Annotated in this window: 51 protein-coding genes, 2 tRNA genes, 1 other RNA gene and 2 pseudogenes (2 of these 56 running past the window's edge); 33 read left to right on the forward strand and 23 right to left on the reverse strand. The window is 35.0% G+C overall.

The window, feature by feature from the left end; translation table 11 throughout:
* Together ACZ5CF_RS05625 and ACZ5CF_RS05630 are read left to right on the forward strand one after the other, a co-directional pair.
* Positions 1-204: the 3' portion of a YkgJ family cysteine cluster protein gene (locus ACZ5CF_RS05625; RefSeq protein WP_464578159.1), read on the forward strand. 294 nt of this gene lie to the left of the window's left edge; the window shows 204 of its 498 coding nt (coding positions 295-498); its start codon lies beyond the left edge, outside the window; the stop codon is at positions 202-204.
* A gap of 30 nt (positions 205-234) precedes the next feature.
* Positions 235-1,074 carry a sterol desaturase family protein gene (locus ACZ5CF_RS05630; RefSeq protein WP_464578160.1) on the forward strand — a complete coding sequence of 280 codons (840 nt, stop codon included), beginning with the start codon at positions 235-237 and terminating at the stop codon, positions 1,072-1,074.
* Positions 1,075-1,092: 18 nt separating this feature from the next.
* Here ACZ5CF_RS05630 and ACZ5CF_RS05635 read toward each other — a convergent pair whose 3' ends face one another.
* Complete coding sequence (locus tag ACZ5CF_RS05635) at positions 1,093-2,436, reverse strand: exo-beta-N-acetylmuramidase NamZ family protein (protein ID WP_464580835.1); 1,344 nt, start codon at positions 2,434-2,436, stop codon at positions 1,093-1,095.
* Between ACZ5CF_RS05635 and ACZ5CF_RS05640 the strand changes: the two genes are divergently transcribed.
* The 4 genes and pseudogenes from ACZ5CF_RS05640 (at position 2,339) to ACZ5CF_RS05655 (ending at position 6,230) form a co-directional block, all read left to right on the forward strand.
* Positions 2,339-3,574, forward strand: coding sequence for an ABC transporter permease (locus ACZ5CF_RS05640; protein WP_464580836.1), 1,236 nt, complete (start codon positions 2,339-2,341; stop codon positions 3,572-3,574). The two genes, ACZ5CF_RS05635 and ACZ5CF_RS05640, sit on opposite strands and share 98 nt — an antisense overlap.
* Positions 3,575-3,630: 56 nt before the next feature.
* Positions 3,631-4,611 (forward strand): annotated as a pseudogene (locus ACZ5CF_RS05645) (PLP-dependent cysteine synthase family protein); the annotation flags it as partial.
* 57 nt (positions 4,612-4,668) lie between these two features.
* Positions 4,669-5,958 carry a M20/M25/M40 family metallo-hydrolase gene (locus ACZ5CF_RS05650; RefSeq protein ID WP_464578162.1) on the forward strand — a complete coding sequence of 430 codons (1,290 nt, stop codon included), beginning with the start codon at positions 4,669-4,671 and terminating at the stop codon, positions 5,956-5,958.
* Positions 5,959-6,074: 116 nt separating this feature from the next.
* Positions 6,075-6,230, forward strand: coding sequence for a hypothetical protein (locus tag ACZ5CF_RS05655; protein WP_464578163.1), 156 nt, complete (start codon positions 6,075-6,077; stop codon positions 6,228-6,230).
* Between the two features lie 122 nt (positions 6,231-6,352).
* Here the strand turns inward: ACZ5CF_RS05655 and ssrA are convergent.
* Positions 6,353-6,752, reverse strand: a transfer-messenger RNA (tmRNA) gene (gene ssrA, locus ACZ5CF_RS05660).
* A gap of 209 nt (positions 6,753-6,961) precedes the next feature.
* Here ssrA and ACZ5CF_RS05665 point away from each other — a divergent pair.
* Positions 6,962-8,167 (forward strand): NAD(P)-dependent oxidoreductase, encoded by a 1,206-nt coding sequence (locus tag ACZ5CF_RS05665; RefSeq protein WP_464578164.1) that lies wholly within the window; start codon positions 6,962-6,964, stop codon positions 8,165-8,167.
* 5 nt (positions 8,168-8,172) lie between these two features.
* Positions 8,173-8,520: a DUF1801 domain-containing protein gene (locus ACZ5CF_RS05670; protein ID WP_464578165.1), complete on the forward strand. Its 348-nt coding sequence runs from the start codon at positions 8,173-8,175 to the stop codon at positions 8,518-8,520.
* A gap of 13 nt (positions 8,521-8,533) precedes the next feature.
* Here the strand turns inward: ACZ5CF_RS05670 and kdsA are convergent, their stop codons facing one another.
* Positions 8,534-9,355, reverse strand: a complete 822-nt coding sequence (kdsA, locus tag ACZ5CF_RS05675; RefSeq protein ID WP_464578166.1) for a 3-deoxy-8-phosphooctulonate synthase — start codon at positions 9,353-9,355, stop codon at positions 8,534-8,536.
* Positions 9,356-9,439: 84 nt separating this feature from the next.
* Here kdsA and typA point away from each other — a divergent pair, with 84 nt between their 5' ends.
* Positions 9,440-11,242, forward strand: a complete 1,803-nt coding sequence (gene typA / locus ACZ5CF_RS05680; protein WP_464578167.1) for a translational GTPase TypA — start codon at positions 9,440-9,442, stop codon at positions 11,240-11,242.
* A gap of 40 nt (positions 11,243-11,282) precedes the next feature.
* On the opposite strand, the gene ACZ5CF_RS05685 is transcribed toward typA, so the two are convergent.
* Positions 11,283-11,699 (reverse strand): hypothetical protein, encoded by a 417-nt coding sequence (locus tag ACZ5CF_RS05685; protein ID WP_464578168.1) that lies wholly within the window; start codon positions 11,697-11,699, stop codon positions 11,283-11,285.
* Between the two features lie 100 nt (positions 11,700-11,799).
* On the opposite strand from ACZ5CF_RS05685, the gene ACZ5CF_RS05690 reads away from it, so the two are divergent.
* On the forward strand, positions 11,800-12,033 hold the full coding sequence (locus ACZ5CF_RS05690) for a uroporphyrinogen decarboxylase (protein ID WP_464578170.1): 234 nt from the start codon (positions 11,800-11,802) through the stop codon (positions 12,031-12,033).
* 3 nt (positions 12,034-12,036) lie between these two features.
* Here the strand turns inward: ACZ5CF_RS05690 and ACZ5CF_RS05695 are convergent, their stop codons facing one another.
* Positions 12,037-12,720 (reverse strand): cell division ATP-binding protein FtsE, encoded by a 684-nt coding sequence (locus ACZ5CF_RS05695; RefSeq protein WP_464578171.1) that lies wholly within the window; start codon positions 12,718-12,720, stop codon positions 12,037-12,039.
* 155 nt (positions 12,721-12,875) lie between these two features.
* Between ACZ5CF_RS05695 and ACZ5CF_RS05700 the strand changes: the two genes are divergently transcribed.
* The 3 genes from ACZ5CF_RS05700 to ACZ5CF_RS05710 all read left to right on the forward strand — a co-directional run bounded on the left by ACZ5CF_RS05700 (position 12,876) and on the right by ACZ5CF_RS05710 (position 19,364).
* Positions 12,876-15,899 (forward strand): tetratricopeptide repeat protein, encoded by a 3,024-nt coding sequence (locus ACZ5CF_RS05700; RefSeq protein WP_464578173.1) that lies wholly within the window; start codon positions 12,876-12,878, stop codon positions 15,897-15,899.
* Positions 15,900-15,932: 33 nt separating this feature from the next.
* The gene (locus ACZ5CF_RS05705) at positions 15,933-17,663 is read left to right on the forward strand and encodes a TonB-dependent receptor (protein ID WP_464578174.1); all 1,731 of its coding nucleotides are present in this window, start codon (positions 15,933-15,935) and stop codon (positions 17,661-17,663) included.
* Between the two features lie 84 nt (positions 17,664-17,747).
* A complete protein-coding gene (locus tag ACZ5CF_RS05710) occupies positions 17,748-19,364 on the forward strand; it encodes an amidohydrolase (RefSeq protein WP_464578175.1) in 1,617 nt (538 codons plus the stop codon).
* Between the two features lie 68 nt (positions 19,365-19,432).
* On the opposite strand, the gene ACZ5CF_RS05715 is transcribed toward ACZ5CF_RS05710, so the two are convergent.
* Positions 19,433-19,972: a DUF2911 domain-containing protein gene (locus ACZ5CF_RS05715; protein WP_464578176.1), complete on the reverse strand. Its 540-nt coding sequence runs from the start codon at positions 19,970-19,972 to the stop codon at positions 19,433-19,435.
* A gap of 245 nt (positions 19,973-20,217) precedes the next feature.
* Between ACZ5CF_RS05715 and asnB the strand changes: the two genes are divergently transcribed.
* From asnB to secDF, 5 genes are all read left to right on the forward strand, one after another.
* Positions 20,218-21,885, forward strand: a complete 1,668-nt coding sequence (gene asnB / locus ACZ5CF_RS05720) for an asparagine synthase B (RefSeq protein WP_464578177.1) — start codon at positions 20,218-20,220, stop codon at positions 21,883-21,885.
* Positions 21,886-22,068: 183 nt separating this feature from the next.
* Positions 22,069-24,009, forward strand: coding sequence for a DNA topoisomerase (ATP-hydrolyzing) subunit B (gyrB, locus tag ACZ5CF_RS05725; RefSeq protein ID WP_464578178.1), 1,941 nt, complete (start codon positions 22,069-22,071; stop codon positions 24,007-24,009).
* A 74-nt stretch (positions 24,010-24,083) separates the two neighbouring features.
* Complete coding sequence (locus ACZ5CF_RS05730; RefSeq protein ID WP_464578179.1) at positions 24,084-25,106, forward strand: DUF6588 family protein; 1,023 nt, start codon at positions 24,084-24,086, stop codon at positions 25,104-25,106.
* Between the two features lie 98 nt (positions 25,107-25,204).
* Positions 25,205-26,131 carry a malate dehydrogenase gene (gene mdh, locus ACZ5CF_RS05735; RefSeq protein ID WP_464578180.1) on the forward strand — a complete coding sequence of 309 codons (927 nt, stop codon included), beginning with the start codon at positions 25,205-25,207 and terminating at the stop codon, positions 26,129-26,131.
* 178 nt (positions 26,132-26,309) lie between these two features.
* Positions 26,310-29,279: a protein translocase subunit SecDF gene (secDF, locus tag ACZ5CF_RS05740; protein WP_464578181.1), complete on the forward strand. Its 2,970-nt coding sequence runs from the start codon at positions 26,310-26,312 to the stop codon at positions 29,277-29,279.
* A 54-nt stretch (positions 29,280-29,333) separates the two neighbouring features.
* Here secDF and ACZ5CF_RS05745 read toward each other — a convergent pair.
* The 7 genes and pseudogenes from ACZ5CF_RS05745 to folE all read right to left on the reverse strand — a co-directional run.
* A pseudogene (locus ACZ5CF_RS05745) lies at positions 29,334-29,873 on the reverse strand (nitrilase-related carbon-nitrogen hydrolase); the annotation flags it as partial.
* 17 nt (positions 29,874-29,890) lie between these two features.
* A complete protein-coding gene (locus ACZ5CF_RS05750; RefSeq protein ID WP_464578183.1) occupies positions 29,891-30,061 on the reverse strand; it encodes a nitrilase-related carbon-nitrogen hydrolase in 171 nt (56 codons plus the stop codon).
* A gap of 3 nt (positions 30,062-30,064) precedes the next feature.
* Complete coding sequence (locus ACZ5CF_RS05755) at positions 30,065-30,559, reverse strand: DUF192 domain-containing protein (RefSeq protein WP_464578184.1); 495 nt, start codon at positions 30,557-30,559, stop codon at positions 30,065-30,067.
* A complete protein-coding gene (lgt, locus tag ACZ5CF_RS05760) occupies positions 30,559-31,374 on the reverse strand; it encodes a prolipoprotein diacylglyceryl transferase (RefSeq protein ID WP_464578185.1) in 816 nt (271 codons plus the stop codon). The genes ACZ5CF_RS05755 and lgt overlap by 1 nt, the downstream gene beginning before the upstream one ends.
* 57 nt (positions 31,375-31,431) lie before the next feature.
* The gene (yidD, locus tag ACZ5CF_RS05765) at positions 31,432-31,656 is read right to left on the reverse strand and encodes a membrane protein insertion efficiency factor YidD (RefSeq protein WP_464578186.1); all 225 of its coding nucleotides are present in this window, start codon (positions 31,654-31,656) and stop codon (positions 31,432-31,434) included.
* A 31-nt stretch (positions 31,657-31,687) separates the two neighbouring features.
* The gene (gene cysS / locus ACZ5CF_RS05770; RefSeq protein ID WP_464578188.1) at positions 31,688-33,175 is read right to left on the reverse strand and encodes a cysteine--tRNA ligase; all 1,488 of its coding nucleotides are present in this window, start codon (positions 33,173-33,175) and stop codon (positions 31,688-31,690) included.
* A gap of 20 nt (positions 33,176-33,195) precedes the next feature.
* Entirely contained in the window at positions 33,196-33,876 is a 681-nt protein-coding gene (folE, locus tag ACZ5CF_RS05775; RefSeq protein WP_464580837.1) for a GTP cyclohydrolase I FolE, read from the reverse strand.
* Positions 33,877-34,013: 137 nt separating this feature from the next.
* On the opposite strand from folE, the gene ACZ5CF_RS05780 reads away from it, so the two are divergent.
* Entirely contained in the window at positions 34,014-35,846 is a 1,833-nt protein-coding gene (locus ACZ5CF_RS05780) for a T9SS type B sorting domain-containing protein (protein ID WP_464578189.1), read from the forward strand.
* A gap of 196 nt (positions 35,847-36,042) precedes the next feature.
* Positions 36,043-37,305 (forward strand): T9SS type B sorting domain-containing protein, encoded by a 1,263-nt coding sequence (locus ACZ5CF_RS05785; RefSeq protein WP_464578191.1) that lies wholly within the window; start codon positions 36,043-36,045, stop codon positions 37,303-37,305.
* A gap of 38 nt (positions 37,306-37,343) precedes the next feature.
* Here the strand turns inward: ACZ5CF_RS05785 and ACZ5CF_RS05790 are convergent, their stop codons facing one another.
* Positions 37,344-38,855 carry an OmpP1/FadL family transporter gene (locus ACZ5CF_RS05790; RefSeq protein ID WP_464578193.1) on the reverse strand — a complete coding sequence of 504 codons (1,512 nt, stop codon included), beginning with the start codon at positions 38,853-38,855 and terminating at the stop codon, positions 37,344-37,346.
* 20 nt (positions 38,856-38,875) lie between these two features.
* A complete protein-coding gene (locus ACZ5CF_RS05795; RefSeq protein WP_464578194.1) occupies positions 38,876-39,946 on the reverse strand; it encodes a hypothetical protein in 1,071 nt (356 codons plus the stop codon).
* A gap of 99 nt (positions 39,947-40,045) precedes the next feature.
* On the opposite strand from ACZ5CF_RS05795, the gene proS reads away from it, so the two are divergent.
* The 5 genes from proS (at position 40,046) to ACZ5CF_RS05820 (ending at position 43,013) form a co-directional block, all read left to right on the forward strand.
* Entirely contained in the window at positions 40,046-41,521 is a 1,476-nt protein-coding gene (proS, locus tag ACZ5CF_RS05800; protein WP_464578196.1) for a proline--tRNA ligase, read from the forward strand.
* A 77-nt stretch (positions 41,522-41,598) separates the two neighbouring features.
* Positions 41,599-41,673: transfer RNA gene (locus ACZ5CF_RS05805), tRNA-Glu, on the forward strand.
* A 66-nt stretch (positions 41,674-41,739) separates the two neighbouring features.
* Positions 41,740-41,811, forward strand: a tRNA-Glu gene (locus tag ACZ5CF_RS05810).
* 60 nt (positions 41,812-41,871) lie between these two features.
* A complete protein-coding gene (gene rpsT, locus ACZ5CF_RS05815) occupies positions 41,872-42,126 on the forward strand; it encodes a 30S ribosomal protein S20 (RefSeq protein WP_464578198.1) in 255 nt (84 codons plus the stop codon).
* A gap of 161 nt (positions 42,127-42,287) precedes the next feature.
* The gene (locus ACZ5CF_RS05820) at positions 42,288-43,013 is read left to right on the forward strand and encodes an energy transducer TonB (protein ID WP_464578200.1); all 726 of its coding nucleotides are present in this window, start codon (positions 42,288-42,290) and stop codon (positions 43,011-43,013) included.
* 51 nt (positions 43,014-43,064) lie between these two features.
* Here the strand turns inward: ACZ5CF_RS05820 and rho are convergent, their stop codons facing one another.
* Complete coding sequence (gene rho, locus ACZ5CF_RS05825; protein ID WP_464578201.1) at positions 43,065-44,747, reverse strand: transcription termination factor Rho; 1,683 nt, start codon at positions 44,745-44,747, stop codon at positions 43,065-43,067.
* Positions 44,748-44,951: 204 nt separating this feature from the next.
* Here rho and ACZ5CF_RS05830 point away from each other — a divergent pair, with 204 nt between their 5' ends.
* Positions 44,952-45,362 (forward strand): DUF4293 domain-containing protein, encoded by a 411-nt coding sequence (locus ACZ5CF_RS05830; protein ID WP_464578202.1) that lies wholly within the window; start codon positions 44,952-44,954, stop codon positions 45,360-45,362.
* Between the two features lie 57 nt (positions 45,363-45,419).
* Here ACZ5CF_RS05830 and ACZ5CF_RS05835 read toward each other — a convergent pair whose 3' ends face one another.
* The gene (locus ACZ5CF_RS05835; protein ID WP_464578203.1) at positions 45,420-45,917 is read right to left on the reverse strand and encodes a metallophosphoesterase family protein; all 498 of its coding nucleotides are present in this window, start codon (positions 45,915-45,917) and stop codon (positions 45,420-45,422) included.
* Between the two features lie 74 nt (positions 45,918-45,991).
* Here ACZ5CF_RS05835 and truA point away from each other — a divergent pair, with 74 nt between their 5' ends.
* Positions 45,992-46,744 carry a tRNA pseudouridine(38-40) synthase TruA gene (gene truA, locus ACZ5CF_RS05840; protein ID WP_464578204.1) on the forward strand — a complete coding sequence of 251 codons (753 nt, stop codon included), beginning with the start codon at positions 45,992-45,994 and terminating at the stop codon, positions 46,742-46,744.
* Positions 46,737-48,509, forward strand: coding sequence for an ABC transporter ATP-binding protein (locus ACZ5CF_RS05845; RefSeq protein ID WP_464578206.1), 1,773 nt, complete (start codon positions 46,737-46,739; stop codon positions 48,507-48,509). The genes truA and ACZ5CF_RS05845 overlap by 8 nt, the downstream gene beginning before the upstream one ends.
* A 12-nt stretch (positions 48,510-48,521) precedes the next feature.
* On the opposite strand, the gene ACZ5CF_RS05850 is transcribed toward ACZ5CF_RS05845, so the two are convergent.
* Genes ACZ5CF_RS05850 through folP form a run of 3 tightly spaced genes read right to left on the reverse strand, consistent with a single transcriptional unit; the run spans position 48,522 to position 50,897 of the window.
* On the reverse strand, positions 48,522-49,307 hold the full coding sequence (locus ACZ5CF_RS05850) for a diadenylate cyclase (RefSeq protein ID WP_464578208.1): 786 nt from the start codon (positions 49,305-49,307) through the stop codon (positions 48,522-48,524).
* 38 nt (positions 49,308-49,345) lie between these two features.
* Complete coding sequence (locus ACZ5CF_RS05855) at positions 49,346-50,068, reverse strand: hypothetical protein (protein WP_464578209.1); 723 nt, start codon at positions 50,066-50,068, stop codon at positions 49,346-49,348.
* Positions 50,061-50,897 carry a dihydropteroate synthase gene (gene folP / locus ACZ5CF_RS05860; RefSeq protein WP_464578211.1) on the reverse strand — a complete coding sequence of 279 codons (837 nt, stop codon included), beginning with the start codon at positions 50,895-50,897 and terminating at the stop codon, positions 50,061-50,063. The genes ACZ5CF_RS05855 and folP overlap by 8 nt, the downstream gene beginning before the upstream one ends.
* A gap of 116 nt (positions 50,898-51,013) precedes the next feature.
* Here folP and ACZ5CF_RS05865 point away from each other — a divergent pair, with 116 nt between their 5' ends.
* From ACZ5CF_RS05865 to ACZ5CF_RS05885, 5 genes are read left to right on the forward strand one after another with little or no spacing between them, the layout of a single operon-like run.
* The gene (locus ACZ5CF_RS05865) at positions 51,014-51,559 is read left to right on the forward strand and encodes a DUF1599 domain-containing protein (protein WP_464578212.1); all 546 of its coding nucleotides are present in this window, start codon (positions 51,014-51,016) and stop codon (positions 51,557-51,559) included.
* Between the two features lie 5 nt (positions 51,560-51,564).
* Positions 51,565-52,659: a BT_3928 family protein gene (locus tag ACZ5CF_RS05870; protein WP_464578214.1), complete on the forward strand. Its 1,095-nt coding sequence runs from the start codon at positions 51,565-51,567 to the stop codon at positions 52,657-52,659.
* A 7-nt stretch (positions 52,660-52,666) separates the two neighbouring features.
* Positions 52,667-53,416, forward strand: a complete 750-nt coding sequence (gene tpiA / locus ACZ5CF_RS05875; protein WP_464578215.1) for a triose-phosphate isomerase — start codon at positions 52,667-52,669, stop codon at positions 53,414-53,416.
* A 2-nt stretch (positions 53,417-53,418) separates the two neighbouring features.
* Positions 53,419-54,255 (forward strand): 50S ribosomal protein L11 methyltransferase, encoded by an 837-nt coding sequence (prmA, locus tag ACZ5CF_RS05880; RefSeq protein WP_464578216.1) that lies wholly within the window; start codon positions 53,419-53,421, stop codon positions 54,253-54,255.
* Positions 54,256-54,270: 15 nt separating this feature from the next.
* Positions 54,271-54,546 (forward strand): ATP-dependent Clp protease adaptor ClpS, encoded by a 276-nt coding sequence (locus ACZ5CF_RS05885; protein ID WP_464578217.1) that lies wholly within the window; start codon positions 54,271-54,273, stop codon positions 54,544-54,546.
* On the opposite strand, the gene ACZ5CF_RS05890 is transcribed toward ACZ5CF_RS05885, so the two are convergent.
* The 3 genes from ACZ5CF_RS05890 to ACZ5CF_RS05900 all read right to left on the reverse strand — a co-directional run.
* Positions 54,543-54,956, reverse strand: a complete 414-nt coding sequence (locus ACZ5CF_RS05890) for a DUF6691 family protein (RefSeq protein ID WP_464580838.1) — start codon at positions 54,954-54,956, stop codon at positions 54,543-54,545. The genes ACZ5CF_RS05885 and ACZ5CF_RS05890 overlap by 4 nt on opposite strands.
* Before the next feature lie 4 nt (positions 54,957-54,960).
* A complete protein-coding gene (locus ACZ5CF_RS05895) occupies positions 54,961-55,518 on the reverse strand; it encodes a YeeE/YedE family protein (RefSeq protein ID WP_464578218.1) in 558 nt (185 codons plus the stop codon).
* Between the two features lie 96 nt (positions 55,519-55,614).
* Positions 55,615-57,671: the 3' portion of a TonB-dependent receptor gene (locus ACZ5CF_RS05900; RefSeq protein ID WP_464578220.1), read on the reverse strand. Its footprint extends 127 nt past the window's final position; 2,057 of the gene's 2,184 nt are visible here — the last part of the coding sequence; the start codon falls outside the window, past its right edge; its stop codon occupies positions 55,615-55,617.

A 57,671-nucleotide genomic window follows, 5' to 3' on the forward strand; every position in this document is an offset into this window, starting at 1 on the left:
TTACAAGAGGTTCCTTGTGCATTTTTAGCTGCAGACAACTATTGTTTAATATACGATGTAAGACCTAAAGCCTGTAGAGAGTACCCACATACAGACAGAAAGAAGTTTCATAAAATAAGCAACGTAACGCTAAAGAATGTAGCTATTTGTCCGGCAGCCTTTAATATTGTTGAGGCACTAAAGAGTAAAATTTCAAATAAGTAGTATATTTAGTCTTAAAATAGGGATTACAACATGGAACAAATTATAACCTACTTTGAGACAATACCTACCACCCATAGAACAATTTTATTGGTTGGCGGAATCACTTTTTTTTGGTTGTTAGAAGGGGCTATTCCGCTTTTTAAATTTAACTACAAAAAGTGGCAGCATGCCATACCTAACTTCTTTTTTACGTTAACAACTATTATTGTAAACTTTGCGCTGGCTTTTTTACTGCTTAAAACAAGCGACTGGGTAACAGAAAATAACTTTGGTATAATTAACTGGATTCCTAATATTCCTTTTTGGTTATATGTGCTGTTAGGTGTAATGCTTTTAGATTTAATTGGAGCCTACTTGGCACATTTAATAGAGCATAAGGTAAAACCTTTGTGGATGGTACATTTAGTACATCATACAGATCATAAAGTAGATACTACCACTGCAAACAGACACCACCCGTTGGAGAGCATTATACGGTTTGTATTTACGCTTTTGGGAGTTTTTATAGTTGGTACTCCAATAGGTATTGTAATGCTTTACCAATCGTTATCGTTAGTTGCAACCCAATTTGGCCATGCAAATATCAGGCTGCCTAAAAAGGTAGACGAGGTTTTAAGTTGGGTTATTGTTTCGCCAGATATGCATAAGGTGCATCACCATTATGTATTACCATATACAGATTCTAATTATGGTAATATTTTTTCTATTTGGGATCGGCTTTTTGGTACTTATATGAAATTAGATAGAGAAGCTATTGTATACGGTGTAGATACTTTTCCGGATGAGGTAGAGAACAGCAGTATAAAAGGATTGCTAAAACAACCTTTTCATAAATACAGAAGACCAACTACTGTTCCGGTTAAAGAGTGATTTGGTTGTATGAGTTTGTTACTCATACAACAAATACTTAGCTCTAATTTGTTTAAAATTTTCTAAATCTTTTTTCCAGGTTTCTCTAATAGCAGCTTCTGTTAAACCTGCTTCTATTTGTTTTTGTAGTTTGGCTGTTCCGGCATGTTTGGTAAAAGAGGCTGTATTAAAAAACTTTGATTTATCGGTGCAATTCCAATAGGCTTTAATAAGCCATTTTAAACTAACCTTGTTAGGAGGTGTAACTGTACTTAAATCTTCTCCATAACAAATTATACCATTGTGTTTAGGATTTTTAGCTCCAAAATTAGGTTTAGGAGTATAGCTAAATTTAAAAACTTCAGGATTTAAAAGCGGAGAGCCATACCGTTGAAACTGAAAATCGGTACCTCTACCGGCATTTATGGTAGTGCCTTCAAACAAACCTAAACTGGGATAGAGTTTAATAGCCTGATTATTAGGTAAATTGGGCGATGGGCGTATTGGTAAAACATACGGAGTGTTATGCGTATAATTTTTTAGGGTAATTACTGTTAAATTACAAAGAACCTCATTGCTTAACCATTGCTCTCCGTTAATCATTTTAGCATATTCGCCAATTGTCATTCCATGGGCCAAGGGCACGGTATGCATTCCAAGAAAACTTCTGTGTTCGTGCTCTAAAGTAGGGCCGTCTATAAGCGTTCCGTTAGGGTTTGGTCTATCTAAAACAATTACAGGAATATTATTCTCTGCACAAGCTTCCATCACATAATGTAATGTAGATATGTAGGTGTAAAACCTAACGCCTACATCTTGTATGTCGAACAATACAACATCAATATTTTTTAATTGTTCCGGGGTAGGCTTTTTATTTTTTCCGTAGAGCGACACAATAGGCAGCCCGGTTTTTAAATCTTTACCATCTGCAACAGCTTCACCGGCATCTGCTTTACCTCTAAAACCATGCTCAGGGGCAAATACTTTAACCACATTAACACCTAAAGCCCATAAAGAATCTACCAAATGAGTATAGGTATTATTTGGTTTAAAAATCACAGAGGTTTGGTTAGCTACAACAGCAACGCGTTTGTTTGCTAATAAGGGTAAATATTGTTCTGTTTGATTGGCGCCAACAATAAGCGTATCTGTATTTTGCAATTTTATATTGTTTTGCTCGTTTAAAGCAAGATTTTTTGGGCTTTTTACATTACAAGCTGTAAGTATTGCCGTAAAAACAAACAATAAAAATGTATTTTTGATGCGATTAAAACTCGCAGAAATTTTGAATGTAGAGTATTTCATAGCAAAAAGAATAATTGCCAATAAGCAGTATAAAAGTAGTGTATCGGCTCCAATAATAAAAATAGCAATAGCTGCTATTGCCTTAGGATTAATAATGATGATGGTTGCTATTGCAACCGGTGTTGGATTGCGCCATAAAATAAGAGAAAAAATAGCAGCTTTTAACGGTCATGTTCAAATTTATAATTACGATAGTAATAATTCGGAGGTATCAGTATATCCGGTATCAATTCAACAAGATTTTTATCCGAAGTTTAACTCGGTTTCAGGAATCTCTCATATTCAAGCTGTAGCCAGTAAAGCAGGTATTATTAGGACAGCAGAAACTTTTGAAGGCGTTATAGCCAAAGGAGTTGGTAAAGACTACAACTGGCAGTTTTTGCAAGAGTATTTGGTAGCAGGCAGACTTCCCGATTTTTCAAACAAATTAAATAACGAGGCATTAATTTCTAACTATTTAGCTAACCGGCTAAAATTAAAAGTGGGTAATGAGTTTAATGCGTTTTTTTTAAAAGATTCTGAAAGTAAAATCCCTAATCAAAGAAAATTTAAAATAGTAGGTGTTTACGAAAGTGGTTACCAAGAGTTTGATGCTACTTATATTATTGTAGATATAAGGCATATTCAACGTATGAACAAGTGGGATGAAACTCAGGTTGGTATGTTTGAAGTTTTTATTGATGATTTTGATGAATTAGAGCAAAAAGGAGCAGAAATTTATGGTAAAACACTCTCTACATTAGACTCTCAAACTATAAAAGACAAGTACTATTTTGTATTTGAGTGGCTTTCTATTTTTGATTTTAACATAGCCATTATAATAGGAATAATGATTTTAGTTGGAGGCATTAACATGATTACAGCCTTGCTAGTACTAATACTAGAACGAACACAAATGATAGGTATTTTAAAAGCCTTAGGCAGCAGTAATTGGAGTATCAGAAAGGTGTTTTTATACAATGCAGCGTATTTAATTGGTATCGGTTTGTTTTGGGGTAATGTTATTGCCTTAGCATTGCTACTTAGCCAAAAATATTTTGGTTTTGTAAAGTTAGATCCGGCTAGTTACTATGTTACAGAAGCCCCGGTTTATTTAAGTGCTAGTTATATAATTGTGTTAAATATTGGGGTCTTGTTACTATGCTTATTAATGCTATTAGTACCATCATATATTATCACTAAAATATCTCCTGTAAAATCAATAAAGTTCGAGTAAAAAGAGCTGTTTTTTCCTAAAATGAAAATGTATCTTTGCACCCACAAATTCAGATTATGGAGTACGCAAAGAACATACTAGAAACCATTGGGAATACCCCTTTAGTTAAGCTAAATAACATAACAAAAGAGATAGATGCTTTGGTGTTAGCCAAGGTAGAAACTTTTAATCCCGGAAACTCTGTTAAAGACAGAATGGCGCTAAAAATGATTGAAGATGCAGAAGCAGACGGCCGATTAAAACCAGGCGGAACCATTATTGAAGGTACATCGGGTAATACCGGAATGGGGCTTGCGCTGGCAGCTATTGTTAAAGGGTATAAGCTTATTTGTGTTATTAGCGATAAGCAATCTAAAGAAAAGATGGATATTTTAAAGGCTGTTGGTGCAGAGGTTGTTGTGTGTCCAACAGAAGTAGAACCTGATGACCCTCGCTCTTACTATTCTGTTTCTAAGCGTTTAGCCGAAGAAACTCCTAACTCATGGTACGTAAACCAGTACGACAATCCATCAAATGCAAAAGCACATTATGAGCAAACCGGACCCGAAATCTGGAAACAAACAGACGGTAAAGTAACACATTTTGTTGTTGGTGTTGGTACCGGTGGTACAATATCTGGAGTTGGGAAATACTTAAAAGAACAAAACCCCAATATTAAAGTTTGGGGAATAGATACCTACGGTTCTGTATTCAAAAAATATCATGAAACCGGTATTTTTGATGAGAACGAAATTTACCCATATATAACAGAAGGAATTGGTGAAGACATATTACCTCAAAATGTAGATTTTGATATTATAGACGGTTTCACAAAAGTAACCGATAAAGATGCTGCAATCTACACCAGAAAGTTAGCAAGAGAAGAAGGTATTTTTGCTGGTAATTCGGCCGGAGCAGCTGTAAAAGGATTGTTGCAGTTAAAAGAGCATTTTAAGAAAGATGATGTTGTTGTGGTGCTCTTTCACGATCACGGAAGCCGTTACGTTGGTAAAATGTTTAATGACGATTGGATGAAGGCGCAAGGATTTTTAGAAGAATAGTCTAAAAATTCATCAATTTTATATCTTTAGTACTCTTAAATAATAATAAAAACTATGAGATTATTAAGAGTACTTTTTTTATGTCTTTTTGTTACGCAAACGCATGCTCAAAAGTTAACCAAAGTAGAGCAAAAAATTATTGCAACCGTAGCTAAAAACAATTCAGAAGCAATATCATTTTTAGAGAAAGTAGTTAATATAAATAGCGGTACACTTAACCTTAAAGGAGTTAAAGAAACAGGAGATGTTTTTGCAGAAGCTTTTAATAATATAGGTTTTACAACTACCTGGATAGATATGCCCGAAGATATGAATAGGGCAGGACATTTATTTGCAGAGATTAAAGGCTCTAAAGGAAAACGATTGTTGTTAATTGGGCATTTAGATACCGTTTTTGAAGAAGACAGTGAGTTTCAAAAATTCACGATGGTAAATGATAGCATTGCTCATGGCCCGGGAGCGAATGATATGAAAGGTGGGAACGTTATAATTTTATACGCCTTAAAAGCACTTCACGAAAATAATTTACTGAATAATGCTCAAATAATTGTTGCATTCACCGGTGATGAAGAAAGTACCGGTAAACCATTAAGCATAAGCAGAAAACACCTTGTAGAAGCAGCTAAAAAAAGCGATGTAGCTTTAGGATTTGAAACCTCTACCGGATTTAATACTGCTACAGTTGCCAGACGTGGGTCGTCTGGATGGAAAGTTACCGTTACCGGAAAAAGAGCACACTCTTCGGGTGTTTTTAGTGAAAATGTAGGAGCCGGTGCAATTTTTGAGTTATCAAGAATTCTTAATGAGTTTTACACCAAAGTTAAGGGGCCGGAGTTTTTAACTTTTAATCCTGGGATTATTTTAGGAGGAACTACAGTAGATTTTAATGAAGCATTAAGTAAAGGTGTTGCTTTTGGTAAAAGTAATGTAGTTGCACAAGTTGCTGTTGCAGAAGGCGGACTCAGATTTATGACCGAACAACAAAAAGAAGAAGCCAGAGCTAAAATGAGAGAAATAGTTTCAAGAAACTTACCACATACTACTGCAACCATAGAATTTACAGACAGTTATCCGGCTATGGCTCCAACAGAGCAAAACTATGAGTTGTTACAAAAACTAAATGAGGTAAGCTTAGATTTAGGTCATGGACCGGTAGAAGCCTATGATCCGGGAAAACGAGGTGCTGCAGACACTTCATTCGTAGCAGAATATGTAGCTTGTTTAGATGGTTTAGGAACAATGGGAACAGGAGCACATACCGTAAAAGAAACGGTTAATTTAAACACAATAAAGGCGTTAACACAACGTACCGCCTTACTAATTTACAGACTAATAAATGAGTAACTTTAATGGTTTGTTTTTGGGTTTTCAACTAAAAAGAGATTGATTTTCTGGTAATTAAAATTAAAATTTATTATTTTTAATACCAACAGCGCCCCAATCTGTAATACTATTTTATTATGATAAAGAGTAACACTATACATATGGGGGCACAAGTACAAGAAGACAATCCGTATTTTATTCTATTCATGAAAACCTTAGTAGGCATACTGCTAGTAGTATTGGGCGCTATTTTGGTTTTTGGTTTAATAGAATTAGTTAAACTCATATTTTAGCGGATTCTAAATACCACATAATTGCTAACGTATATGTTACGTTACAATAAATTTTTTGCCTTTTTTATAACTGGTAAAAACAAAAAACCTCAGCACAATTTATAAATTGTGCTGAGGTTTTTTAGTGGAGTCGGAGGGATTCGAACCCTCGTCCAAACAAGCAACTGCAATGCTTTCTACATGCTTAGTTTTCGTTTAATTTTCGTCGTACAGCTGGCCGAAAACTACCTACTGCACGCTTAGCTTCTTAACGTTTTAAAATCGTGCCGAAGCTACACGATTTCTATGTTGACTTTTATGGTGCCTCTTATCGAATCGCCGTCAACAAGGGCTATTCAGAGACATCTTGCTTTCCCGCCTTGCGGGACTAGGCCAGAACCTACTATACTTCGGTTAATTAGGCAGCAAGAGCGTAGTTATTCTCGCCATTTAAAAGTGTGAAATAGATATTAACGAGCATTAATTTCATAGCTCGGCATGCTTACATCACAATTGGTCTCGCTGTCAAAACCAGTCGACCCCAATATTTCAATGAACCATTTTTTGGGCGTTTCGCTTTGCATTGCAAAGCGCCGGGCTTTACGCTATATCTTACAAAGTAAGGATGACGCTTCAATCCCTAACGCAAGCTACAAAGGTACTTCAAAAATTATTCCAAAAAAAGTCTTGTAACACTGCTGTTCAAGATGTACTTTTGAAAACTCTTATAATTAACCTAAAACGTGGTATTTATGAAATTTGGCTTGATTAAAGAAAGAAAGAATCCACCAGATAGAAGAGTAGTTTTTTCTCCAGAGGCCTGCCAAACTGTCTTAAAAAAATTCCCTAAAGCACAAATAAAAGTAGAACCTTCTAATATTAGAGTTTTTACAGATAAAGAGTATGAAGATGCAGGTATTACAGTAACTTCAGATTTATCAGATTGCGATGTACTTTTAGGTGTAAAAGAGGTTCCAATTAATTCGCTTATACCTAATAAAAAATATTTTTTCTTCAGTCATACCATAAAAAAGCAACCCTATAACAGAGAATTATTAAGAGCAATTTTAGATAAGAATATAGAGCTCTACGACCACGAAGTAATAACCAACGCTAATGGTAAAAGATTAGTAGCCTTTGGTAGGTATGCCGGTATTGTAGGTGCATACAATGGGGTTAGAGCGTATGGATTAAAATTTGATTTGTTTGAGCTTCCAAAAGCCGAAACACTACCAAATCAGCAAGCGTTAATAGATGCCTTAAACAGAATAAAACTACCTAATATAAAAATCTTGCTAACCGGAAAAGGAAGAGTAGGGGGTGGCGCTAAAGAAATGTTGGATGCCATGAATCTAAAACAAGTTTCGGTATCTGAATATTTAAAAAGTAAGTTTAATGAGCCTGTGTATTGCCAAATAGATGTATTAGATTATAATAAACGTAAAGACGAAGGTAAAGCTACTAAACAAGATTTTTATAACAATCCGCATTTATATGAGTCTAATTTTATGCGTTTTGCTAAAGTAACCGACTTTTACATAGCCGGACATTTTTACGGAGAAGGAGCTCCGTACTTGTACACCAGAGAAGATGCAAAATCTCCTGATTTTAATATAAAAGTAGTAGCAGATGTGAGTGCAGATATAGACGGTCCTGTGGCAACAACCATTAGAGCATCTACAATAGCAGACCCCATTTATGGGTACGACCCTATAACTGAGAAAGAAGTGGCTTACAAAAACCCGAATGCTATTGCTGTAATGGCAGTAGATAATTTACCTTGCGAATTACCCAGAGATGCTAGTGTAGGTTTTGGAGAGATGTTTATAAAGCATGTAATTCCGGCTTTTTATAATGATGATAAAGACGGTATTTTAGAGCGTGCTTTAATGACTAAAAATGGTAAGCTTACGCCGAGGTATGCCTATCTACAGAATTATGTAGACGGTAAAGAATAATTAAAGTGAATCCTGCAGAGCAATACATAGTAAACCAACCGGAACCTTACCGTTCTATTTTATTGTATCTACAAGCTGTTATAGAGAAAACGGTTCCGGAAGTTGAGTTAAAATACAAGTATCAAATACCGTTTTATTATATATTCGGAAAGCCTTTTTGCTATTTTAATGCCAGTCATAAAAAGCAATATGTAGATGTAGGCTTTTGGCAAGGGCAAAACATAAACATTCACCAAGAGTATTTGGTAAAAGAAAATAGAAAAATGATAGTCTCTTTGCGTTATAAATCTTTAGAAGATATAAATAAAGAGGTTTTAGTAGACGTGCTATTATTTGCTAAAAATCTCTACTAAAACCTCTAACTCTTTAAGTTAAACTATTTATAGTTTTTCTAATTTCTACCAGATTGTGCAGCAGTCTCTCCAAATGATCTAAATGAAGCATGTTTGCTCCATCACTTTTAGCATTGGCAGGATCAAAATGAGTTTCCATAAACAATCCATCAACTCCAACAGCAATACCGGCTCTTGCCACAGTTTCTATTAACTCGGGTTTACCTCCGGTAACACCACTAGATTGGTTTGGTTGTTGTAAAGAGTGTGTAACATCTAACACGGTAGGTGCATATTGTTTCATAACAGGAATACCTCTAAAATCTACAATCAGATCTTGATAGCCAAACATAGTACCCCTGTCTGTAATCCATGCGTTTTGGTTACCAGAATCATGTACTTTTTTTACAGCATACTTCATACTCTCAGGGCTCATAAATTGGCCTTTTTTAAGGTTTACCGTCTTCCCGGTTTTAGCAGCAGCAACAACCAAATCGGTTTGCCTTACTAAAAAAGCAGGAATCTGTAACACATCTACATATTGTGCTGCTTTTTCTGCATCGCTAACTTCATGTATATCAGTAACTGTTGGGACATTAAAAGTTTCAGAAACTTTACGTAAAATTTTAAGCGCTTTTTCATCTCCAATACCGGTAAAACTATCTATTCTGCTTCGGTTAGCTTTTTTAAAGCTTCCTTTAAAAATGTAAGGTATTTTAAGCTTATCGGTAATTTCTACAACTTTTTCGGCAATTCGTAAAGCCATATCTTCGCCTTCTATAGCGCAAGGTCCTGCAAGTAAAAAGAAATTGCCGGAAGTTGTGTGTTTTATGTTTGGTAAGTGTTCTAAATTCATACTTAAATAATTTAAGTTGCAAAGATACAGTTAAAATAAACAATTAAACGTACCTTTGCCCCGCCAAAAAATAAGGCCATTTATATGAATATTAAAAACATAGCTATTATTGCCCACGTAGACCACGGTAAGACTACGTTGGTAGATAAAATTTTACATCATTGTCAGTTATTTAGAGACAACCAAGATACCGGAGAGTTAATTTTAGATAATAATGATTTAGAAAGAGAACGCGGAATTACAATCCTCTCTAAAAATGTAGCAGTAACTTATAAAGACACTAAAATTAATATAATAGATACTCCGGGGCACGCCGATTTTGGAGGAGAAGTAGAGCGTGTTTTAAACATGGCAGATGGAGTACTATTATTGGTTGATGCGTTTGAGGGGCCTATGCCACAAACCCGCTTTGTGTTAGGAAAAGCAATTAGCATGGGTTTAAAGCCAATTGTAGTTATAAATAAGGTAGATAAAGAAAACTGTACCCCGGATGAGGTTCATGAGGCTGTTTTTGATTTAATGTTTGAGCTTGGTGCAGAAGAGTGGCAGTTAGATTTCCCTACAGTATATGGTTCGGCTAAGCAAAACTGGATGAGTGACGACTGGAAAAACCCAACCAACTCTATCGCTCCACTTTTAGATATGGTAATAAAGCACATACCTTCTCCTAAAATAACCGAAGGAACAACCCAAATGCTTATTACCTCATTAGACTACTCTTCTTTTACAGGCCGTATTGCTATTGGAAGACTTCAGCGTGGAGTTCTAAAAGCCGGTAGCAATGTGAGTTTAGTAAAAAGAGACGGACAAGTAGTTAAAAGTAAAATAAAAGAATTACACTTATTTGATGGGCTTGGCAAGAAGAAGGTAGATGAAGTTACTGCCGGAGATATTTGTGCAGTTAGCGGGCTTGAAGGTTTTGAAATTGGTGATACTATTGCAGACTTTGAAAACCCGGAGGCGTTGCCTACGATTGCTATAGATGAACCAACAATGAGTATGCTTTTTACCATTAACGATTCTCCCTTTTTTGGGAAAGATGGTAAATATGTAACCTCAAGACATATTAAAGAGCGCTTAGAACGAGAGTTAGAAAAAAACTTAGCGCTTAGAGTAGAAGAAACAGATAGTGCCGATAAATTTATGGTGTATGGTAGAGGCGTACTACATCTTTCTGTTTTAATAGAAACCATGCGACGTGAAGGGTACGAACTTCAAATAGGTCAACCTCAGGTTATTATAAAAGAGATAGATGGGGTTAAATGTGAACCTATTGAAGAATTAACCATAGATTTACCTGAAGAAGTTTCAGGAAAAGCCGTAGAAATGGTAACCCTCCGAAAAGGCGAAATGTTAAGCATGGAGCCAAAAGGAGAACGTATGCTAATTACTTTCCATATTCCCTCAAGAGGAATTATTGGCTTAAGAAATCAATTGCTAACCGCTACTGCCGGAGAGGCAATAATGAATCATAGATTTTTAGAATACCAACCTTACAAAGGAGATATCCCCGGTAGAACAAATGGCTCATTAATTGCCATGGAAAAAGGAGTAGCAATACCGTATTCTTTAGATAAGCTTCAGGAACGAGGTAAGTTTTTTATAGAACCCGGAGAAGAAATTTATACAGGACAAGTTATTGGTGAAAACTCACGAAGTGATGACATGGTTGTTAATGTTACTAAAACCAAAAAATTAACCAATATTCGTTCTGCCGGTGCAGATGATAAAGTTAAACTGGCACCGCCAATAAAGTTTACCTTAGAAGAAGCCTTAGAGTATATTCAAAAAGATGAATATGTTGAAGTTACCCCAAAAGCAATTCGGTTACGTAAAATTTATTTAGATGAAAACGAACGTAAACGAATGGAAAAATCAATAGGGTAACTATTTAGAATATAAAAGGGGTTAGCGTAATGCTAGCCCTTTATTTTTTTGAAGGTTCAACATAATAATCTATAGAATTTAGTGAGTGTCCGGGCTCAATAAAGTCTAAAATTAAGGTAATGAGCTTACCAAAAGCGGTAAGCGTATTTTTTTGCTGATTTTTTCCTAAAACGCTAGAAATAGTTTCATCTCTATTGCCAAATTTATAACCATTACTTTTTATCCAAATGGCGTTTAATAAGTGTTGCATAATTACATTCCCAAGCTGGTCTATAGAAATTGCAATTTGTAAACAATAATCACCAACACCTACTACAAATCTGGTAAAAATGCTGTGCAATATTCCGTAAACAAATCCTAAAGGAACAGTTACTATAAATAAAAATATAGAAATTAAGAAGAGTAGAACTCCAATAAACGGACTCGCTTTTTTGTCTTTAGGTTTCTCTATAATCATAACATGAATTTTAATAAAGATAGCTATTTGTTATAGATGCCTAAAGCACATTTTTTTTGAATTTGAATTAAAAAATACAGTATAATTGCAAAAAAAACATATGGAATTTTTAGGAGTATCTGTAACAGAATGGATTGGCTATGCAGCTTCTGTAGGAGTATTGCTTTCTTTTTTAATGAAAGATATAGTAAAGCTAAGAACCGTTAACATGATTGGTTGTGCTTTGTTTGTAGCGTATGGTTTTTTGTTAGATATTTCGTGGCCGGTAGTGATTACAAACTTCGCAATATTAGTAGTAAACGGCTACTACTTGTTAACAAGTAATAAGGCTTAGTTTTTAAACGTTCTTCTGAACCACTTCAAAAACTTTACTACCATCACATTTAAGAGTTTTAGAAGGAAATTTTAAGATAAGCGCATAATCGTGGGTGGCCATCAAAATGGTTCGCCCGCTTTTGTTTATTTCTTGTAAAACGTGCATAACTTCTACACTGGTTTGAGGGTCTAAATTTCCTGTTGGCTCGTCGGCTAAAATTAACTCAGGGTCATTTAATAAAGCTCTTGCAATGGCTACACGTTGTTGTTCTCCACCGGATAATTCGTGAGGGTATTTAAATCCTTTGGTTTTCATACCAACTTTATCTAAAACCTCATCTATTTTCTGGTTTATTTTTGTTTTGTCTTTCCATCCGGTAGCTTTTAAAACAAATAATAAATTGTCTTTTACCGTTCTGTCCGGAAGTAGTTTAAAATCTTGAAAAACAATACCCAGTTTTCTGCGCAAAAAAGGAATATCTTTTTCTTTTAAGGTTTTTAAGTTAAAACCAACAATATTACCAGAACCTTGTTTTAAAGGCAAATCGCCATAAAGCGTTTTCATAAAACTACTTTTTCCGCTTCCGGTTTTACCAATTAAATAAACAAATTCTCCTTTTTTTATGGTTAGGTTTATTTCGCTTAAAACCAAGTTTTCTTGCTGAAAAATAGCAACATCGTTAAGTTCAAGAATGGTTTCTTCCATAGGTTTAAAAATAGAACATAAAAGTAAGAAGTTAAATGCTTTTTAAAAATGTAAAACGTTAATAAGTTGTTAATCCTTTTTTCACAATATAATTAACTGTAAAAAGCTTCGTTATATCTTTGATTACACAACACTATTTTGAAAATTACGGGGTTATGTTCATAAAATCATTAATGGCAACAATTGCCATATTCTTCATGTATTGCAGTTTAGCTGCACAAGAGTCAGAAATTTACACCCATAAACTTAAAAATTATCAAGAGGCTTTAGCACTTTATAACAATAAACAGTATCAGGCAGCGCAAGCTATATTTAGTAAAGTAAAACAACAAACCAATGATTTAGAAACAGAGGCTAATTGTGCATATTACATTGCTAATTGCGCTGTGAGACTAAACCAAATTGGTGCAGATAAGTTAATGGAATCGTTTGTAGAAAGGTATCCTACCAGCACCAAAAGAAACTCTGCATTTATAGATGTAGCCGATTATTATTTTGAAAGCGGAAAGTATGCGCATGCTTTAAAATGGTATAAAAAGGTTGATGAAACAAACTTGAGCAGCGCAGAGCAAGATCGTTTTAATTTTAATATGGGGTATGCTTTGTTCAGCAGCAAAAAACATAAGGATGCAGAGCGCTACTTTAATAAAGTGGTAAATTCACAGAAGTATGGTTCGAAAGCAAAATATTATATAGGGTATATTGCGTATCAGAGTGATGATTTTGAAGAAGCTTCGGAGTATTTTGACCAGATTTCAGACCAAGAGGAATTAAACGAGAAGCTTTCGTACTATCAAGCAGACATGAATTTTAAGCTGGGTAATTTTAAAAAAGCAATTTCTTTAGCTAAAGAGCAGTTGCCCAAAGCAGATAGAAAAGAAATCTCAGAGCTTCATAAAATAATAGGAGAGAGCCATTTTAATTTACAAGAATACGAGCAAGCTATTCCGCATTTAACACAATACAAAGGTAAACGTGGTAAGTGGAGCAATACAGATTATTACCAATTAGGATATGCTTATTATAAGCAAGAAGATTTTGAAAATGCTATAAATCAATTCAACAAAATAATAGATGCTAATAATGCTGTGGCACAAAATGCATATTATCATTTAGCAGAATGTTATTTAAAATTAAACAAAAAACAAGAGGCGTTAAATGCATTTAAGAATGCATCGCAAATGGATTATAATGCTCAAATTAAACAAGATGCGTTATTAAATTATGGCAGATTGAGTTATGATATAGGTAATCCATACGAAAGTGCATCGGGGGTTCTACTATCTTACTTAGAGCAATATCCCGATTCTCAATATAATCAAGAAGTTCAAGAGCTTTTAGTTGATTCTTACATTACTTCTAAAAACTATGAAGCTGCTTTAAATCTTTTAGAAAACAACAGAAGTTACAGTAACAAGACTACTTACCAAAAAGTAGCTTTTTATAGAGGAGTAGAATTATTTAATGAAGGAAAATACCAAGAATCAGCCTCTTTTTTTGAACGCGCTATGAACGCACAACAAGATGCAGTTTACACTGCAAGAGCAACTTTTTGGCATGCAGAAACGCAATACTTACTTAACAATTTTAACGATGCTTTAGTGGGGTTTAAGTTGTTTGCTAATAGTGCTATGGCATCTAGCACCCCAGAGTACAAAAACATTAACTATCATTTGGCATATACTTATTTTAAAACAAAAGAGTATGGTCAAGCTGCTAATTATTTTGATGCTTACGTTAAGCAGCCAAATACAGATACAGAAAGGCTTAATGATGCTTATTTACGTTTAGGAGACAGCTATTTTGTAACCAGTAAATATTGGCCGGCAATGGAAGCTTACAACAAAGCAATTGCAATGAATGGACCGGATACTGATTACGCACATTATCAAAAAGCTATTAGCTATGGTTTTGTAAACCGAAGAAATCAAAAAATAGAAACCTTAGAAAAATTTATTGCAAGCTATCCTAATTCTAAACTGCGTGATGATGCTTTATACGAGTTAGGAAACACATACATAAACGACAACAAAACGCAAAAAGGACAGGAAGCATATAATATGCTTATTCAAAATTACAGAATGAGTTCGTATGTGCCTAAAGCGCTATTAAAACAAGGTTTAATTTATTACAACTCCGGTCAAAATAATGATGCTATTGCAAAATTTAAAGATTTGGTAAATCGTTTTCCTAATTCAGAAGAAGCTATACAAGCAGTTTCTACGGCCAAGCTTATTTATGTAGAAGAAGGTAAAGTTGATGAGTATGCTGCTTGGGTTAACCAGTTAGATTTTGTTGATATATCTGAAAACGAATTAGAAGTAGCTACATATGAATCTGCAGAACGCCAGTATGTAGAGGGCAATACCAATGCAGCAATTAAAGGATTCGCAAATTATATTAATCAGTTTCCTAATGGTACTTATGCGTTAAAGGCAAACTTTTACTTAGCGCAATTATATTACAATAACCAGCAGCCTAATAAAGCTGTAATGCATTACAATTATGTAGTAGCAAAAGAACGCAATGAATTTACCGAGCAAGCTTTAGCAAGGCTTAGTCAACTTTATTTAAATCAAAAAAACTATCCGGAGGCAATTCCATTGTTAAAACGTTTAGAGTTAGAGGCAGATTATGCTCAAAATGTAACGTTTGCCCAATCTAATTTAATGAAAGCGTATTACGAGCTTAAAAATTACCAAGAAACTATTGCTTATGCAGAGAAAGTACTGGAAATATCTAAAATAGATAATCGAATTAAGAGTGATGCTCATGTAATGATTGCCAGAGCTGCAATGCAAACCGGAAATGAAAGTAGAGCTAAAGAGGCATACGCCCAAGTACAGAAAATTGCAACAGGATCTTTAGCAGCCGAAGCACTTTATTTTGATGCCTATTTTAAACATAAAGAGGGAGCATTTGAAGCTTCAAACCAAGTAGTGCAAAAATTAGCTAAAGATTATGCTTCTCATAAATTTTACGGAGCAAAAGGTCTTATAATTATGGCAAAGAATTTTTATGCTTTAGACGATGCTTTTCAGGCAACTTACATCCTGGAAAATGTTACTAAAAACTTTACCGAATTTCCGGAAATTGTTCAAGAGGCGCAAAATGAGCTTGCTGTAATAAAGTCTCAAGAAGCCAAACGAAACTCATCGGTAGATACTAATAAAAATTAACCATCTGTAAACATTAACATAAAAGAGAACAGTATGTGTAAAAAAAATATAGGTTTAGTTGTATTGTTTTTTTCGGGCTTTTTATTGGCGGTAGCTCAAGAAAAAGAAAAAGATATCGGAACACAGGTGGTAAATGTAGTAAAGCCTTATACACCAACCATTTCTGATGCTTTTAAAATTAAAGAAATCCCATCTTTAGATGATTCGGTTACAACGCGCAAAAAAAATATAAAATATAGCATATTCTCTGTTCCCGTAGCTTCAACATTTACACCGGCAAAGGGTAAAGCACAAGTTGTTAAAAGAGCTCCTAAAGAGGTGCTTTATAACACATACGTATCGTTAGGTGTTGGAAATTATAGTTCTATTTTAGCCGATTTTTACACCAGCAGAGCTTTAAGCAGAAACGAAACATTTGATATTGGTTTAAATCATCATTCATCTCAGGGAGGGATTGCTCAAGTTAGCCTGGACGATTTTTTTTATAACTCTAAATTAGAGGCAGATTATACCAACCGAAGTAAAAACCTGGAATGGAGTGTAAACGGAGGATTTCAACACCAAATATATAACTGGTACGGCTTACCAATGCAAGTTTTCCCAGATGCATCTGCTTATCAAGCAAACGAAAAACAAGTGTATTACAATGCTTTTGCAGGGAGTAGCTTAGCCATAGAAGATGCCTTTTTTAAAGGAGGTGAAATTAATATCAGAAGATTTTGGGATAGATTAGATAGTCAAGAAAACAGGGTGGTTTTTGCTCCTGAAATGGAACTCCCAATTGGCGAAGAGCTTGTTCAATTAACTGTTAAAGCAGATTTTTTAGATGGTAATTTTGAGTCAGATTACTTAAACTCAAGTTCAATAGCCTACAGCTATTTGCAAATTGGAGCTTCACCAAGCTTAACAATTTTAAGAGACGATTTAACCGTAAAGCTCGGAGCAAATCTAATTTATGGGATGGATTTAGAGAATAACGAATCAGACTTTTACATATATCCCAACGTTACAGCATCGTATAGAGTAGTGAACGAGTATGTAATTGCATATGGTGGTATAGAGGGAACTTTGCAACAAAATAGTTATCATGGTTTTGCTTCAGAAAATCCATTTGTTTCTCCAACATTGCAAATAATTCCAACAGACAGGCAATACAATGCGTATGTGGGGCTTAAAGGTAAGCTTCATAAAAATGTAGGCTATAATTTAAAAGGCTCTTATATGGCAGAAAACAACAAAGCATTTTATGCGTTAAATCCGGTAAATAACACAGCAAACCCAAATGCCGGTTATGCATACGGGAATTCGTTTTCTGTATTATACGATGATGTTAAAACTATTTCGGTTTTTGGAGAATTAAGCGTAGATGTTAATAGAAACTTTACATTAAGAGCTAATGCAGAGGTTTTTGATTTTAATACAGAAAACCAACAAGAAGCATGGAATATGCCCACTTTAAAAGGATCATTGATAGCCGATTATCAAATAACAGATAAATGGTATATGGGGGCTACAATTTTTTACATAGGAGAACGCAAAGATTATTTTTATAGTTTAGAACCATTGTCTGTTACAACACCTCAAATTGTAAGTTTAGATGCTTATTTAGATGCGAATGCACATTTAGGCTATCGCTTTAATAATCAATTATCAGCCTTTGTAAAACTTAATAACATAGCAAACAACAAATATGCTCGATGGGCATTTTACAACGTTATGGGCTTTCAAGTAATGGCGGGAGCTACGTATAAGTTTGATTGGTAAAAAAAACATTTATTTCTTTGAAAATAAAGATTCTGTGAGAGCAGAATCTTTATTATTTTTACAACTTCACGTTAAAAATTAATCATGAGAAAAATTATATTCTTACTGCTGTTTTGTGTTATTGCATGCAGCAAAAAGCAAGAAGCAGATGTGTTAGTTGTAAATGCATTGGTATATACAGTTAATGAGAATTTTGACACAGCAGAATCTTTTGCTGTTAAAGATGGTAAATTTATAGCGGTAGGCACTACAGACGAAATTACATCCAACTATACTGCTCCGGAAGTTATAGATTTAGAAGGGCAACCGGTTTTCCCAGGATTTATAGATGCTCATTGTCATTTTTATGGTTTAGGAATGAACCAGCAAGTTGTAAATCTGGTTGGAACAAAAAGCTTTAATGAGGTAATTGAGCGTGTAGTAGCTTTTCAAAAAAATAAACCAAAAACATTTATTAGAGGCAGAGGATGGGATCAGAATGATTGGGAAGTTAAAACATTTCCAACCAAACATGCATTAGATTCTCTTTTTCCGGATACCCCGGTAGTTTTAGAAAGAATAGACGGACATGCTTATCTGGTAAATCAGAAAGCGTTAGATATGGCGGGCATAACAAAAGCTACTAAGATGGATGGTGGCGAAGTAGTTTTAAAAGGTGGTGAAGTTACAGGTGTTTTAGTAGATGCCCCTATGAGTTTGGTTGATGCAGTTATGCCAAAACCCACTCTGGCAACACAAGTAGAAGCATTAAAAACAGCTCAAAAACTTTGTTTTAGCAATGGGCTAACCACAGTAAACGATGCGGGGTTAAGCAAACAGGTTATTATGTTAATAGATAGCCTGCAAAAAAATAATGAGTTGGCAATGCGCGTATATGCAATGGTTAGTAACTCTCCCGAAAATTTAGATTATTTTCTAAACAGAGGTATAATAAAAACCAATAAACTTAACGTACGCTCGGTAAAAGTGTATGGCGATGGTGCTTTAGGATCTAGAGGAGCAGCATTAAAACAACCTTATTCAGACCATCCCAACCATTTTGGGGCTATGGTTACCAGTCCGGATGATATTGTAAATTTAGCAGAACGTATAGCAGCATCAGACTATCAAATGAACACACATGCTATTGGAGATTCGGCTAATATAGTTGTTCTAAAAGCGTATAAAAATGCTCTTAAAGGAACAACCGATAGGCGTTGGAAAATTGAGCATGCTCAAATAGTAGATATAGCCGATTTTGATTATTTTAAAGAAGGTATTATTCCTTCTGTTCAGCCAACACATGCTACAAGCGATATGTATTGGGCAGAAGACAGAGTAGGACCGCACAGAATTAAAGGAGCATATGCATTTAAAACACTGCTTAATAAAGCCGGTATAGTAGCTTTAGGCACCGACTTCCCGGTAGAACAAGTAAGCCCATTTTTAACTTTTTATGCTGCCGTGGCAAGGCAAGATACAACTGGCTTCCCTGAGGGTGGATTTTTGCCAAACGAGAAACTTAGCAGAGAAGAAGCGCTTAAAGGGATGACCATCTGGGCTGCTTATTCAAATTTTGAAGAAAACAAAAAAGGGAGTATTGAGCCCGGTAAGTTTGCAGATTTTATAGTGCTTAACAAAGATATTATGAAAATTCCTTACCAAGATATTCCTAAAACGCAAGTGCTTAGAACTTATTTAGACGGTAAGCGAGTATGGTAAAAAAAAACAAAACCCTGAAATTTATTTCAGGGTTTTGCAAACTAACTTAACTCAATAATTGAACAATCCTAAAAAATAATAGGAACCGTTACACGAGTGGTATCCCATCCCATGTGTAAGTTAGCATTATTGCCTTCTCCGCTAAAAGTAATAGAGAAAGCTTCTAATTTTTTGTCGGCTTTAGTAACCTTACCTTTAACTCTAACAACATCGGCAGAATCATCGTAAGAATAAGCGCCCCATTGGTTCAGGTTTTGGTTAATAATAATAGTCCACTCATTATCTCCCGGTATTGTAAATAAAGAGTATGTTCCTGCTTTTACAGCCTTGCCACCAATGGTAGCATCTTTATAAAAAGTTATTTCTACTGCTTCATTAGCACCGGTTCTCCAAACCTTACCGTTAGGAGCTAATTTTGCTAAACTTCTACCTTTAAGTTGTGGCCTGCTGTATATTATTTTAACCAGTTTATCAGAAACTCTGTGGCTAGATGGGTAAGCAGCAGCATCCATAGGGCTCTTATCTAGCCCACTAAAGTCTTGTGCTTTAACAGGCGTTAATAAAGCAAAAGCAAAAAATAAAGTAATAGCAGTTAGTGTTTTTCTCATAGTTATTTTTTTTTAGTGTTTTAAAGGTACTAATAGTTCCTCATAAGTTTATGTTAAACTTTGTCGCTGCTTTCTTAAAACATTACTTTCAAAACGTCACTTTTTTCTACAATAAATCAGTTTTACAATTTTAATTTAATACAAATATTATTAATTAGGTTTTAAAATGTAATTAAAAGCAGCTTTTATGTTTATAATAATAAATAATGTGTGCACTTTTGCTTTGTAATTATAATATAAAAGTTATGTGCGGAATTGTTTGCGCTTTCGATTTAAAAGAAAAAGCAGAGGTATTAAGACCTCAATTACTGTCAATGTCAAAAAAAATACGACACAGAGGTCCGGATTGGAGTGGTATTTATAGCAGTAGTAAGGCTATATTAACACATGAGAGATTGGCTATTGTAGACCCGGCTTCTGGAAAGCAACCTTTATTTAGCGAAGATAGAATGCTTATTTTGGCTGCTAACGGAGAAATTTACAATCACAGAGATTTAAAAAAACAACTTACCTCAGAATATACATTTTTAACACAGTCTGATTGCGAAGTAATTCTTGCGCTGTATAAAGAAAAAGGTGTAGAATTTTTAGACGATTTAAACGGAATATTTGCTTTTGCTTTATATGATGCAGAGCAAGATGCTTATTTAATTGCAAGAGACCACATGGGAATTATCCCGCTGTATATGGGTTGGGATAAAAATGGTACTTTTTACGTTGCATCAGAGCTAAAGGCTTTAGAGGGAGTTTGTAATAAAATAGAAGTGTTTCCTCCGGGACACTATTTATATAGTAAAGATGGTGAGCTTAAAAAATGGTACAAAAGAGATTGGCAGAGTTATAGTGCCGTACAAGACAATGAAACTGTAATTGCTAAATTGCGTGAAGCATTAGAGGTAGCTGTGCAAAGACAGTTAATGTCTGATGTGCCTTATGGTGTTTTACTTTCCGGAGGGTTAGATTCATCTATAACTTCGGCTATTGCCAAAAAATATGCTCAAAAAAGAATAGAAACAGACAATACCAAAGATGCTTGGTGGCCCCAGTTGCACTCGTTTTCGGTTGGGCTTGAGGGCTCTCCAGATTTAAAAGCGGCGCGAGAAGTTGCAAAGCATATTGGTACGGTGCATCACGAAATTAAGTTTACCATTCAAGAAGGTTTAGATGCAATAAGGGATGTGATTTATTATTTAGAAACGTACGACATCACAACGGTTAGAGCCTCAACACCAATGTATTTAATGGCAAGGGTTATAAAATCTATGGGAATTAAAATGGTGTTATCAGGAGAGGGGGCCGACGAGCTTTTTGGAGGATATTTATACTTTCATAAAGCACCAAACGCACAAGAATTTCATGATGAAACGGTTAGAAAATTAAACAAACTTCATCTATACGATTGTTTGAGAGCCAACAAAAGTTTATCGGCTTGGGGTGTAGAAGGTAGAGTGCCTTTTTTAGATAAAGAATTTATAGATGTTGCTATGCAAATAAATCCACAAGATAAAATGATAAACGGAGAGCGTATAGAAAAGTGGGTGCTCAGAAAAGCTTTTGAAGATTATTTACCTAAAAGTGTGGCTTGGAGACAAAAAGAACAGTTTTCAGATGGTGTTGGTTACAGTTGGATAGACACTCTAAAACAAGTTGTAGAAGAAAAAGTAACCGATGAGCAAATGGCTAACGCAAAGTATAGGTTTCCTGTTCAAACACCTCAAACTAAAGAAGAATACTATTACCGCTCTATTTTTGAGTCGCATTTCCCGAGTGATGCTGCTGCTTTAACAGTTCCTCAAGAGCCATCAGTGGCGTGCAGCACAAAAATTGCTTTAGAGTGGGATGAAGCATTTAAAAATGCAAATGAGCCTTCAGGGAGAGCAGTTGCAAAAGTTCATTTAGATGCTTACAAATAGTAAGTAAAGTGTTGATTATAAGCGTTGTAAAAAGCACTGTGCAATACAGTGCTTTTTTTGTTGTTTTTTTCACAAAAAAATGTTGATAACTTGATGCTTTAAATAGGGCTTAACCCCTTAATTTTATTAGGGATTGTGTATATTTGTCTGTTACGCAATTTTTATAATAAACATCCGCTATTTATGAGTGAAGAAGTGAATAAAAATCAGTATTCGGCAGACAGTATTCAGGCGTTAGAAGGAATGGAGCATGTTCGCATGCGCCCGTCTATGTATATTGGAGATGTAGGAGTAAGAGGGTTACATCATTTAGTATACGAAGTTGTAGATAACTCAATAGATGAGGCTCTTGCCGGATATTGTGATACAATTAAGGTAACCATTAATGAAGATAACTCTATTACCGTAGAAGATAATGGTAGAGGTATCCCGGTTGGCATTCATAAAAAAGAAGGTGTATCGGCGCTAGAAGTGGTTATGACCAAAATTGGAGCCGGTGGTAAGTTCGATAAAGACTCTTACAAGGTTTCCGGAGGATTGCACGGTGTTGGTGTATCGGTGGTTAACGCTTTGTCAGATCATTTAAAAGCTACTGTACACAGAGAGGGTAAAATCTGGGAGCAAGAATACGAAAGAGGAAAAACATTATATCCCGTAAAAACAGTAGGAGAATCAGACATAACAGGTACAATAGTAACTTTTAAACCCGACAAAACTATCTTTCAGCAAACCACAGAGTATAATTACGATACTTTGGCAAGCAGAATGCGTGAGTTAGCATTCTTAAATAAAGGGATAACTATTACGCTTACAGACAAGCGTAGAAAAAATGATGATGGAGAGTTTGAAAGCGAAACTTTTTATTCTGAAGAAGGACTTCCTGAATTTATTAGATTTTTAGATCAAAACAGAGAACCATTAATTGGCAAAGTTATTTCTATGGAGGGAGAAAAGAATGATATCCCGGTAGAAGTAGCTATGATTTATAATACCTCTTTTAATGAAAATTTACACTCGTATGTAAACAACATTAATACTCACGAAGGAGGTACGCATTTATCCGGTTTTAGAAGGGGTTTAACAACTACCTTAAAAAAATATGCTGATGCTTCCGGAATGTTAGATAAGCTTAAGTTCGAGATTTCCGGAGACGATTTTCGCGAGGGGCTAACAGCTATAGTGTCGGTAAAAGTAGCAGAACCTCAATTTGAAGGGCAAACTAAAACCAAGTTAGGTAACAGAGAGGTTACTTCGGCTGTCTCGCAAGCAGTATCAGAAATGCTGGAAAATTACCTTGAAGAAAACCCTAACGATGCTAAAACAATTGTGCAAAAAGTAATTTTAGCAGCACAAGCACGCCATGCAGCTCGTAAAGCAAGAGAAATGGTGCAGCGCAAAACTGTAATGAGTGGAGGCGGATTGCCCGGAAAACTTTCAGACTGCTCAGAACAAGACCCTGCAAAATGTGAGGTTTTCTTAGTAGAGGGAGACTCTGCGGGAGGTACTGCAAAACAAGGAAGAGACAGGAATTTTCAAGCAATTTTGCCATTGCGTGGTAAAATATTAAACGTAGAAAAGGCCATGCAACACAAAGTGTTTGAGAATGAAGAAATTCGAAATATTTTCACTGCTTTAGGTGTTAGTATCGGTACCGAAGAAGACAGCAAAGCTTTAAATTTAGAGAAATTACGTTACCATAAAATAGTAATTATGTGTGACGCCGATGTAGATGGTTCGCATATATCTACACTAATCCTTACGTTCTTCTTCAGGTACATGCGTGAACTTATTGAGGCAGGACATGTGTATATAGCAACACCGCCTTTATATCTTGTTAAAAAAGGAAATAAAAAGGCTTACGCGTGGAATGATAAAGAAAGAGATGAGCTTTTAGAAAAGTTTGGTAGCGGAGCAAATGTACAACGTTATAAAGGTCTTGGAGAGATGAATGCAGAGCAATTATGGGAAACTACCATGAATCCTGCAAACCGTACTTTAAGACAGGTAACTATAGATAATGGATCTGAAGCCGATAGAATTTTCTCTATGCTTATGGGAGATGAGGTGCCTCCAAGACGAGAATTTATAGAGAAAAATGCGGTATATGCTAATATTGATGCATAAAAAACACTGTTTCACAACAAAAACTCGCAATTTTTTGCGAGTTTTTTTATTTTGTAGCACCAAATTTTAATGTCATGAAAAAAATAAGCTTAATCCTACTTACTTTATTTTCTGTTGCTACAAGTGTGGTGGCTCAAGAAAGCGACTTAGATGCATTACTGGCAGCCGGTGTAGAAGATGCGCAACGATTTGCTAACGATTATCTAGCTCCCGGTACTAATGGTGTAATGTATAGCATGAATGCTAACTGGTTTAACTCTGCCGAAGCAAAACCTCTTGGAGGGTTTGAAGTAGCAGTTGTACTAAATGCTGCTACAGTTAAAGACGAAAACAAATCGTTTTTAATGGATACTGCAGCGTATAACAATGTTAGATTTGTACAAGGGCCTGCAGCGCAATCTGTAGCTACTGCTTTAGGAGAAAACAATCCGGAGGTTGTAATAGAAATTACCTATGACGATCCTATTTTTGGAGAGCAAACAGAGCAAATAACACTTCCTAACGGTTTAGCCTCACAAAACATTAACTTAATACCAACAGCCTTCATTCAAGGGTCTGTTGGTTTAATAAAAGGTACCGAAGTTAAAGCACGCTTTGTGCCAAAAGTAGATACAGAAGATGTTAAAATAGGATTGTACGGAGTGGGAATTCAACATGAATTTACTAAGTGGTTACCGGCAGACAAGCTGTTTCCGGTGGCTATTTCCGGTTTAGTTGCTTACACGCATTTAGATGCTTCGTATGATTTTACGGGCTCTACAATTGTTCAAGGAGAAAACCAACGATTAGAGAATGACACTAATACCTGGCTTTTTCAATTAATAGGTTCTACTAAACTTCCCGTTATTAACTTTTATGGAGGTATTGGTTACATAAGTGGTGAGGCACAAACCGATATGTTAGGAACCTACAGAGTAAGTAACGGGATTGTTACTTCAGAGGAAATTGTTGATCCGTTTTCGGTAACTAGCAAAGTATCGGGTGTTAGAGCTACTCTTGGTACTAAATTAAAACTCGGATTTTTCAGGCTCAATGCAGAATATCATCTGGCAGAATTTAATAGTTTTTCTGTGGGAGTTAATTTAGGTTTTAGATAGTATTGATTGTTAACTATTTAATTACAAAATAACCTGCAATAAATCTGCTTTATTTGCTAAATTTGCGTTCGTTTAAAAAACCTTAAAAATTTAATTAAATGAAAGTAACAGTAGTTGGAGCAGGTGCAGTTGGTGCCAGCTGTGCAGAATATATAGCTATTAAAGATTTTGCTAGCGAAGTTGTGTTGTTAGACATTAAAGAAGGATATGCAGAAGGTAAAGCAATGGACCTCATGCAAACGGCTTCTTTAAACGGTTTTGACACTAAAATAGTTGGAACCACAAACGATTATTCTAAAACAGCAGATAGTGATATTTGTGTTATTACTTCTGGGATTCCAAGAAAACCTGGCATGACTCGTGAGGAGTTAATTGGTATTAATGCCGGAATTGTTAAATCGGTTACAGAAAATTTAATTAAGCATTCTCCAAATGCTATAATCATTGTGGTGAGTAACCCGATGGACACAATGACCTATCTTGTTCATAAAACAACCAATCTTCCAAAAAACCGCATTATAGGAATGGGTGGAGCTTTAGATAGCGCACGTTTTAAGTATCGTTTAGCAGAAGCATTAGGAGCTCCAATTTCTGATGTAGATGGTATGGTAATTGGAGGTCATAGTGATACCGGAATGTTACCGTTAACTCGTTTAGCTACCAGAAATAGTGTTCCGGTCTCTAAGTTTATCTCAGAAGAGCGTTTAAATCAAGTTAAAGAAGACACAAAAGTAGGAGGCGCTACCTTAACTAAACTGTTAGGAACCAGCGCTTGGTATGCTCCCGGAGCAGCAGTTTCTGCTTTAGTACAGGCTATTGCTTGCGATCAGAAAAAAATGATTCCTTGCTCTGCATACTTAGAAGGAGAATACGGTTTAAACGATATTTGTATTGGAGTACCTGTTATTTTAGGTAAAAACGGTATAGAAGAAATTGTACAAATAGAACTTACAGACGAGGAAAAAGAAAAACTGCAAGAAAGTGCTGCAGGAGTAAGTAAAACTAACTCATTGTTAGAGTTTTAATAAGTTTACCCAATAAATTCAGAAACCCGCAAGCTAAAACTTGCGGGTTTCTTTTTAAAGATGTTAATATTTTGAGATTTTATTTATCAAATAAATACTACACAAAATAATTGTCAATTGTATGGGTAAATTTTATATTTGCACGTTTTCAAAAATTCAATAATTAATACCATTCATAATGCAAAACAAAGGATTAGTTAAGCTTTTTGCTATTTTATTTGGGATTGTTAGTATTTACCAACTTTCTTTCACGTTTGTTACTAACAAAATAGAAAAAGAAGCCGAGACTTATGCCCTTAACAAGATTGCAGAAACAGAAGACAATTTTGTGGCTAAAAGAGAGGCAGAAGAGGCCCGTTATTTAGACTCTATTGGTAACCAAGAAGTATACAATATTGGTGTTGCTAAGTTTACCTATAATGAGGCTAAAGAAAAAGAGCTTAACAAAGGTTTAGACCTTAAGGGAGGGATAAATGTAATGCTTCAAATTTCTGTAAAAGATATTTTAAAAGGGTTGGCTAATAACTCTAAAAACCCCGTATTTAATAGAGCATTAGCGCAAGCAGACGAAGCAGCAAAAAACAGTGATAAAAACTATTTAGACTTATTTTTTGAAGAGTTTGATAAAATAAAAGGAGACACCAAGTTAGCCTCTCCGGACATTTTTGCTAACAAAACTCTTAGTGACGAGATTAACTTTAAAATGTCTGATGATGAGGTTAAACCTATCATTAGAAGAAAAATAGATGAATCTATTGTATCTGCTTTTGAAGTTTTACGTAAACGTATAGATAAGTTTGGTGTAACACAACCAAACATTCAGCGTTTAGGCACATCTGGTCGTATTTTGGTAGAATTACCTGGAGCTAAAGATGTAGACAGAGTTAAAAAATTATTACAAAGTACAGCTCAACTTGAGTTTTGGGAAACATTCAAAGCAGATGAAGTATATCCGTTTTTAGTTGCTGCTAACGATAAACTAAAAGAAATTTTAGAAGTAAATAAAGATACTGTTAAAGAGCAACCAACATCAGAAATAGATTCGTTATTATCTGATGCAGCTCAAGACTCATTAGATTTAGCAAATCAAGTAAATCCGTTATTCGATTTAATTAGAGGAGGTGGTATTCAAGGATCGCCAGTTATTGCAACGTTTGCATTAAAAGATACTGCTACTGTAGGCGAGTATTTAAGAATGCCAGAAATTAAGAGGTTGTTACCAGAAAACTTACAGTTTGCAAAATTTGTTTGGGGAAAACCAACAAAAGATTCTGAGGTTACAGAACTTTATGCGTTAAAATCTAATAGAGAAGGAGAAGCGCCATTAAGTGGAAGCGTTGTAGTTGATGCAGCTCAAACCTACGATATGCAAGGAAGACCGGCTGTGTCTATGCAAATGAATGGTAAGGGTGCTAAAATCTGGGAAGAACTTACCGGGAAAGCGTTCAAAGAAGGAGGAAACATTGCTATTGTTTTAGACGATATTGTATATTCTGCACCGGGAGTATCTAAAGGAGCAATTACCGGAGGAAACTCAGAAATTTCAGGGCAGTTTACATTAAACGAAGCAATAGACCTTGCTAACGTTTTACGTGCAGGTAAATTACCGGCTTCTGCAGAAATAATTCAAAGTGAAGTTGTAGGACCGTCTTTAGGGCAAGAAGCTATAGATAGCGGCTTTACATCGTTTTTAATAGCGATGCTAATTGTGCTAATCTGGATGGTATTCTACTATGGTAAAGCAGGATCATTTGCCGATATAGCATTAATATTCAATATAGTTTTAATTTTTGGTGTTCTTGCAGGATTAGGAGCTGTTTTAACATTACCGGGTATTGCAGGTATTGTTTTAACCATTGGTATGTCGGTAGATGCAAATGTGTTAATCTTTGAAAGAGCTCGCGAAGAGTTAGCCAAAGGAAAAGGTATGATGCAGGCTATCTCTGACGGATTTAACAATGCATTATCGTCTATTTTAGATGCTAATATTACTACCGGTTTAACAGCGCTAATTTTATTAGTGTTCGGAACCGGGCCAATTAAAGGATTTGCAACAACCTTATTAATAGGTATTTTAACATCATTATTTACAGCAATCTTCATTACCAGATTATTAATAGATTGGTATGTTAAAGAAGGTAAGAGAAAGCTGGACTTCTCAACTCCGTTAACCAAAAACTTATTTAAAAACGTAAATATTAATTTCCTTGGTAAGCGTAAGTTAGCTTACATTATTTCAGGAATTGCGTTAACAATCAGCATAGGTTCTTTAGTAGTTAATGGTTTAAACCAAGGCGTAGATTTTGTTGGAGGTAGGTCGTATCAAATCAGATTCGAAAAACCGGTAAATCCAACCGAAATTACTTCAGATTTAACAGCTGTATTTGGTAGTGTAGAGGCTAAAACATTTGGTGAACCTAACCAGATTAAAATTACTACCAAATACAAAGTAGATGTAGAAGGAACTGAAGTAGACGAAGAAATTCAGCAAAAACTATTCACTACATTACAAAAACATTTACCGGATGGTACAACGTACCAAGATTTTATAGTAGGTAGTGAAGACAAAAAAATAGGAATTTTACAATCTATAAAAGTAGGGCCAACTATTGCAGACGATATTAAAAAGAATGCCGGTTGGGCAGTGCTTGGCTCTCTATTTGTTGTATTCTTATACATTTTATTACGATTTAGAAAATGGCAGTTCTCTCTAGGAGCTGTTGCAGCGGTTACACACGATGTTTTAATCGTGTTGGGTATTTTCTCATTAACATACAAAGTAATGCCGTTTAACATGGAAATAGACCAAGCATTCATTGCGGCAATACTAACCGTAATTGGTTACTCTTTAAATGATACTGTGGTTGTTTTTGACCGCATTAGAGAGTTTGTTTCTGCAAGAGGATGGAGAGGTGGAGAAAATGTTAATGTAGCCCTAAACAGCACGCTAAGTAGAACGTTAAATACCTCATTCACTACTTTGGTAGTATTACTTACCATTTTTATATTTGGTGGTGAATCTTTACGAGGATTTATGTTTGCCATGATTGTAGGTGTGATTGTAGGTACCTACTCATCATTATTTATTGCTACTCCGGTTATGTTTGATACGCTCAAGCAAAAAGGAGCAGCAAAAGATAATAAGTAAACTTAGTTACAAGGTGTACAAATAAACGCTCTTGATTTTCTCAAGGGCGTTTTTTTATAAGCTAACTTTTTGTGCGGTAAATTGTTCTGTATTTACAATTAATAAACCCTCGTTTTTTTTATCTAGACAAGAAATCAGCTCACCCTTATCATTCCAAACGCCCGTATTTCCTCCGGCGATAAAATCATCACAAGCGCCAATACTATTTACAAACAAAACTGGTGTTTTATGTTGTTTCGAAATTTCAGCATAATATTTGTGTGCCTTGTTTAATGAATGCAATGGTTTTGCAGCACTTATTAAATAAATAAACGGTTGTAGATGTAGTGTTTTTTTAAAATGTTCTGGCACTAAGCTTTCGTAACAAATTGCCGGGACAATAGTTGTATTAGCTATAGAAAAGTTTATTTGATTACCTCCAGAGTTAAAATAAGGTTTCTCATCGTCATGTAACCACTGTTTTTTGTAAATACTACTTGTGTTATTCGGAAAGTATGTTATTAAACTAATATAAAGTTTGTTTTGCTGTTTTAACGGTACACCAACCGAAACAACAATGTTATGTTTTTTGCTTTCGTTTTGTAACTCATTTAGTAGAGGATTGTTGCTGGCTAACTCAAAAGCTGAAACATTTTAGTGCTGTATCCAGTTAAAGATAATTCTGGAAAGAAAATAGCATTGGCTTTATATGTTTTTGCAAGTGTAATACAATCTTTATGTTTTTTTAAGTTAGCCCTTGTGTTGTTTAGAGTTGATGAGATTTGTGCAAGGGCTAACATCATGTTTTATGGATTTATTTTAGTGTAAGATATAGAGTCTCCCACACTAATACTCCACTTATCTGTTAGTCCTGCATTAATCTCCAGAACATATTTGGCCGGATAATTAGAGGGTATAGAAGCTTCGCTTAAGGGCACTGTATTTTTAGCAATGCTCACTATTTTTTGGTTGCTATTTATGTAAATAATATCTAAAGCAATTTCGGTGTTTTTCATGTAAAAATACCTTGGCGCCTCATCAGAAAAAATAAAGAGCATTCCATTAATAGAATCCATAGACTTTCTGTACATAAGCCCGGTTTCTGTTTCGTAAGCATTATCGGCTATTTCAATATTTATTGTTTTAAGTAAACTATCTTTTTTATAAATAGATAATACCCCCTCTTTTTTAAATGCTATTTCTTGCTTAGCAACAGGAGAAACAACTTTTTTGTTATCCTTACATGATATAAGACTAATTAGAATACTCAAAAAAAGTAATGAAAGTGAGCTTTTTCTCATTATGCTTGTTTTTTAGCTTTCATCATAAAATATATACCAAGGGCTATAAAAGGTATGCTTAGTAATTGTCCGGTATTTAAAACCCAATCTGCACGCTCATCTACTTGGGCTTCTTTAACAAATTCTACAATAAACCTAACGGTCCATAAAAGTGCTAAAAACAGCCCAAAAATGTAACCTAAGTTATCGGCTTTTTTTGTTTTCCAGTAGGTGTACCATAAAATTGCAAATACTATTATGTACCCAAAAGCTTCATATAATTGGGCAGGATGTCTGGGAAAAGATTCTCCTAACTGCAAGAAAACAACCCCAAAATCTGTCCCTGTTGGTTTGCCAATAATTTCTGAGTTGAAAAAGTTACCAATTCTAACAAAAACACCTCCAATAGCTACCGGGATTACTATGCGGTCTAATATCCATAAAATATGTTTTTTAAGTATTTTTTTGCTGTACCAATACATTGCAATTATAATTCCAATTGCAGCACCATGGCTTGCCAGCCCTCTAAAACCAACAAATCTAAATTTTGGGTTAAACTCAAAAGGTAAAATAATGCTTAGCGGGTCTTGTATAAACATTTTTGGTTCGTAAAATAAAAAATGACCTAAGCGAGCCCCTATTAAAGTTGCTAAAACAGTGTATATAAAAAGCGAGTCGAGTTTTTCTATAGAGAGGTTTTCTCTTTTGTAAATGCGTTTCATTAAAAACCAACCTAATGTAAACGCTATAACAAACATTAAGCTGTAATATCTAATTACAAAAAAACCAAGATTAATTCCTTCAGAAGGATTCCAATCAATACTTAATAGGTGCATAGTTATAATTTTAGTCGGGTAAATATAACCAATAGAAAGCTAAAAAAACATTAAATTTTAGGGTACAGGATCATAACCGCTTCCTCCCCAAGGATGACAGCTAAAAATTCTTTTAATAGCTAGTTTGCCACCCTTAAATAAACCGTGCTTTTTTAAGGCTTCTATAGTATAATGAGAGCATGTTGGCGAATACCTGCAGGTAGCCGGTGTTAACGGAGAAATAACCACTTGGTAAAACCTAACCAATACAATAAATGGGAATATGAGTGCTTTTTTTACCAAAGTAAAAAGTGGTTTTATATTGCAAAGGGCACTACTTTGCAATAGAGTAAGTAGTACCTTCTTTGCCGTCTTTTAGTTGAATGCCCATAGCTGCAAGCTCATCTCTAATTTTGTCTGAAGTAGCAAAATCTTTATTTGCTCTGGCTTGGGCTCTTAGTTTTATTAAAAGCTCTATTGTGCCTTCAAGTTTGCTATTGTCTTGAGTGTCTGCGCTGTCTTGGTTTACTAAGCCAAGCACATCAAAAACAAAAGTGTTTAATGTGTCTTTAAGAGTGTTTAAATCTGCTTCGGTAATGGTAGCGCTACCCTCTTTTATTTGATTAATGTATTTAACAGCTTCAAATAAATTAGCTATTAAAACGGGCGTGTTAAAATCATCATTCATAGCATCGTAGCACTTTTGTTTCCAATCAGAAACATTAATGCTAGATGTGTTAGAGGCCTTTAAATTATTTAAAGATTTTATGGCATCCATTAACCTATTGTAGCCCTTTTCACTAGCAAGCATGCCATTGTTGGTAAAATCTAAAACGCTTCTGTAATGTGCTTGAAGCATAAAGAAACGAGCTACACCGGGAGAGAACGCTTTACTAATATTAGGGTTATCTCCTGTAAAAATCTCCATAGGTAAAATAAAATTACCGGTAGATTTTGCCATTTTCTTACCGTTCATGATAAGCATATTGGCATGCATCCAGTATTTTACAGGCTCTTTACCGTTAGAGGCTTCTGCTTGGGCAATTTCGCATTCGTGATGCGGAAATTTTAAATCCATCCCACCTCCATGAATATCAAATTGCTCTCCCAAGTATTTAGTACTCATGGCAGTACATTCTAAATGCCAACCCGGAAAACCGTCGCTCCAAGGAGATGGCCAGCGCATAATGTGTTGTGGTTCGGCTTTTTTCCAGAGGGCAAAATCCTGAGGATTTTTCTTGTCGGTTTGCCCTTCTAAAGCTCTTGTGTTATGAATTAAATCTTCAATATTTCTACCACTTAATTTACCATATTTGTAGTCTTTGTTAAATTTAAGTACATCAAAATATACAGAGCCATTTGCTTCGTAAGCATATCCTTTTTCAAGGATATCTTTTACAATTTCTATTTGCTCTATAATATGCCCTGTTGCTGTTGGCTCTATACTAGGTGGTAGTAAATTAAATTTATTTAAGATGTTGTGAAAATCTACAGTGTAGCGTTGCACAACTTCCATGGGCTCTATTTGCTCTAACCGTGCTTTTTTTGCTATTCTATCTTCGCCTTCGTCCGCATCGTTTTCTAAGTGGCCGGCATCGGTAATATTTCTAACGTATCGTACTTTATAGCCTAAATGCTTTAAATACCTGAAAATTACATCAAAAGACATAAAAGTTCTAACATTTCCCAAATGCACATTGCTATATACTGTAGGGCCGCATACATACATGCCAACATGGCCTTCGTTAAGGGGTTTAAAAACTTCTTTTTGTCCGGTAAGCGAATTGTATATTTTAAGTTCTTGCTGTGTGTACAGTTGCATTTTAGGCTTTTTTTTAGTAATTAAAACTCTGTATCAAGTTTTATGTAATCTAAAAATTCTCTTCTAACAGATTCTGATTTGAATTTTCCTCCAAATTCTGCTGTTACGGTACTACTTTCAATATCTCTGATACCTCGAGAATTTACGCAAAGGTGTTTGGCATCTATAACGCATGCAACATCTTTGGTGCCTAATATTTTTTGTAATTCTTGAACAATTTGAATGGTCATACGCTCCTGAACTTGCGGGCGCTTGGCAAAGTAGTCTACAATTCTGTTCATTTTAGATAATCCTACCACTTTACCATTAGAGATATAACCAATATGTGCTTTACCTACTATAGGCAATAAATGATGCTCGCAGGTAGAGTAAACTGTAATGTTTTTTTCTACAAGCATTTCGCCATATTTATATTTGTTTTCAAAGGTAGAAGCACTCGGTTTTCTATCCGGATGCAAGCCTCCAAAAACTTCTTTAACAAACATCTTTGCCACCCTTCTTGGAGTTCCTCGTAAACTATCGTCTGTTAAGTCTAAACCAAGGGTTTCTAATATGTTGTAAACATCTTGTTCTATACGCTCTATTTTTTGATCGTCGGTTAGCTCAAAAGCATCGTCACGTAAGGGCGTTTCGGCAGAAGAAGCAAAATGTTCGTTTCCAAGCTCTTCAAAATGGTCTTCTAATGCACGGTTAATTTTCATATTATTTTTGTTTTCAAGAGGTGCAAAGATAGTCATTATAACTAAGTTTTAGACTAATCATCTATTATATGCGTTATATAAAAGACAAATTAACAGTATTTTAGTAATTTTAGTGTCCCAAATTAAATCCCAAATCCATGAAAACGAGCCTACTATCATATGGTTTGTTATTTTTTGGTATAACATTATGTACTGCTCAAGTATCTCCAGATTGCAGTACCGCAATTCCAATATGTAGTAATGTGCCTATTACAGCAACTGTAGATGGTTATGGGACAGATGACTTCCCGGGAGTTTCTATTTTAGCCGATGATTGTTTAGAATCTGCAACGCCTAATGGACCTATAGAGTCTAATTCTGCTTGGTATAAGTTTAGAACAGGAGCATCTGGACAGTTAGGATTTAATATACAATACAGTAACAATGATGATTGGGATTTTGCGCTTTTTAAAGCTTCAGATTGCGATAATTTAGGAGACCCTGTACGATGTAATTTTGACGTAAATGGTGGTAGTACAGGTTATACAGGAATTGGAGTAAACCCCGATACCGGAACACAAGGATTGGGTTATGAAGATTGGTTAACGGTAGAGGCCGGAGAAGAATATTATTTGCTTATTAATAATTTTTCTGGGGTAAATAGTGGATTCTCTATTCATTTTAGTGGACAAGTTTTTGTTGATTATCCGGATTCGGCTTTAGATTGTACTATTTTAACAAATTTATTAGGACCGGATGTGTTTGCATGCGATGGTGAAACGGTAACATTGCAAGCTACTTTACCAGATGCTACAGCGTATACTTGGTATGAGGTTGTTAACGGTTCAGAAAACGAAATTACTGCTAATAGCAATAACGATACCTTGTCTGTAACCTCTTCAGGAACATATAAAGTTGTAGTAGAACTTAATGGTGGAGGTGAGTATATAGAGAGTTCCACTACAGTTACTTTTAGTACAGTACCTATAGCTGAACCTCTAACAGATGAATTTGAGTGCGATTTAAACGGAAATGGTATAACTGTTTTTGACTTGTCAGCTAAAGACTCCGAAGCTCTTGGTAGTCAGAATTCATTAGAGTTTACAGTTTCTTATCATGCTAATTTTTATGATGCTCAAATAGGAGCAAACCCACTTTCAAAACAATACGAAAACACTTCAAGCCCATATAATCAAACAATATATGTGAGGGTTGCATCTGTTAGTAATCCAATGTGTTACGATGCTTCACAAAGCTTTACTATAGAGGTGGTTAAACAACCTGATGTTGCGGTAAATACAAATGCTTACTTGTGCCAGAGTAATGCAGTTACAATTGGTGATACTAATAATAATTCAGGCTATTTGTATGAATGGAATAATGGTATGACTACGCCAACTCAAGTAGTGAGCGCTCCCGGAACGTACACCTTAACTATTAAAAATCAGGTTGGAGACATCTCGTGCAACATTACAAAGGTTATAACTGTGCAAGCATCACAGCCACCGGTAATAGCCACTATAGATATTAACGATGTACAAGACAACAATACTGTAACTGTTTTTACAGAAAATGACGGTGATTATGAATATAAATTAGGTAACAGTCCTTACCAAGATAGCCCTATATTTACAAATGTGCTGCCGGGAGCATATGCACTAACAGTAAACGATAAAAACGGTTGTGGCTCTGTTACAGAAAATATTCTTGTTGTAGGGTTTTCTAAATTTTTTACTCCTAATGGAGACGGTATAAACGATTCTTGGCACATAGAAGGATTAGAAACGTTAGACGAAGCAACTGTTTATATTTTTGATAGGTTTGGAAAACAAATTAAAAAACTCACAAAAAGTAATAACACTTGGGACGGAAGGTATAAAGGAGTATTATTGCCTTCTACAGATTATTGGGTTAGAATAGAGTATGTTAAAACAGTAAATAATCAACTTATTTCTGGAGTAACAACAAAACATTTTACATTAAAACGATAATTCTACGTTTGTTTATAGCCAAAACAAGACTTCTTACCGTATATATATACTAAAACCACCGTTTAAAAGTTATATTTAAGCAAGTATCAACTATTTGTAATATCTGCTAATGGCAACTAAAATGTATTTTGCCCCTAAAAAAATAGCTGTAACAAGCCTTATATGCGCTTGTTTTTTTGTGTGTTTTACAAGTATTATGGCTCAAACATCCGGAGATTGTTTTACAGTTGTTCCGATATGTGCTGATGGAGTAATAACTGCCGAAGTTGATGGGGCAGGAGATGTAGAAGATTTTGAAGATATTAGCCAATCCGGTTGTTTAGAGAAAGGTGGTTTAGCTACAAGTGATTTAGAAAAAGATGTTGCCTGGTTCATTTTCAGAGCAAACGGGGATGGGCAATTAGGGTTTAATATCAGGTATTTATCTGCAAATGAAGATTGGGATTTTGCAGTTTATGGTCCAAATGTAGACTGTAATAATTTAGGAGAGCCTGTTAGGTGTAGCTACGAGAGTGGTGTTACAGGATATACAGGAGTGGGAATTAACCCCGCCACCGGGACATCTCAACAAGAAGGAGATGAATATGATACTTGGCTTGATGTGCAGCAAGGAGAAGAATATATTATTTTCATTAATAATTTTAATACCAATTTTACAGGAGACCCGATGATTTTTGAATTAGAATTTACGGGTCCGTTACTGGATACTCAAGGTCCAGATGCATTAGATTGTTCAATTAAAGAAGATTTTTTAGGTTCGGATATTAATGCTTGCGTTGGTGATGTTGTTACACTAGATGCAGAGCGTCAATCAGCCACAAATTACGAATGGTATGTAGATGGTAATTTAATAGCCGGAGAAAACAACCCTACATTAAATGTAACAACAACCGGGTTGTATTCTGTTATTGTAACTACGCCTGTGGTAACTTTTGAGGATGAAATTCAAGTTACCTTTCACCCAATATTACAGCCTTCTCAAGTTGGATATCAAGTAACCGATTTACAAGATATAAATACGATCTCTGTTACGGTTATGGGAACAAGCGAGTATGAATACAGTTTAAACGGAGGAACTTTTCAGTCAGATCCCGAGTTTATAGATGTTCCCCCCGGAATTAATCAATTAACCGTTAGAGACGTTTACGGTTGCGGAGAAGTTATTGTGAACATTCCGGTTGTAGGATACCCTCGTTTTTTTACACCAAATGGCGATAGTATTAACGATGAGTGGCACATAGGGGCTGTTGAAGAGTTAAATTTTGCATACATAACCATTTACGACAGGTATGGCAAATTGCTGGCGCAGTTAGATAGAAATAGTACCGGTTGGGATGGTACTTATAACGGTAAGCCTTTGCCCGCTACAGATTATTGGTTTAAGTTTAATTATAGCAGAGATGTAAACGGAGAAACACAACAAGGAACCATAAAAGGACATTTTACCCTTAAACGATAAAAAAAGCGGAGATAATACTCCGCTTTTTTCATACTTGCTTATAAATTAAAACTTAAAGAGACTGCAAAGTTTGTATTTGTTTTATCAATTCTTGCAGGAGTTGGTAAGCCTGTGTTAAATAACAATTGATTGTATGAACGTTCACTTTGGTTAAAAGACACATCTAATTTTGTGGCTCCAAAGTTGTATCCAATTCCTAAAGAATACCCGGTTAAGTCACCAACGGTAGTTTCGTTTTTATAAGGACTGCTTTCAAACCGATAGCCACCACGTAAGCTCCATTTTTCAATTCTATATTCTCCACCAATTCTGTAAGAGTTAACTGCCTGCAAATTTTCTGTAAGTAGGTTATTTTCTGTTGCAAAACTCGGGTCGGCTGTAGGGCGTAATTGTGCTTCGCTCATGTCTTGATAGCTGTAATCAAAGCTTAGTAATCCTTGATTGCCAAAAACAACAGCTGCACTACCGGTTAATTTTGCAGGTGTTTTTATTTTATAATCCGGATAAATGGTAACTAAAGAAAAGTTAACCAAATCTATATCGGTGTCTGCTAAATTTGAGTTTATTTCTTGCGATACTTCGTCTTCTAAATCATACCAAGTAGGAGATTGATAACTAAGCCCCACTCTAAACTGATCGCTCATTTTTGCAATAGCTCCAATAGAGAAAGAAAAACCGGTTCCTTGTGTAAATAGCCAGTTGTCAAAATACATATTTTGCAATGCAGAACCACTGTTATAGCCATCTTCATCAAATTGTGTTAATTGCTCATATCTAACAGCATGAAAGTTTAACGAAGCTCCTAAATAAAGAGTTTGTTTGTACTGCGAGGCCAGGTTAAAAGCAAATTTACTATTGTAACCGTTAGCACTAAGTAAATATGACTGGTTAACTGTATTGTAATCTCCGGTAAATACATATTGTGTATTATTATCATCGTTTGGGTCTACCGGGTCTATAATTCCTCCATAATAGCCTAAAAAAGCCTGTTGTGGTCCATAACCTAAGTCACGAGCTATATTTAAGTAGGCATCTGCAAGCGATTCATTAGATTGGATTAGAATTGAACCAAAAGGCACACCATTTGCAAAATTCAAAAAATAACCGTCTATAGATTGGTTACTATTACCGCTGGCTAAAAACTCATTATCAAAATTATTTACCAATTGGTAGTTTAAGCCCAGAGCTACTTTTTGCCAATCAGCATCAGGATTTTGGTTTTTAAAAACAAAAACGGCTCCAACTTGATTTAGTTCTAAGTTGTCTATTTCTGTTTGCGAAAAACCATTAAAATAAGAGGTGTTGTTTTTTGTGTTAAAGTTATTTACGGTAAAACTTGTATAGCTATTTGCAAAAACGGCAGAACTAGCCGGGTTAATATCAATGGCAGATAGGTCTCCGCCAAGAGCTCCAAAAGCTCCACTCATGCCCTGAAAACGAGCGGTACCGTTTAAATTTTCACTACTATATCTAATTACATCGTTTATGTTCTGAGCACTTACAGCAGTGCAAAGCATAGCCATTATGGCAAAAAAACCATTCTTTTTCATGAGTTTAATTTTAAAAGAGATTAGTTGTTTCTTCTAGATCTGCTACTTCCAGAAGAACGTGATGTTCCTGATGATCTTGATCCGGATGAAGAACGTATACTTCCACTAGATCTGCTTCTGCCGGATGAAGATCTGTTGTACGAGCCACTACTTCGTGACCTACTTGATGATCGTGAGTAATTTGGTGTGCTACGATTACTGTTGTAGCTACGACCTCTTATAACTCTGTTGTTAGAGCTGCCGGATCTACTATAAATATTGCCTCTACCATCTGCACTAATACCACGAGAGTTTCTGTAACGAGCATTATTGTTGGTAGAATAACCTCTGTTTCTGGTATAATTTAATGCTCGAGTTCTAGTGTAATTGCTACTTCTACCTCTGGAGTAGCGGTATCTGCTATCAGTGCTAGTTAAATTACTTCTGTTATAGTACCCTCTTCTGCTATTAGCATAAGCGTAACTTCTTCTTAAACTGTGAGGGTAGTAGCCGTAATTGTAATAAAATGGTCTGCCGTACCATCCATAATAGCCATAAAATCCAAAATTGTAACCCCAGTAAGGAGACCACCATCCGTCATAAATCCAGAAAGGGTCTATCCATCCGGCATATGCATAATTATAAACGCCCCAATTCCAGCCAAAATTCCATCTATTCCACCTATTCCATCCCCAAAACCAAGGAGAAGCATACCATCCCCAACGAGGGTTAGTATATATATTTATGCTTACATCTGTTGTGTTATCTCCCCATCCGGCAAAACTTCTGTATGTTTCATCATCAATCAAATCGGTACTATCTTGTGCATATTCTCCACTATTATAACTATCTACGTCAGTAAAAATAGCATCAGAGTTTAAAAGCTCATCATATTCTTTAGCCTTAGCGTCAAAGTAATCAACGTAGGTATCGTTATCTACATTGTTATGTTGTTGTGTAGGTGCAACAGTAGTTTCTGAAGAGGCATAAATGCCGTCATTATCATAATACGATGCTTCTTGAAAAGAACCACAAGAAGCCACTAATAACCCAACCGGAACAGTTAAGAGCATTAGTTTCTTTGCTGATTTTTTGGTGGAGAAATTCATCATTGCTTAATTTTTAATTGTTGCACATAACAAAAATAGTTAGTTTTGCCCAACTATTTCTTTTTTTAACAAACTCACAACATTTGTGCCAAAGTACTGATAATGAGCAAAAAATTAACTAAAAGAAGCGAGGATTACTCTAAATGGTATAACGAGTTAGTTGTTAGAGCCGATTTGGCTGAAAACTCAGGAGTAAGAGGTTGTATGGTTATAAAGCCTTATGGCTTTGCTATTTGGGAAAAAATGCAGGCAGAGCTAGATAAAATGTTTAAAGATACCGGTCATGTAAATGCCTATTTTCCCATATTCATCCCTAAATCATATTTAAGTAAAGAGGCTGCACATGTTGAAGGTTTTGCCAAAGAATGTGCTGTGGTTACCCATTACAGACTTAAAAATGCCGAAGACGGAAGTGGAATAGTGGTTGATCCGGAAGCTAAATTAGAAGAAGAATTAATTGTTAGGCCAACATCAGAAACTATTATTTGGGATACCTACAGAAAATGGATTCAGTCTTATAGAGATCTGCCTATACTGGTAAATCAATGGGCTAATGTTGTTAGATGGGAAATGCGTACCCGCCTATTTTTACGTACAGCCGAATTTTTATGGCAAGAAGGACATACTGCTCATGCAACTAAAGAAGAAGCAGTTGCCGAAGCAGAACAAATGATGAATGTGTATGCTGATTTTGCCGAGAAATTCATGGCAGTGCCGGTAATTAAAGGAACCAAAAGTGAAAGCGAGCGTTTTGCCGGTGCAGAAGAAACATATTGTATAGAAGCTTTAATGCAAGACGGTAAGGCTTTACAAGCTGGTACATCACACTTTTTAGGGCAGAATTTTGCGAAAGCTTTTGATGTAAAGTTTGCAAACAAAGAAGGTAAACAAGATTACGTTTGGGCAACTTCTTGGGGAGTATCTACCAGGTTAATGGGAGCTTTAATCATGACACACAGTGATGATAACGGATTGATATTGCCTCCAAAACTAGCGCCACTGCAAGTTGTTATTGTTCCTATTTATAAAGGAGAAGAGCAGTTAAATGCTATTAGAGAAAGGGTTGCTCCTGTAATTAATGAGCTAAAGGGCAAAGGTATCACGGTTAAATTTGATGATAGAGATACACACAAACCGGGCTGGAAGTTTAATGAATACGAATTAAAAGGAGTCCCTGTAAGACTGGCAATTGGGCAGCGCGATATGGAAAACAATACTTTTGAGGTTGCCAGAAGAGATACATTAGAAAAACAAACCGTTTCTGCAGAAGATGTTGTTAGTAAGATAGAATTTTTGTTAGAAGATATTCAGCAAAATATATATGATAAAGCTGTGTCTTACAGAGATGCGCATATTACTAAGGTAGATTCGTTTGATGAGTTTAAAGAAGTTTTAGAAACTAAAGGCGGATTTGTATTAGCGCATTGGGATGGTACAGCAGCAACAGAAGAGGCTATTAAAGAAGCAACAAAAGCAACAATACGTTGTATACCACTAGATGCTCAAGAAGAAAAAGGCTCTTGTGTATATTCCGGCAAGCCTTCAAATAGGCGTGTATTGTTTGCAAAAGCGTATTAATGCAAAAAAAGTTTTTTTAACTATTGCAACATTTAAAAATAGTTGTATTTTTGCATCCGCATTTATGCAAGAGTTAAGGCCCGTTCGTCTAGGGGTTAGGACGCCAGGTTTTCATCCTGGTAGCAGGGGTTCGAATCCCCTACGGGCTACCAAGTTCTATAACATAAAAAGTAACTAAATAAGGTCGTTTAAAAAAGACTTTCATTTTAGTACATTCTGGCCCGTTCGTCTAGGGGTTAGGACGCCAGGTTTTCATCCTGGTAGCAGGGGTTCGAATCCCCTACGGGCTACAAAATTTATTTAACAAAATATAGCAGAGCGTTAAGCTCAAAAAATTATTACTTAAAGATATGGCAAATCATAAGTCGGCATTAAAAAGAATTAGAAGAAATGAAGCTGTGCGTTTACGTAATCGTTACCAACATAAAACGGTTCGTAATGCGGTGAGAAAATTACGTGGTTTAGAAAACAAAAAAGAAGCAACCGAAATGCTTCCTAACGTAATAAGCATGATTGATAAGTTAGCTAAAAAGAACATTATTCATAAAAATAAGGCTGCAAACTTAAAAAGTAGCTTAACTAAGCGTGTTGCGGCTTTATCTTAACAAGTAACGTACATCTTAGCAATATACACAAGTAAGTAAGCCTCCTAAATTTTAGGAGGCTTTTTTTTTGCCCTTTCTTTTTTAATAGCTTTAAATTCTTCCTAGAAGGCATCGTTAACTGGCTTAAATTTCGTATATTTAAGTAACTGATACTGAGTGTTATGTTGCCTAAAAAATACATAAAAGCCGATTTAAACCAATACAGGAGTATTTTCTTTTTAGTTGGGTTGGTTGTTGTGCTTTTTTTAACATGGCAAGTTTTAGAGCTAAAGGTATCGTATAAAGAAAAAGAAGAGATTTTATCTGTTGTTAATGTAGAAGATAACACTCCTTTAGATATTCCAATTACCGAAAAAATTAATCTCCCGCCACCTCCTCAACCATTAGCAATACCGGAAGTTATAGAAATTGTAGATGATAACGAGGAGGTAGAGGAAAGTATTATAGAGAGTACAGAAACTAATCAAGAAGAAGTTATTACTAATATTGTTAAGGTAGATGATGTTGAGGTAGTTGAGGAAGAAGAAATTATTGAAGTACCTTTTGCAGTTATAGAAAATGTTCCTGTGTTCCCCGGGTGCGAAGGATTGTCTCAAGCCAAACAACGAGATTGTTTTCAGGAAAAAATGATGAAACATGTGCAAAAACACTTTAAATATCCAAGCATGGCACAAGAGTTAGGCATACAAGGTAAGGTGTATGTGCAGTTTTCTATTGGTCCGGACGGTGTGGTTTCCGAAATCCGTTCTCGCGGTCCCGATGAGAGTTTAGAAAAAGAAGCAGAGCGTATTATTAAGCTTTTGCCTAAAATGCAACCTGGTAAGCAAAGGGGTACACCGGTTAAAGTTCCATACAGTATACCAATTACATTTAAGTTGCAACAATAAAAAAAGCCCGCTTTTAAAGCGGGCTTTTTACATATTTTTAGTGTTTTGTTTTTATTGATTCATTGTCATTAAAAACTCTTCGTTGTTTCTAGTTTTCTTAATTCTATCTTCCATGAACTCCATGGCTTCAACAGGATTCATATCTGCAAGATATTTACGCATAATCCACATTCGCTGAATAGTGGTTTCATCAAGCAGTAAATCGTCTCTACGAGTAGAAGAAGAAATAAGGTCTATTGCAGGGAATATTCTTCTGTTAGCAATTCGTCTATCTAATTGAAGCTCCATATTACCGGTTCCTTTAAACTCTTCAAAAATCACCTCGTCCATTTTAGATCCGGTTTCTGTAAGAGCTGTTGCAATAATAGTGAGTGAACCTCCTCCTTCTATATTTCTGGCTGCACCAAAAAAGCGTTTTGGTTTATGTAAAGCATTAGCATCTACACCACCACTTAATACTTTACCCGAGGCAGGTTGCACGGTGTTGTAAGCACGGGCTAAACGTGTAATAGAATCTAGTAAAATTACTACGTCGTGGCCACATTCGGTTAAGCGTTTAGCTTTCTCTAAAACAATGTTAGCAACTTTTACGTGCCTGTCTGCAGGTTCATCAAAAGTAGAAGCAATTACTTCGCCTTTTACGTTACGTTGCATATCGGTTACCTCTTCCGGGCGCTCATCAATTAAAAGTATAATTTGATAAACTTCCGGATGGTTTGCAGCAATGGCATTGGCAATATCTTTTAGTAACATGGTCTTACCTGTTTTAGGCTGAGAGACAATCATACCACGTTGCCCTTTTCCGATTGGCGAAAACAAATCAACTATTCTGGTAGAAATTGTTGCGTTTTTTTCGCTTAAATTAAATTTTTCGTTCGGGAATAATGGTGTAAGATGCTCAAAAGAAACTCTGTCTCTAACTACTTGAGGATCTAATCCATTAATTTTAGTTACTTTAATTAACGGAAAATATTTTTCACCGTCTTTTGGAGGTCTTACAATTCCTAAAACAGTATCTCCGGTTTTTAAACCAAATAATCTAATTTGAGATTGAGAAACATAAATGTCGTCTGGAGAAGACAGGTAATTATAATCAGATGAGCGTAAGAAACCATAACCGTCCGGCATAATCTCTAAAACTCCTTCGCTTTCTATAATACCATCAAACTCAAAATCAGGATCACGGTAACGATTTTTCTTCTCTTTATCAAAGTTTTCTTTGCTTTGAGAGCTGTTATCGTTTTGCTGATGTTTTTTATGTTGGTTTTTATGCTGATGTTCTTTACGTGTGTTTTTACGCTGGTCGTCTTTTTTAGAATCTTCTTTTTTAGATTTTGATTCTTCCTTTTTAGCGTGCACTTGATTATCATTAGAAGATTGCTCAGGAGCAGATTTTGAAGTGTCTTTTTGAGAATTAGAACGTTCTGCCGAACTATCTTCTGTTGTTTGCTGATTTTGTTTGTGTTGAGAATGAGCCGGCTCATGTGTGCCGTTTTGCGCAGATTTACTTTTCTGAATTCGAGTGCGCTTGCTCTTTTGCTGTTTTTGTTCGTTTTTTTGACTTTCCTGAGAACCGGTAGCCTGAACAGCTTGCGGATTAGCAGCTTGTACATCGAGAATTTGGTACACTAACTCATCCTTTTTTAAGCTTCTAAATTTTGGTATTTGTAGTGCTTTTGCAATTTCTTGAAGCTCAACTAATTTTTTTGCCTTTAAATCTGAAATATCAAACATGTATATGTAATTATGTTTTGTTGGTTTAGTTATTGAAGTAAATAATCTTTTTATTGAAAAGAATTACAATTATGAAGTACAAACGAACCCTGTTGTAACGGGTTACGAATGGATAGGGCAATATTACAAATTTATTTTTATAAATAAAGCAAATTTTTTTAAAAAGAACGTTTATTTTTGCAATCTGTTACAGTTTTTTAGAGTATGATACAACGTATACAAACGGTATATTTACTTTTAGTAGTATTAATAATGGGTGTGGCCCCTTTCTGGGTGTCATTATACACAGATGCCAGTGGTGAGGTTGTATTTTTTAATCAAATTAAACCACTTTTTGGTGGTTTTTTAGCATCGGCTTTCTTAGCTTTGGTGTCTATTTTTAATTTTAAAAACAGAAAGCAACAATTTGTGGTAAACAGATTTAATATAATATTAACGCTTTTTATACTAGGATTTTTCGTGTATCAATCCCTAAACTTATCCGGAGAAACTGTTGTTTCTGAGAAGGGTATTGGGATGCTTCTCCCTGTTTTTTCTATCGTTTTATTAGTGTTGGCGAATCGTGCCATTAAAAGGGACGAAGATCTCGTAAAATCTGTGGATAGATTACGATAAACCTAACATCTTAGTAGTATTAGTGCGTAAAAAACCCGGAAGTAATTCCGGGTTTTTTTATCCTCGTTTTTCTAGCTCGATAACCTCGAGGTTTTTTATTTCTTTACCATCTATAACAAACCGTAAAAGTGTTCTAACCTTATGAAATCCGTATTTCCCACAAGCTCCCGGATTCATGTGTAACAGGTTATTTTGCTTATCCCACATTACTTTTAAAATATGCGAGTGACCGCAAATAAATAAATCGGGGGTATGTTTTTGTAATGCTTGCTTTATTCTGGCGGGATAACGCCCCGGATAACCTCCAATATGAGTTATAAATACTTTAACTCCCTGGCAAGAAAATAAAAGGTTTTCGGGAAATTCTTTTCTAATTTTTGCATCATCAATATTGCCATACACAGCTTTTAATGGTTTAATTTTCTGTATGGCATCTGTTACATCAAGACTACCAATATCTCCGGCATGCCAAACCTCATCTGCTTCGCTTACATATTTTAAAATAGTATTGTCTATATGACTATGCGTATCTGAAAGAAGGAGTATTTTTTTCATAAAAAAGAGCAGTAATACTAACTACACAATTAAAGTTATCTTTGTACACTTATTTACAAAAGTACTATAAACCGGTGAGATACTTTTTAACGTTTTCATACAACGGAATTAATTACCATGGTTGGCAAAAACAGCCCAATGCCATTACCGTACAAGAAGTATTAGAAAATGCAATAAGTACGTTATTACGAAAAAAGTTAGAATTGGTTGCTGCCGGAAGAACCGATGCCGGAGTGCACGCAAAAGTAATGGTGGCACACTTTGATTTTGAAGATGAAATAAATATTAGTGATTTAATTTATAAGCTCAACGCTTTCTTGCCTGAAGATATAGCGGTAAAAAAAATAGTTAGAGTAAAGAATGATGCTCATGCCAGATTTGATGCTACAGAACGAACTTATGAATACTGGATTACACAAGAGAAAAATCCTTTTTTAGCTCAATGGGCATATTATGTTAAATATCCGTTAGATGTAGCTGCCATGAACCAAGCAGCGAAAGTATTGTTTGAGTTTACCAATTTTAAATGCTTTTCTAAATCTAATACTGATGTTAAAACATTTGAGTGCACCATTACGCACGCAAAATGGGAAAAAGTAGGTGATAAGTTAGTGTTTACCATATCGGCAAACAGGTTTTTACGAAATATGGTAAGAGCAATTGTAGGTACACTTTTAGATGTAGGTTATGGTAAAAGCACCATAGAAGATGTTAAAAACATCATAAAAAGCAAAAATAGGAGTAATGCCGGCGCATCAGTTCCGGGGCATGCCTTATATTTGACTGCAGTAACATACCCTGAAACAGTTTACAACGTAGATGAGTAACAATAAAGGAAACAAATTTAATTTTACCCTTTTTAAGCGTTTGTTGCGCTATACAAAACCTTATAAAACTACTTTTTTTGGAGTAGCACTTGCTGCTATTTTACTCTCCGGATTTGCTGTAATCAGGCCTTATTTATTAAAAGAAACGGTAGATGTTTATATAATTAATAAAGATTTAAACGGGCTACTGTTTTTTGTGCTACTAATGATGGGCGTTTTGGTGTTAGAAGTTACCAGTCAGTTATCATTTATTTATTACGCTAACTGGTTAGGACAATCTATTATTAGAGATATTAGGATTAAACTCTTTAATCATCTTTTAAAATTTAAAATGAAGTATTTTGATACTTCATCTGTTGGGTTGTTAGTAACCAGAACCGTAAATGATGTAGAGCGTATTGCACAGATTTTTAGTGAAGGCTTTTTTATGATTGTGAGCGATTTGCTAAAAATGCTGGTTGTTGCCGTTGTAATGTTGGTTGTAAACTGGAAGTTAGCTTTAATAGTATTTGCAATAATGCCTTTTATACTCTATGCGACCAGGCTTTTTCAGAAAGCCATGAAAGTTGCATTTATAGAGGTGAGAGCTCAGGTGGCTAACCTTAATACGTTTGTACAAGAGCGAATTTCCGGAATGAAAATAGTACAACTTTTTGGGGTAGAAGATGTAGAGTATAAAAAGTTTAAAGCCATAAACGAAAAACACAAAAAAGCGTGGTTAAAAACAGTTTGGTATAACTCTATATTCTTTCCGGTTGCAGAGTTGGCTTCGTCCATAACCATAGGGTTAATTGTGTGGTTTGGTATTTTGCAAAATGTGCAGGGAGCTTCGTTTGAACCCGGTGTTATTTTTATGTTCATCCAAATGTCTCAAATGCTCTTTAGACCCCTTCGTCAGATAGCCGATAAATTTAATACTTTGCAAATGGGGATGGTAGCAGCCAATAGAGTGTTTGCTATTTTAGATACAGATAGCAGAATAGAAGATAAAGGTAATATAGAGGCACATCAATTAAAAGGCACTATAGAATTTAAAAATGTTAGATTTGGCTATGTGCCCGACGAAGAGGTGTTGCACGGCATATCATTTAAAGCAGAAGAAGGACAAACTGTGGCAATTGTTGGAGCTACCGGAGCAGGAAAATCTACCATAATAAACCTGTTAAATAGGTTTTATGATATTAATGAGGGAGAAATTTGTATTGATGGTACTAACATTAACCAATTTACATTAGCTTCATTAAGAAGTCATATAGCAATTGTTTTACAGGATGTATTTTTATTTGCCGATACAATTTTAAACAACATAACACTAAGAAATCCTGCCATATCTGAAGATGATGTGATAGAAGCTGCTAAGAGTATTGGTATACATGAGTTTATTAGTAGTTTGCCGGGAGGCTACCATTACAATGTTAAAGAAAGAGGAGTTATGCTCTCAAGCGGGCAACGCCAACTTATAGCTTTTTTAAGGGCTTATGTTAGTAATCCGAGTATTTTAGTGTTAGATGAGGCAACCTCTTCTATAGATTCTTATTCAGAACAGTTAATACAGAAAGCAACAGAAAAAATTACAGAAGGAAGAACATCAATTGTTATAGCTCACAGACTGGCTACTATACAAAAAGCCGATAAGATTATTGTAATGCATCAAGGAAATATAGTAGAAGAAGGAACTCATAAAGAGTTGTTGACTAAAAAAGACGGTTATTATAAAAATTTATACGAAGTACAGTTTTTAGCCGAAGAGCAACTAAACCAATAGTTTTATACTAGTTTATACTAAATCTTTCTGAATTATATTAGATAGATCTTCTAAGTCTTTATAAAGCACAAACTCACCGTTTCTGATGTACGATATTGTTCCGGTTTCTTCGCTAACCACCAAAGCAATTGCATCTGTACGCTCTGTAATACCAATAGCAGCTTTATGACGCAATCCAAAACGTGCGGGAATTTTTCGGTTTTCAGAAACCGGCAAGGCAACTCGTGTAGCTACAATGTAATTGCCATCTATTATTACAGCGCCATCGTGAAGCGGACTATTCTTGTAAAAAATACTTTCTATAATGGGCTGATTTATTTCTATATTCATTGGGTCGCCATTGTTTTTAACAAAGTCTAACGGATTGCTTCGTTCTATAACAATTAAAGCTCCGGTTCTTGAAGCACTCATTTTTTTACAGGCAGCAAGAATACTATCTACATCAGTTTCTGCAATAAATTGGTCTTGACGTAAAAACTTAAAACGCTTAATAAAGTTTTTTCTCTTGGCAATATTAGCCGATCCAATCATCAACAAAAACTTCCTGATTTCTTGTTGGAAAACAACAATCAAAGCAATTAAACCTACACTCATAAAACCTCCAAACAAACTACTAATCATTTTCATTTGAAGCACTTGAGTGAGTTTCCAGATTAGGTAAACAATTACAATTCCTATAAAAATATTAATGGCTACCGTACCTTTTACTAGTTTATAAATGTAGTATAACACTATGGCAACCAATACAATATCTATAATATCAATTACCTTAAACTCAAGAAAGTTAAACAGTTCCAAAATAGGTATCGGTTTTTTGTAAAAATAAAAAAATTAGCTTACAACCCGCAATCACATTCGGGGAGCAATTTTAAATCGTATATAAATTGTTTAGATGATAATTTTACAGAATCAGACAATACACTCTTAATCAAATTTAAATTTGCAATGTACTGGTTAAAAGATAGCTCTTGGTTAAAATTAGCGTAAATTAATGCAGGTTTATTTTGGGCTGCAAAAGGAACAAAATCTTTAAAATAATCAGCAAATTCATCCCGCTCAACATCAACACCATTAATCATAATTAAATTGTTTTCATCAAAATTTACGGTGAGTGTAAAAACATTCATATGAGCCTCTGGGTGTTGTTTAATATAAAATTTAGAATATTGGTTATTGGTTATAAATTCTGTAGTTGTAAAATCTAAAAATACTAACTGTTTAGTGAGGGTATCTGTAGCCGAAAAATAATTTCTTGCGGCAGCATTTTTATGCATTGTTGCTTTTTCTCTTTTTTGCTGAAGCGCTTTAATTTTTGGTATGGCATGCTTTAGTTTTAACCTCTTATCTACATGAACCACCCAATTAGTGGTGCTTATTAAATTTTTTCGGTTAAGTGTTACACTATCTGCGCTGCCGGGAGCATAAAATAAATAAGCCGGAGAAAAATCAACTATTTCTTTTTTTCCAATACCTGCTACCTCCGGTAATTGTACTTGTATTTTATTACACGAAACGGTAATAATTAATAAAAAAAATAGTATTGGTCTTGTATTAATCATGATTGTGTTGCTTTAAGAGGTTAAATAATTTTATGCATTCTTTAGCTTCTTTAATATCATGAACGCGTAATATAGTAGCACCTTTCTGTAAAGCAATCATATGTAATGCGGTAGTACCGTTTAAAGCTAAATCCGGAGTTATATTTAGTGGTTTGTAAATCATAGATTTTCTGCTTATACCAACCAGTAAAGGTAAATTAAAGCAAGAAAACAATTCAAGATTGTTTAACAGTGTATAATTGTGTTCTAATGTTTTACCAAAACCAAAACCGGGGTCAATAATCACATCGTTAATATGTAACTCTTGGGCTTGTTTAATTTTTTTAGAGAGATAAAATTTTATATCTGTAATAACATTATTATAAGTTGGGTTTTGTTGCATATTTTCGGGAGTACCTTGCATGTGCATCATAATGTACGGTACTTGCAATTTTGCAACAGTAGCCATCATGTTATTGTCTAAATCTCCGGCAGAAATATCGTTTATAAGTGCTGCACCGTTTTCTATTGTTGCTTTTGCAACCTTGCTTCTAAAGGTATCTACAGATATGTTTACCTCCGGAAATTCTTTTGCAAGAGCATTAACAACAGGTACAACACGTGCTAATTCATCTTTTTCTGAAACAAAATCGGCCCCGGGTCTTGAGCTATAGCCACCAACATCTAAAAAATCTGCACCTTCGGCTACCATTTTTTCTGCTTTAATAAGTGCTTTTTTAATAGAGTTGTGCTGTCCGCCATCAAAAAAAGAATCGGGGGTAATATTAAGTATCCCCATTATTCTGGGGGTAGATAAATCAACTAGTTTTCCGTTGCAGTTAATGGTCATGTAAAAATATTTATTGGCAATATTACACTAAAATTGCACCGTTTTAAAGTTTAAAAGCTAAACTTTGATTAGTTTTAAAAATTAAGCGAAATTTACACAAAATTCAATTGTAGTATATGCAACAGACCGATAAACAGTTTGATGAAGTAATTGCACTGTGCCGTGATTTATTTGAGAAAAAAATGAAAGATTACGGTAGCGCATGGCGTATTTTAAGACTACCTTCTTTAACCGATCAGATTTTTATTAAAGCACAGCGTATTAGAAGTTTGCAAGAAAATAGTGTTAGAAAAATAGATGAAGACGAAACTTCTGAGTTTATTGGGATTATAAATTATGCCATTATGGCACTCATTCAATTAGAAAAAGGAGTTGCAGACCAGCCCGATTTAGAGATTAACCAAGCTTTAGCATTATACGATGAGCAAGTAAAAAAAACCAAAGCCTTAATGGAAAACAAAAATCACGATTATGGTGAGGCTTGGAGAGATTTAAGAGTAAGCTCGTTAACCGATTTAATTTTGCAAAAGCTCTTACGGGTTAAACAAATAGAAAATAATAAGGGGAAAACTTTGGTAAGTGAAGGTATAGATGCTAATTACCAAGACATGATTAATTATGCTGTTTTTGCCCTTATTTTATTAACCGAAAAAAACGCTTAACCCATATGAAAACTATAGTTTCTTTTGCCAGATTTTTTGTTGGGTTGCTATTTGTTGTTAGTGGGCTTATAAAAGTTAATGACCCATTAGGGTTTTCGTTTAAATTAGAAGAATATTTTAGTAGTGCGGTACTTAATTTAGAGTTTTTAACTCCATTTGCACTTGCAATTGCCCTTTTTATAGTAATATTCGAAACAGTTTTAGGAGTAATGTTACTAGTAGGCTTTAAACCAAAATTTACTGTTTGGAGCTTACTTATAATGATTGTGTTTTTCACCTTTTTAACCTTCTATTCGGCATATTTTAATAAAGTAACAGATTGTGGGTGTTTTGGCGATGCTATAAAACTTACGCCATGGCAATCTTTTGCTAAAGATGTTGTTTTGTTGATTTTAATTGTTTTACTGTTTGCTAAGCAACACCTAATAAAACCACTTCACTCTAAAAGAGCTGCATTAATAGCCAGCACATTATCTGTTGTGTTGTGCATAGCTTTTTCGTATTATGTGTTAAATCATTTGCCTGCAATAGATTTTAGAGCTTATAAAGTTGGAGTTAATATTGCTGATGGAATGGAAGTTCCTGAAAACGCTCCTAAAGATGTATACGAATACCAGTGGAAATTTAAAGTAAACAATACCGAAAAAATTATTACAACAACCGGAGCATATCCTAATGTAGATGGAGAGTTTATTGGAGTTGAAACTAAGTTGATAGAAAAAGGATATGAACCCCCCATACATGATTTCACTATAGAGAAAGATGGAGAAGATTTTGCTGCTGAATTTTTATCAGAACCAAAACTAATTATGGTGATAAGTTATGATTTAAGCCGAGCTAATTTAAGTGCATTTTCAGAAGTCAAAAAGATGGCTAAAACAGCTACAGATAAAGGGTATAAAGTAATTGGGTTATCGGCTTCAGGAGTACAACAAGTACAACAAGTTAAACAACAGTTCGGGTTATCTTTCCCGTTTTATTTTACTGATATGACTACGCTTAAAACAATAGTTAGATCTAACCCCGGGATTTTAGTTTTGCATAACGGAACAATTGTGCAAAAACTTCATTATAACAACATTCACAAAGTAAAGCTATAATTAGATTATGAGAAGAAAAATAGTAGCCGGAAACTGGAAAATGAATAACGATCTCCCTCAAACAGAGGCGTTAATTGATGATATAATTAGAAATTTGCCAAGAACTAATGCAGAGATAATGATTGCGCCTGCATTTGTTAACTTATATAGCGCTTACAAACTACTTAGAGGCACACCCGTAAAAGTAATTGCCCAGAATATGCACTTTGCAGAGAATGGTGCTTATACCGGAGAAATCTCTGCCCCAATGTTACAAAGTATCGGTATTAATACAGTTATTTTAGGACATTCTGAGAGGAGAGCATATTTTAATGAAGATAATGCTATGCTGGCTAAAAAAATTGATGCTGCATTGTCTCATAATATGTCAGCAATTTTTTGCTTTGGTGAAGAATTAAAAGATAGAAAAAGCAATAATCATTTTACAGTAGTTGAACACCAATTAAAAGAAGCACTATTTCATGTTTCGGCTTCAGATTTTAAACACATAATTTTAGCCTACGAGCCGGTTTGGGCTATTGGAACAGGAGAAACAGCATCACCGGAACAAGCACAAGAAATGCATGCTTTTGTAAGAGGAGTTTTGGCTAAAAAATTTGGTGAAGATGTTGCCAATTCTGTTTCAATTTTATACGGAGGGAGTGTAAAACCTAACAATGCAAAACAGTTATTTATGCAGCCCGATGTAGATGGTGGTTTAATAGGAGGGGCATCATTAAATGCTCAAGATTTTATAGCTATAATTAATGCAATTTAAGTATGAGCCAAGCGTATTTAGCATATACTTTTAAAGTTAATCCGGTACAGCCGGCTACCGAAATTTTAATTGCAGAATTGGGCTATGCCGGTTTTGAAAGTTTTGTTGAAAACCAAGATGGTGTTACAGCATACATTCAAAAAGAACAGTGGCACGACAGTGTGTTAGATGATGTGTTTGTATTAAACAACTCAGAATTTACAATTACATACACTATTGAAGAAATAGAGCAGGTAAACTGGAATGAAGAATGGGAAAAAAACTTTAATCCCATAACTGTAGATAACCGTTGCGCCGTAAGAGCTCCGTTTCACGAAAAGCCCAACACTCAGTACGATATTGTTATCGAGCCTAAAATGAGCTTTGGTACAGGGCACCATGAAACTACTTACATGATGCTTAAATTGTTATTAAACGAGCCTGTAGCAAACACACGTGTGTTAGATATGGGCTGTGGCACCGGCGTTTTGGCAATATTGGCTGGTAAAATGGGAGCAAGTTATGTAGAAGCAATAGATATAGATAGCTGGTGTTATGAGAATGCATTAGAAAATGTAAATAGAAATAATTGCAGTAACATTATTGTAAAACAAGGTGATGCTAAATTGTTATCTGGCTCAAGCTTTGATGTTATTTTAGCTAATATTAATAGCAACATCTTGTTAGAAGATATTGCAATATATGCACAATGCCTAACTAAAAATGGCGTTTTAATGCTCAGTGGTTTTTATAAAGACGATTTGCCTTTAATTACTAAAGAGTGTGAAGAAAATGGACTTAAATTTGAAGCCAATCTCGAAAAAAATCACTGGATAGCAGCTAAATACGTAAATTTGTAAAAAAGAAACAGCGTTATGAGCACTCGAGAGAAGATTTTAGAAGAACTGCTGCTTCAAGAAGATATAGAAAAGCAGTACGAACTAGTGTTGTATAATGATGATGTTAATACTTTTGATCACGTTATAGAAACACTAATTTACGCTTGTGATCATACTCCTGAGCAAGCCGAGCAATGCTCTATAATTGTACACTACAACGGTAAATGTACAGTAAAAACCGGCACCTACGAAGATTTAAAACCCAGATGTAGTTTACTTTTAGATGCCGGATTAAGTGCCGAAATTATTTAATGTGGTAATTTCTCTTTAAGCAATCCGTAAACAAAGGTACCCAGTACAGCAGCAGCTATAACAATTAGCATGCTGTATATTCCTGTACCTAATAGTACATACATTGGTCCGGGGCAAGCCCCTGCTAAAGCCCAACCTAAACCAAAAATACTACCTCCAAGTATATATCTAATTAATCCTTCTTCTTTTTTTGGCACCTCTATTGGTCTACCTTCTATTGTAAGCCAATTAAGTTTTTTGGCTAGTGTGAGTAATATAATACCTGTAATAACGGCACTCCCAATAATACCGTACATATGAAAGGACTGAAATTTAAACATTTCGAAAATTCTATACCATGAAACAGCTTCAGATTTAACCAAAACAATTCCAAAAAATAATCCAACTATAAAAAACTTTATGTATTTCATCATCTTAAAAAATTAAAGGAAACAATACATGAATCATAAGTAAACCACCAATAAAAAAGCCAATAACAGCAACTAAAGAAGGCCATTGTAAACTACTAAGCCCTGTAATACCATGTCCAGAAGTGCATCCACCTGCATACCTTGTACCAAATCCTACTAAAAAACCACCAACTATTAATATTACAAGGCTTTTAAGCGAAAGCGGACTTTGAATACCAAAAAGCTCATCGGGTAGTAAATATGCTCCAATATTGTTAAACCCTAATTCTTGTAAATCGGATACTGTTTGTGCAGATACAGCAACCGGAGTGTTGTTACTTAAAAAATGTTCTGCTATAAAACCACCAATAATTGCTCCGGCAACAACGGTTAAATTCCATCGTTGTGCTTTCCAATCAAACTTAAAAAAATTGGCAACTTTTCCGGCGCCTCCAATAGCACATAAGGTTCTTAAATTAGACGACATGCCAAAGGTTTTGCCAAAATACAATAGCATAAACATTACAATTGCAATTAACGGCCCGGATACATACCATGGCCAAGGATTTAAAATATATTCCATACACTAATTTTTTTCACGAAATTACTTAGTTACTAATTAGTAAAGGTAACATTAGTTACATAAAAAAACGCGATAGTATTACTATCGCGTTATATTTTAATGATGCTCTTTATTGTTGCCAAAGGGCTTTAAGGTTATGCCTATACTAAAAATAAAGCCGTCTGTTGGGGCGTAAATTTCAGAAAAAACCGGGTTGTTGTATGGCGGAGAAACCAACGGAGCAAATCGGCTTTGTCTTCTGTCTGTAAAATTTTCAAAGTTTAAAAATAAATCTCCCCAATCAAATCCGCGCATAACTAAAAATCCCATCGTAATATAATCTGGGGTTTCTTCTCTGTTGGATAAAAATTGTTTGCCTGTGTAATAGGTTTCAAAACCAATTCTCCATTTAGGGGTTTCATACATGAGCACACTACCGGCATTATGTTTAGCTGTAAGGGGCTTTTGTGGTTTACCTGGCAAATATGTTAATCGGGTATCTATTAGTGCATAATTTAAAAACCATCTAAAATGTTTGTATGTAAACTTTATATTGGTTTCTGCACCTTTAGTGGTTATATTATCGGGTGCGTTTTCAAAAACAAACTCATCTTCATTTAAAGAGTTTAGTAAAAGCCCGTTTTCAAGTGTAGTTAAATAAAAGAGTTGATTAACCGAAAAACCGATTGTATTAAAGAGTATGGTCTCGTAATTAAAATCTAAGTTTAACCCATAGGAACGTTCAGGCTTTAAGCTATTTTTATTTATGGGCATTACATTTTTAAAGTTTACAAATTCTGTTTCTTCTGTAAACATATCCGGTATTTTGTATCCCAATCCACCACCAATTCTACTAGAAAACCCTTTGTTGTTTTTATATAATAATGATGCTCTTGGAAGCACAAAAAATCCCCAATCTTTAGCATAATCTACTCTGAAACCGGTTTCTAAAATCCAACTTTCAGAAAAGTCTAAAATATTATTAGCAAATAAACCTACGGTTACATCATTTTGATTTCTGTTTACAGTGCTATTACTTTCGTTAAAATTGGTTGTATATAAATTAGCTCCTAATGTCCAATCAATATTTTTTTTCACAATTTGGTAGGTAGCTTCAGTAAAAGTATTTATTTGTTCTCCCGAAAAATTATAATCGGGTACTGTTAAGCTTCTGTCAAACCAAGAGAGGCTATTTTTAAAAGTGATTTTTTTGTTATCAGAAAGCAGCGATTTAAAAAAAGCTTGAGTGCTTAAACGTTTAGATACGTTTTTTTCGGTATAACGATTAGAATTATTTTGAGGGTTTTTAATAGCCTCAATATCACCACCAATCCTGCTATCGTAGGTTGCGTTAACACCAAACCACATAGAAGTTTTGTTAGTGGGATAGTAAAAAACTTTCGGATTAAACGAAATTGATTTGGTTTTAGGTAGATTGCTAAACCCATCATCTTCAGGGTCGTATTGTTTTTGGTAGTTTCCGGAAGCATACATGGTAACTCCAAATTTTTCATTTCGGTTACTGTAAAAAACATTAGCAGTACTCCCCAGAGCATGTGTTTGTGTTAGCATAATACTTAAATCCGGATCAAAATCGGGTGTTTTAGATATAAGGTTAACAAGCCCGGCAATGGCGCCACCACCATAAAGTGTAGATGAACTTCCTTTAATAATTTCAAATTGTTTAAGGTCTAACGGAGGAATTTGCATTATGCTTAATCCGCCCGAGTAACCACTATAAAGAGGAAATCCGTCTCGCAATAGTTGCGTATATCTTCCGTCTAATCCTTGAATTCTAATGCTCATATTACCACTGCTTAATGAGGTTTGTTGCATTTGAATTCCGGTGCTTTCTCTTAATACCATAGAGATATTTGTGGAGTTCATCATGTTTTTTTCGCTTAGCTCTTCACCTCCAATAAACTCTACTCTTGTTGGTATTTTTTGGATTGTTCTGGTGGTTCTAGAAGACTCTACTATTACTTCTTCTAATTGGTTGCTTGTTTGGTTTAGATAAAAAACCAATTGTTTAGAAGTGGGTATAGTTATAGATGTTTTTAAAGATTCAAATCCTAAATAAGATATAGTTGCCGTATAAACTCCATCGGGTAAATCAGTAAAATTAGCAATACCTTCTGTGTTAGTAATAGCACCTTTGTTTAGTGTATTAAAAT

This window comes from Lutaonella thermophila, assembly GCF_055387725.1.

Excerpts from the sequence above, each read along its gene's own strand:
- tpiA (WP_464578215.1), top strand. The coding sequence starts at position 52,667 with ATGAGAAGAAAAATAGTAGCCGGAAACTGGAAAATGAATAACGATCTC.
- lgt (WP_464578185.1), bottom strand. The coding sequence starts at position 31,374 with ATGCACCTATTAAGTATTGATTGGAATCCTTCTGAAGGAATTAATCTT.
- ACZ5CF_RS05855 (WP_464578209.1), bottom strand. The coding sequence starts at position 50,068 with ATGATTAATACAAGACCAATACTATTTTTTTTATTAATTATTACCGTT.
- ACZ5CF_RS05785 (WP_464578191.1), top strand. The coding sequence starts at position 36,043 with ATGGCTCAAACATCCGGAGATTGTTTTACAGTTGTTCCGATATGTGCT.
- ACZ5CF_RS05890 (WP_464580838.1), bottom strand. The coding sequence starts at position 54,956 with ATGAAATACATAAAGTTTTTTATAGTTGGATTATTTTTTGGAATTGTT.
- asnB (WP_464578177.1), top strand. The coding sequence starts at position 20,218 with ATGTGCGGAATTGTTTGCGCTTTCGATTTAAAAGAAAAAGCAGAGGTA.
- ACZ5CF_RS05655 (WP_464578163.1), top strand. The coding sequence starts at position 6,075 with ATGATAAAGAGTAACACTATACATATGGGGGCACAAGTACAAGAAGAC.
- ACZ5CF_RS05820 (WP_464578200.1), top strand. The coding sequence starts at position 42,288 with ATGTTGCCTAAAAAATACATAAAAGCCGATTTAAACCAATACAGGAGT.
- folE (WP_464580837.1), bottom strand. The coding sequence starts at position 33,876 with ATGAAAATTAACCGTGCATTAGAAGACCATTTTGAAGAGCTTGGAAAC.
- ACZ5CF_RS05830 (WP_464578202.1), top strand. The coding sequence starts at position 44,952 with ATGATACAACGTATACAAACGGTATATTTACTTTTAGTAGTATTAATA.
- ACZ5CF_RS05750 (WP_464578183.1), bottom strand. The coding sequence starts at position 30,061 with ATGATGTTAGCCCTTGCACAAATCTCATCAACTCTAAACAACACAAGG.
- ACZ5CF_RS05730 (WP_464578179.1), top strand. The coding sequence starts at position 24,084 with ATGAAAAAAATAAGCTTAATCCTACTTACTTTATTTTCTGTTGCTACA.
- ACZ5CF_RS05705 (WP_464578174.1), top strand. The coding sequence starts at position 15,933 with ATGTGTAAAAAAAATATAGGTTTAGTTGTATTGTTTTTTTCGGGCTTT.
- kdsA (WP_464578166.1), bottom strand. The coding sequence starts at position 9,355 with ATGAATTTAGAACACTTACCAAACATAAAACACACAACTTCCGGCAAT.
- rho (WP_464578201.1), bottom strand. The coding sequence starts at position 44,747 with ATGTTTGATATTTCAGATTTAAAGGCAAAAAAATTAGTTGAGCTTCAA.
- ACZ5CF_RS05715 (WP_464578176.1), bottom strand. The coding sequence starts at position 19,972 with ATGAGAAAAACACTAACTGCTATTACTTTATTTTTTGCTTTTGCTTTA.
- proS (WP_464578196.1), top strand. The coding sequence starts at position 40,046 with ATGAGCAAAAAATTAACTAAAAGAAGCGAGGATTACTCTAAATGGTAT.
- ACZ5CF_RS05780 (WP_464578189.1), top strand. The coding sequence starts at position 34,014 with ATGAAAACGAGCCTACTATCATATGGTTTGTTATTTTTTGGTATAACA.
- ACZ5CF_RS05710 (WP_464578175.1), top strand. The coding sequence starts at position 17,748 with ATGAGAAAAATTATATTCTTACTGCTGTTTTGTGTTATTGCATGCAGC.
- ACZ5CF_RS05895 (WP_464578218.1), bottom strand. The coding sequence starts at position 55,518 with ATGGAATATATTTTAAATCCTTGGCCATGGTATGTATCCGGGCCGTTA.
- ACZ5CF_RS05665 (WP_464578164.1), top strand. The coding sequence starts at position 6,962 with ATGAAATTTGGCTTGATTAAAGAAAGAAAGAATCCACCAGATAGAAGA.
- ACZ5CF_RS05795 (WP_464578194.1), bottom strand. The coding sequence starts at position 39,946 with ATGATGAATTTCTCCACCAAAAAATCAGCAAAGAAACTAATGCTCTTA.
- ACZ5CF_RS05885 (WP_464578217.1), top strand. The coding sequence starts at position 54,271 with ATGAGCACTCGAGAGAAGATTTTAGAAGAACTGCTGCTTCAAGAAGAT.
- secDF (WP_464578181.1), top strand. The coding sequence starts at position 26,310 with ATGCAAAACAAAGGATTAGTTAAGCTTTTTGCTATTTTATTTGGGATT.
- ACZ5CF_RS05650 (WP_464578162.1), top strand. The coding sequence starts at position 4,669 with ATGAGATTATTAAGAGTACTTTTTTTATGTCTTTTTGTTACGCAAACG.
- ACZ5CF_RS05870 (WP_464578214.1), top strand. The coding sequence starts at position 51,565 with ATGAAAACTATAGTTTCTTTTGCCAGATTTTTTGTTGGGTTGCTATTT.
- ACZ5CF_RS05630 (WP_464578160.1), top strand. The coding sequence starts at position 235 with ATGGAACAAATTATAACCTACTTTGAGACAATACCTACCACCCATAGA.
- ACZ5CF_RS05755 (WP_464578184.1), bottom strand. The coding sequence starts at position 30,559 with ATGAGAAAAAGCTCACTTTCATTACTTTTTTTGAGTATTCTAATTAGT.
- folP (WP_464578211.1), bottom strand. The coding sequence starts at position 50,897 with ATGACCATTAACTGCAACGGAAAACTAGTTGATTTATCTACCCCCAGA.
- ACZ5CF_RS05845 (WP_464578206.1), top strand. The coding sequence starts at position 46,737 with ATGAGTAACAATAAAGGAAACAAATTTAATTTTACCCTTTTTAAGCGT.
- ACZ5CF_RS05835 (WP_464578203.1), bottom strand. The coding sequence starts at position 45,917 with ATGAAAAAAATACTCCTTCTTTCAGATACGCATAGTCATATAGACAAT.
- mdh (WP_464578180.1), top strand. The coding sequence starts at position 25,205 with ATGAAAGTAACAGTAGTTGGAGCAGGTGCAGTTGGTGCCAGCTGTGCA.
- ACZ5CF_RS05700 (WP_464578173.1), top strand. The coding sequence starts at position 12,876 with ATGTTCATAAAATCATTAATGGCAACAATTGCCATATTCTTCATGTAT.
- rpsT (WP_464578198.1), top strand. The coding sequence starts at position 41,872 with ATGGCAAATCATAAGTCGGCATTAAAAAGAATTAGAAGAAATGAAGCT.
- ACZ5CF_RS05865 (WP_464578212.1), top strand. The coding sequence starts at position 51,014 with ATGCAACAGACCGATAAACAGTTTGATGAAGTAATTGCACTGTGCCGT.
- prmA (WP_464578216.1), top strand. The coding sequence starts at position 53,419 with ATGAGCCAAGCGTATTTAGCATATACTTTTAAAGTTAATCCGGTACAG.
- ACZ5CF_RS05690 (WP_464578170.1), top strand. The coding sequence starts at position 11,800 with ATGGAATTTTTAGGAGTATCTGTAACAGAATGGATTGGCTATGCAGCT.
- ACZ5CF_RS05695 (WP_464578171.1), bottom strand. The coding sequence starts at position 12,720 with ATGGAAGAAACCATTCTTGAACTTAACGATGTTGCTATTTTTCAGCAA.
- ACZ5CF_RS05790 (WP_464578193.1), bottom strand. The coding sequence starts at position 38,855 with ATGAAAAAGAATGGTTTTTTTGCCATAATGGCTATGCTTTGCACTGCT.
- ACZ5CF_RS05685 (WP_464578168.1), bottom strand. The coding sequence starts at position 11,699 with ATGATTATAGAGAAACCTAAAGACAAAAAAGCGAGTCCGTTTATTGGA.
- gyrB (WP_464578178.1), top strand. The coding sequence starts at position 22,069 with ATGAGTGAAGAAGTGAATAAAAATCAGTATTCGGCAGACAGTATTCAG.
- cysS (WP_464578188.1), bottom strand. The coding sequence starts at position 33,175 with ATGCAACTGTACACACAGCAAGAACTTAAAATATACAATTCGCTTACC.
- typA (WP_464578167.1), top strand. The coding sequence starts at position 9,440 with ATGAATATTAAAAACATAGCTATTATTGCCCACGTAGACCACGGTAAG.